Source organism: Marinovum algicola (assembly GCF_900109145.1).
In the GTDB taxonomy this organism is placed as follows: Bacteria; Pseudomonadota; Alphaproteobacteria; order Rhodobacterales; family Rhodobacteraceae; genus Marinovum; species Marinovum algicola.
This window is the reverse complement of record NZ_FNYY01000017.1, coordinates 1-57671: the sequence shown is the minus strand read 5'-3', so window position 1 is coordinate 57671 and position 57671 is coordinate 1. Positions and strand designations below refer to the sequence as shown.

General features: G+C 65.8%; 48 protein-coding genes (1 of these 48 running past the window's edge). 21 read left to right on the top strand and 27 right to left on the bottom strand.

Annotated features, from left to right (window positions below):
* Together ggt and BMW90_RS19305 are read right to left on the bottom strand one after the other, a co-directional pair.
* Positions 1-488, bottom strand: partial view of a gamma-glutamyltransferase gene (ggt, locus tag BMW90_RS19310; RefSeq protein ID WP_074838158.1) — the start only. It extends 1165 nt beyond the left edge of the window; only the first 488 of its 1653 coding nucleotides appear in the window; its start codon is at positions 486-488; its stop codon lies beyond the left edge, outside the window.
* Positions 489-528: 40 nt separating this feature from the next.
* Positions 529-1443 (bottom strand): LysR family transcriptional regulator, encoded by a 915-nt coding sequence (locus BMW90_RS19305; RefSeq protein WP_244526553.1) that lies wholly within the window; start codon positions 1441-1443, stop codon positions 529-531.
* An 85-nt stretch (positions 1444-1528) separates the two neighbouring features.
* On the opposite strand from BMW90_RS19305, the gene BMW90_RS19300 reads away from it, so the two are divergent.
* On the top strand, positions 1529-4393 hold the full coding sequence (locus tag BMW90_RS19300) for an FAD-binding and (Fe-S)-binding domain-containing protein (protein ID WP_074838153.1): 2865 nt from the start codon (positions 1529-1531) through the stop codon (positions 4391-4393).
* A 28-nt stretch (positions 4394-4421) separates the two neighbouring features.
* Here the strand turns inward: BMW90_RS19300 and BMW90_RS19295 are convergent, their stop codons facing one another.
* Genes BMW90_RS19295 through BMW90_RS19275 form a run of 5 tightly spaced genes read right to left on the bottom strand, consistent with a single transcriptional unit; the run spans position 4422 to position 10915 of the window.
* Positions 4422-5492: an ABC transporter ATP-binding protein gene (locus BMW90_RS19295; protein WP_074838150.1), complete on the bottom strand. Its 1071-nt coding sequence runs from the start codon at positions 5490-5492 to the stop codon at positions 4422-4424.
* The gene (locus BMW90_RS19290; RefSeq protein ID WP_244526552.1) at positions 5489-7672 is read right to left on the bottom strand and encodes an ABC transporter permease; all 2184 of its coding nucleotides are present in this window, start codon (positions 7670-7672) and stop codon (positions 5489-5491) included. The genes BMW90_RS19295 and BMW90_RS19290 overlap by 4 nt, the downstream gene beginning before the upstream one ends.
* A gap of 33 nt (positions 7673-7705) precedes the next feature.
* On the bottom strand, positions 7706-8731 hold the full coding sequence (locus BMW90_RS19285; RefSeq protein WP_048534702.1) for an ABC transporter substrate-binding protein: 1026 nt from the start codon (positions 8729-8731) through the stop codon (positions 7706-7708).
* 55 nt (positions 8732-8786) lie between these two features.
* On the bottom strand, positions 8787-9257 hold the full coding sequence (locus BMW90_RS19280) for an NUDIX hydrolase (RefSeq protein WP_048534703.1): 471 nt from the start codon (positions 9255-9257) through the stop codon (positions 8787-8789).
* Positions 9254-10915, bottom strand: coding sequence for a Na/Pi cotransporter family protein (locus tag BMW90_RS19275; RefSeq protein WP_074838145.1), 1662 nt, complete (start codon positions 10913-10915; stop codon positions 9254-9256). The genes BMW90_RS19280 and BMW90_RS19275 overlap by 4 nt, the downstream gene beginning before the upstream one ends.
* A 174-nt stretch (positions 10916-11089) precedes the next feature.
* Here BMW90_RS19275 and BMW90_RS19270 point away from each other — a divergent pair, with 174 nt between their 5' ends.
* The 10 genes from BMW90_RS19270 (at position 11090) to BMW90_RS19225 (ending at position 20546) form a co-directional block, all read left to right on the top strand.
* Positions 11090-11905 carry a DeoR/GlpR family DNA-binding transcription regulator gene (locus tag BMW90_RS19270; protein ID WP_074838143.1) on the top strand — a complete coding sequence of 272 codons (816 nt, stop codon included), beginning with the start codon at positions 11090-11092 and terminating at the stop codon, positions 11903-11905.
* Positions 11906-11946: 41 nt separating this feature from the next.
* Positions 11947-12921, top strand: coding sequence for a phosphate/phosphite/phosphonate ABC transporter substrate-binding protein (phnD, locus tag BMW90_RS19265; RefSeq protein WP_048534708.1), 975 nt, complete (start codon positions 11947-11949; stop codon positions 12919-12921).
* 58 nt (positions 12922-12979) lie between these two features.
* Positions 12980-13771, top strand: a complete 792-nt coding sequence (gene phnC, locus BMW90_RS19260) for a phosphonate ABC transporter ATP-binding protein (protein WP_048534710.1) — start codon at positions 12980-12982, stop codon at positions 13769-13771.
* Positions 13768-14583, top strand: a complete 816-nt coding sequence (phnE, locus tag BMW90_RS19255) for a phosphonate ABC transporter, permease protein PhnE (protein ID WP_048534711.1) — start codon at positions 13768-13770, stop codon at positions 14581-14583. The genes phnC and phnE (BMW90_RS19255) overlap by 4 nt, the downstream gene beginning before the upstream one ends.
* Positions 14583-15398 (top strand): phosphonate ABC transporter, permease protein PhnE, encoded by an 816-nt coding sequence (gene phnE / locus BMW90_RS19250; RefSeq protein WP_074838140.1) that lies wholly within the window; start codon positions 14583-14585, stop codon positions 15396-15398. Before phnE (BMW90_RS19255) ends, phnE (BMW90_RS19250) begins: the two co-directional genes overlap by 1 nt.
* A complete protein-coding gene (locus BMW90_RS19245; protein ID WP_074838138.1) occupies positions 15398-16300 on the top strand; it encodes an HAD-IIA family hydrolase in 903 nt (300 codons plus the stop codon). Before phnE (BMW90_RS19250) ends, BMW90_RS19245 begins: the two co-directional genes overlap by 1 nt.
* A 94-nt stretch (positions 16301-16394) precedes the next feature.
* Complete coding sequence (gene ugpB, locus BMW90_RS19240; protein ID WP_074838136.1) at positions 16395-17705, top strand: sn-glycerol-3-phosphate ABC transporter substrate-binding protein UgpB; 1311 nt, start codon at positions 16395-16397, stop codon at positions 17703-17705.
* 104 nt (positions 17706-17809) lie between these two features.
* Positions 17810-18691: a sn-glycerol-3-phosphate ABC transporter permease UgpA gene (gene ugpA, locus BMW90_RS19235; RefSeq protein WP_048534717.1), complete on the top strand. Its 882-nt coding sequence runs from the start codon at positions 17810-17812 to the stop codon at positions 18689-18691.
* A gap of 17 nt (positions 18692-18708) precedes the next feature.
* Entirely contained in the window at positions 18709-19545 is an 837-nt protein-coding gene (gene ugpE, locus BMW90_RS19230; RefSeq protein ID WP_048534719.1) for a sn-glycerol-3-phosphate ABC transporter permease UgpE, read from the top strand.
* Entirely contained in the window at positions 19545-20546 is a 1002-nt protein-coding gene (locus BMW90_RS19225; RefSeq protein ID WP_074838133.1) for an ABC transporter ATP-binding protein, read from the top strand. The genes ugpE and BMW90_RS19225 overlap by 1 nt, the downstream gene beginning before the upstream one ends.
* A gap of 31 nt (positions 20547-20577) precedes the next feature.
* Here the strand turns inward: BMW90_RS19225 and BMW90_RS19220 are convergent, their stop codons facing one another.
* Positions 20578-21798, bottom strand: coding sequence for a M20 family metallo-hydrolase (locus tag BMW90_RS19220; RefSeq protein WP_074838131.1), 1221 nt, complete (start codon positions 21796-21798; stop codon positions 20578-20580).
* 80 nt (positions 21799-21878) lie between these two features.
* On the opposite strand from BMW90_RS19220, the gene BMW90_RS19215 reads away from it, so the two are divergent.
* The gene (locus BMW90_RS19215; protein ID WP_244526551.1) at positions 21879-22643 is read left to right on the top strand and encodes a FadR/GntR family transcriptional regulator; all 765 of its coding nucleotides are present in this window, start codon (positions 21879-21881) and stop codon (positions 22641-22643) included.
* Here BMW90_RS19215 and BMW90_RS19210 read toward each other — a convergent pair whose 3' ends face one another.
* Positions 22644-23315: a DUF1028 domain-containing protein gene (locus BMW90_RS19210; protein WP_074838125.1), complete on the bottom strand. Its 672-nt coding sequence runs from the start codon at positions 23313-23315 to the stop codon at positions 22644-22646.
* A gap of 118 nt (positions 23316-23433) precedes the next feature.
* On the opposite strand from BMW90_RS19210, the gene BMW90_RS19205 reads away from it, so the two are divergent.
* The 4 genes from BMW90_RS19205 to BMW90_RS19190 all read left to right on the top strand — a co-directional run bounded on the left by BMW90_RS19205 (position 23434) and on the right by BMW90_RS19190 (position 28907).
* The gene (locus BMW90_RS19205) at positions 23434-25011 is read left to right on the top strand and encodes an ABC transporter substrate-binding protein (protein ID WP_048534729.1); all 1578 of its coding nucleotides are present in this window, start codon (positions 23434-23436) and stop codon (positions 25009-25011) included.
* A gap of 112 nt (positions 25012-25123) precedes the next feature.
* A complete protein-coding gene (locus BMW90_RS19200) occupies positions 25124-26071 on the top strand; it encodes an ABC transporter permease (RefSeq protein ID WP_048534731.1) in 948 nt (315 codons plus the stop codon).
* A complete protein-coding gene (locus tag BMW90_RS19195) occupies positions 26068-27951 on the top strand; it encodes a dipeptide/oligopeptide/nickel ABC transporter permease/ATP-binding protein (RefSeq protein ID WP_074838123.1) in 1884 nt (627 codons plus the stop codon). Before BMW90_RS19200 ends, BMW90_RS19195 begins: the two co-directional genes overlap by 4 nt.
* The gene (locus BMW90_RS19190; protein ID WP_074838120.1) at positions 27948-28907 is read left to right on the top strand and encodes an ABC transporter ATP-binding protein; all 960 of its coding nucleotides are present in this window, start codon (positions 27948-27950) and stop codon (positions 28905-28907) included. Before BMW90_RS19195 ends, BMW90_RS19190 begins: the two co-directional genes overlap by 4 nt.
* A 111-nt stretch (positions 28908-29018) precedes the next feature.
* On the opposite strand, the gene purU is transcribed toward BMW90_RS19190, so the two are convergent.
* The 6 genes from purU to BMW90_RS19160 form a co-directional block, all read right to left on the bottom strand.
* Positions 29019-29903, bottom strand: coding sequence for a formyltetrahydrofolate deformylase (purU, locus tag BMW90_RS19185; RefSeq protein ID WP_048534737.1), 885 nt, complete (start codon positions 29901-29903; stop codon positions 29019-29021).
* A gap of 82 nt (positions 29904-29985) precedes the next feature.
* Positions 29986-32430 carry a GcvT family protein gene (locus BMW90_RS19180; protein WP_074838118.1) on the bottom strand — a complete coding sequence of 815 codons (2445 nt, stop codon included), beginning with the start codon at positions 32428-32430 and terminating at the stop codon, positions 29986-29988.
* 123 nt (positions 32431-32553) lie between these two features.
* Positions 32554-34071, bottom strand: a complete 1518-nt coding sequence (locus tag BMW90_RS19175) for an ABC transporter permease (RefSeq protein WP_074838115.1) — start codon at positions 34069-34071, stop codon at positions 32554-32556.
* 11 nt (positions 34072-34082) lie between these two features.
* Entirely contained in the window at positions 34083-35132 is a 1050-nt protein-coding gene (locus BMW90_RS19170; RefSeq protein WP_048534742.1) for a quaternary amine ABC transporter ATP-binding protein, read from the bottom strand.
* A gap of 70 nt (positions 35133-35202) precedes the next feature.
* Positions 35203-36165, bottom strand: coding sequence for an ABC transporter substrate-binding protein (locus tag BMW90_RS19165; RefSeq protein ID WP_074838111.1), 963 nt, complete (start codon positions 36163-36165; stop codon positions 35203-35205).
* 32 nt (positions 36166-36197) lie between these two features.
* Positions 36198-38519 carry a DUF1989 domain-containing protein gene (locus BMW90_RS19160; protein ID WP_074838108.1) on the bottom strand — a complete coding sequence of 774 codons (2322 nt, stop codon included), beginning with the start codon at positions 38517-38519 and terminating at the stop codon, positions 36198-36200.
* Positions 38520-38657: 138 nt separating this feature from the next.
* Between BMW90_RS19160 and BMW90_RS19155 the strand changes: the two genes are divergently transcribed.
* A complete protein-coding gene (locus BMW90_RS19155) occupies positions 38658-39686 on the top strand; it encodes a substrate-binding domain-containing protein (protein ID WP_074838251.1) in 1029 nt (342 codons plus the stop codon).
* Between the two features lie 10 nt (positions 39687-39696).
* Here the strand turns inward: BMW90_RS19155 and BMW90_RS19150 are convergent, their stop codons facing one another.
* The 5 genes from BMW90_RS19150 to BMW90_RS19130 form a co-directional block, all read right to left on the bottom strand.
* On the bottom strand, positions 39697-40656 hold the full coding sequence (locus tag BMW90_RS19150; protein WP_074838105.1) for a 2-hydroxyacid dehydrogenase: 960 nt from the start codon (positions 40654-40656) through the stop codon (positions 39697-39699).
* A 96-nt stretch (positions 40657-40752) separates the two neighbouring features.
* Positions 40753-42264: a tripartite tricarboxylate transporter permease gene (locus BMW90_RS19145; protein WP_074838103.1), complete on the bottom strand. Its 1512-nt coding sequence runs from the start codon at positions 42262-42264 to the stop codon at positions 40753-40755.
* 1 nt (position 42265) lies between these two features.
* Entirely contained in the window at positions 42266-42706 is a 441-nt protein-coding gene (locus BMW90_RS19140; RefSeq protein WP_048534749.1) for a tripartite tricarboxylate transporter TctB family protein, read from the bottom strand.
* Positions 42694-43620 carry a BMP family protein gene (locus BMW90_RS19135; RefSeq protein ID WP_170850587.1) on the bottom strand — a complete coding sequence of 309 codons (927 nt, stop codon included), beginning with the start codon at positions 43618-43620 and terminating at the stop codon, positions 42694-42696. Before BMW90_RS19135 ends, BMW90_RS19140 begins: the two co-directional genes overlap by 13 nt.
* An 8-nt stretch (positions 43621-43628) precedes the next feature.
* A complete protein-coding gene (locus tag BMW90_RS19130; protein WP_074838097.1) occupies positions 43629-44591 on the bottom strand; it encodes a Bug family tripartite tricarboxylate transporter substrate binding protein in 963 nt (320 codons plus the stop codon).
* A gap of 258 nt (positions 44592-44849) precedes the next feature.
* On the opposite strand from BMW90_RS19130, the gene BMW90_RS19125 reads away from it, so the two are divergent.
* Positions 44850-45710, top strand: coding sequence for a MurR/RpiR family transcriptional regulator (locus BMW90_RS19125; protein ID WP_048534754.1), 861 nt, complete (start codon positions 44850-44852; stop codon positions 45708-45710).
* A gap of 6 nt (positions 45711-45716) precedes the next feature.
* On the opposite strand, the gene BMW90_RS19120 is transcribed toward BMW90_RS19125, so the two are convergent.
* The 7 genes from BMW90_RS19120 to urtA form a co-directional block, all read right to left on the bottom strand.
* Positions 45717-46046 (bottom strand): FmdB family zinc ribbon protein, encoded by a 330-nt coding sequence (locus tag BMW90_RS19120; protein ID WP_074838095.1) that lies wholly within the window; start codon positions 46044-46046, stop codon positions 45717-45719.
* Between the two features lie 51 nt (positions 46047-46097).
* Positions 46098-47327 (bottom strand): formamidase, encoded by a 1230-nt coding sequence (gene fmdA, locus BMW90_RS19115; RefSeq protein ID WP_074838092.1) that lies wholly within the window; start codon positions 47325-47327, stop codon positions 46098-46100.
* Between the two features lie 21 nt (positions 47328-47348).
* Positions 47349-48038: an urea ABC transporter ATP-binding subunit UrtE gene (gene urtE, locus BMW90_RS19110; RefSeq protein WP_074838089.1), complete on the bottom strand. Its 690-nt coding sequence runs from the start codon at positions 48036-48038 to the stop codon at positions 47349-47351.
* Positions 48039-48047: 9 nt separating this feature from the next.
* Positions 48048-48800, bottom strand: a complete 753-nt coding sequence (urtD, locus tag BMW90_RS19105) for an urea ABC transporter ATP-binding protein UrtD (RefSeq protein ID WP_322788240.1) — start codon at positions 48798-48800, stop codon at positions 48048-48050.
* A gap of 6 nt (positions 48801-48806) precedes the next feature.
* Positions 48807-49931: an urea ABC transporter permease subunit UrtC gene (gene urtC / locus BMW90_RS19100; RefSeq protein WP_074838087.1), complete on the bottom strand. Its 1125-nt coding sequence runs from the start codon at positions 49929-49931 to the stop codon at positions 48807-48809.
* A gap of 16 nt (positions 49932-49947) precedes the next feature.
* Positions 49948-50874, bottom strand: a complete 927-nt coding sequence (gene urtB, locus BMW90_RS19095; protein ID WP_074838084.1) for an urea ABC transporter permease subunit UrtB — start codon at positions 50872-50874, stop codon at positions 49948-49950.
* A gap of 122 nt (positions 50875-50996) precedes the next feature.
* Positions 50997-52268: an urea ABC transporter substrate-binding protein gene (gene urtA, locus BMW90_RS19090; protein WP_074838082.1), complete on the bottom strand. Its 1272-nt coding sequence runs from the start codon at positions 52266-52268 to the stop codon at positions 50997-50999.
* Between the two features lie 191 nt (positions 52269-52459).
* Between urtA and BMW90_RS19085 the strand changes: the two genes are divergently transcribed.
* The 3 genes from BMW90_RS19085 to BMW90_RS19075 form a co-directional block, all read left to right on the top strand.
* Positions 52460-55807, top strand: coding sequence for a hybrid sensor histidine kinase/response regulator (locus BMW90_RS19085; protein ID WP_074838080.1), 3348 nt, complete (start codon positions 52460-52462; stop codon positions 55805-55807).
* A complete protein-coding gene (locus BMW90_RS19080) occupies positions 55804-56700 on the top strand; it encodes a response regulator transcription factor (RefSeq protein ID WP_074838077.1) in 897 nt (298 codons plus the stop codon). The genes BMW90_RS19085 and BMW90_RS19080 overlap by 4 nt, the downstream gene beginning before the upstream one ends.
* A 112-nt stretch (positions 56701-56812) precedes the next feature.
* The coding region (locus tag BMW90_RS19075; RefSeq protein WP_074838244.1) for an IS30 family transposase at positions 56813-57671 on the top strand (859 nt) is incomplete at its 3' end.

The window sequence follows — 57671 nt, the reverse complement described above, 5'->3', positions numbered from 1 at the left end:
GCGGTGACCCGGAAACCGCCGGCGGCCAGCCGGATCGCCGGGGCGATGACATCGGCAAAGGGCAGGGCGCCCTGCGCCGCCTGCATCGCGCACCAGCCACGCAGGTTGCCGGGCACCGCCACCGCCGCCGGGCCGACGAGATTGCGGCGGCCTTCCGTCTCCATGTAATCGGGCAGCCGGTCCGAGACCGGGCGGAACATCCCGGGCGTGGCGGCGGCGCCGGCGTGCGACAGGCAGTCATAGACCACGTGGCGGCCGTCCGGGGTGCGCAGATGCGCGACGCCGCCGCCGGCAATGCCCACCATCATCGGCTCGACCACGGTCAGCGCCAGCAACGCGGCAACCGCCGCATCCACGGCATTGCCGCCCGCCGCCAGCATTTCGTGGCCGGCGGCGCTGCCCAGCGGGTGGTTGGTGACGACGACGCCGCCGGACCCGCTGGCCGGGGCCTTGCGGCAGGTGAAGGGCAGGGAAGGAGCTTGCGTCATGATCGGTCCTGTGGTCGGGCCCGCGCAGGGCGTCCTGGGGTCATGGGGCGGTGGCGCTTTCGGTGAGGGCCGGCACCCGCTGCTCGAGCGTCGCGACGAAGGCTCGGGCGGCCTCGGTCAGCGGCCTGCGGGCCGGCTCCAGCAGGTAGAGGCTGCGCCAGAGATCGAGGCCCCCCACCGGCACAAAGCGGATTTGCGGGTCGCGGAACAGCAGCACTGCGTTCCTGGGCAGAAGCGCGACCCCCAGCCCGGCGCGCACCATGCAGAGCTGGGCAATGGTCGAATGGGCGCGCAGCTGCGGCGCGAGAAAGGCGCGCGGGATCGCCGCGCAATCGGTCAGAAGCTGTTGGGTGCCGGCCTGGGCGTCGAGCCCGATCAGCGAGGCGGCGTCGATCTCGTCAAGCCGCACGGCGTCGCAGCCGGCAAAGGCGTGGCCCGCCGGGCAGGCCAGCCCGATCTCGTCGCGCAGGATGCCGCGCTGGCGCAGATCGGCCGAATGTTTTGCCCGCCCGGCAATGGCGATATCGAGCCGGCCCTCGGCCACCATCTGCGCCAGGCGTTCGGCGATGTCGTCGTGCAGCAAGCATTGCAGCCCCGACCGCCCGGCAAGGAAATCCGCCAGCACCGGCGCCAGCAGCTCCGAGATCGCCGAGGGGGAGGCGCCAATGTGCAGCGTGCCGCTTTCCAGCCCGGCGCGGGCGCTGAGCCGGTCGATTGCCCGGTCCATGCCGGACACCAGCGGCGCGGTATCGGCAAGAAAGTCGCGGCCGAGCGGCGTGATCGAGGGCGGCCGTGTGCGACGGTCGAAGAGCGGGGCGCCGATGTCGGCCTCGAGCTGGCGCATCAGCTCCGACAGCGCCGAGGGCACGACACCCAGCGATTCCGCCGCCGCGGCGAAGGTTCCCTGCGCCGCGATTGCATGCAGGGCGCGGAGATGGCGGAAATTGATATTCAATTTGTCTGTCGAAGCTTTCATGTTATTCGGAAAATATGATACTAAACGCCACAAAGCAACAGATTCCGACAAAGGGCGGCCGAATATGAGTGAGCTTCCGCAGACAGGCGACGGCGCGGCGGTTGCCATCGAAGCGCTGGACGAGGCGCTGCGGCAGGCCGGATTCCGCGGCGCGCTGGACGGTGACAGCGCCCTGCGCGAGGCGATGTCGACCGACAATTCGGTCTATCGCATCTGCCCCGATCTGGTTGCCGCCCCGTGCGATGCCGCCGACATGGCGGTACTGGTGGCGGTGATGCATCAGCCGCGGTTCCGCGCCATCCCGCTGACCGCGCGGGGGGGCGGCACCGGCACCAACGGCCAGAGTCTCAACCGGGGCGTGGTGGTCGACACCCGCCGCCACATGCACCGCTTGCTGGCGCTCGATGCCGAGGCCGGGTGGGCCGATGTCGAGCCGGGCCTGGTACTCGACGATCTGAACGCGCAGATCCGCGACACCGGCTGGTTTTTCGCACCGGAAACCTCGACGTCGACCCGCTGCACCATCGGCGGCATGGTCAGCACCGACGCCTCGGGCAAGGGGTCGCGGGTCTATGGCAAGACCTCGGACAACCTTGTGGGTCTTGAGATCGCGCGCCCCGAAGGGCTGTTGTGGAGCGGTGACCCGGCTCCGGACTGGGCCCGGCCGATGCTGGCCGAGGCCGGGCGTGCGGCGCGCGACGGCCGCGCCGCGTTTGTCGCGGCCACCCCCGCGCTGAACCGGCGGTTCACCGGCTACGATCTCGAACGCGCCTGCACCGAGCCGGGCGGCTTCGACTGGTGGCGGCTGTTTCCCGGCGCCGAGGGCACGCTGGGGCTGATCTCGCGCATCCGCGTCCGGCTGCGCCGCATCGAGGCCGAGAAACGCCTGATCCTGGCCGGCTTCGACGGGTTTCGCGCCGCACTCTCTGCCGCGGTTCCGCTGGCGCGAGGGGCGCCGACCGCCGTCGAGGTCATGGACGCGCGCACCCAGGGGCTGGCCGCCGACGCCGGTCTGCTGGACGCGCTGCCCGAGGCGCTGCGCGCGCCCGACATCGCCCCGGTGTTCATCGAGGTCAATGGCACCGGCCCCGAGGAGGTCGAGGCCCGGGTGGCGGCGATCGGCGAGATTCTGGCCAGCTTGCCGGGGCTGCGCGCCACCCATCTCGCTGCCGGACGAGACGAGATCCGCCGGCTCTGGGCGGTGCGTTCGGCCGGGGTCGGCCTGCTGGGCCGCACCGAAGGCCGCGCCCGGCCGGTCGCCTTTGTCGAAGACGCGGTGGTGCCGCCGGAGAACCTGGCCGGCTTTCTCGACGACTTCCTCGCCACGCTGGATGGCTTCGGCCTGAACTACGGCATCTATGGTCATGCCGATGTCGGCTGCCTGCACGTCCGGCCGGCGCTCGACATCGACCGCGACGCCGACCGCGCGATCTTGCAGAAAGTCTCGGATGCGGTCTTTGCGCTGACCCGCAAGCATGGCGGCATCTTCTGGGGAGAACACGGCAAGGGCGTGCGCGGCGCCTATCTGCGCGACTGGATCGGCGATGAGGCCTATGCCGCGCTGCAAGGCGTCAAGGCCGCCTTCGACCCGGAGGGGCGCTACAACCCCGGCAAGCTGGTGGCGCCGCCCGAGCGGTTGATGGGCATCACCACCACCCCGTTCCGGCCGTTCAACGCGCCCGAGGGCGACCCGCTCGACAAGGCCTTTCGCTGCAATGGCAATGCGCAATGCCTCTCCTACGCCGCCGCGACGCCGATGTGTCCCTCGTTCAAGGCCAGCGCCGACCTGCGCCACAGCCCGAAAGGCCGGGCCGATGCGCTGCGGGCCTGGCACGGCGCCCGCGACAGCGCGCCGCCGGCAGAGCTGGCCCGGCGCGAGGCCGAACTGCATGCGGTGCTCGATACCTGCCTTGGCTGCAAGGCCTGCGCCACGTCTTGCCCGGTGCAGGTCGACATTCCCGAGATGCGCAGCCGGTTCCTGGCCGACTACCACCGCCGCCACCGGCGCGGTCTGACCGAGCGGCTGACCCTCCTGGCCGAGCGCGCCAGCCCGTTGGCGCTGCGGCTGGCGCCCGTTGTCGCGCCCCTCTGGCCGCTGCTTCGCCCGCTGGCCGAAAGGCTGACCGCCACCACCGATCTGCCGCCGCGGCTGGCCCGGCGGCTGGCGCCCGAGCTGTACCTGCGCGACAACGAACTGGCGGGGTCGCTGCCCGAGGGAAGCGTGATCCTCGCCCAAGACTGGTTTACCGCGCTCTTCGACGCGGCCGCGCAGCGCCAGGCCGTGGCCGGGCTGCGCGCATTGGGCTATTCGCCGCGTCTGCTGCCGCTCTGTCCCGGGGGCAAGGCCGCCCATGGCGCCGGCGATCTGCCGGGCTTTCGGCGCCTTGCCGGCCGGCTGGCCGCGCACCTGCGCCGCGCGGCGGCCACCGGGGCGCCGATCCTGGCGCTCGATCCGGCGTTCGGCATGATGCTGCGGCAGGAATACCCGAAGGCCGGGATTCGCGTGCCGGCGGTTCTGATGCCACAGGAATTTCTGGCGGAAGAGCTGGCGCGGGGCCAGGCCTTTCCGCAGGCCGGGCAGGACAGGGCGCGGCTGCTGGGCCATTGCACCGAAGTCACCGCCAATCCGCAAAGCGCCCGGCAGTGGCGGCAGGTCTTTGCCGCGCTCGGGGTCGCGCTGGAAACACCCGACACAGGCTGTTGCGGCATGGCCGGGCTGTTCGGCCACCAGGCGCGCCATCAGCGCATGTCGCGCGATCTCTTCGCCCTGTCCTGGCGGGATCAGGTCGATGCCCCATGTCCCACCGCCGCCTGCGGCTTTTCCTGCCGCAGCCAGGGCCACCGCCTGGCCGGCCGCGATTTGCTGCATCCGCTGGGCCTGATCGCCGCGGTGCTGGCGCCAGCGGCCGCGGCCAGGCACCCGGGCTGACCGGCGACGGCGCCGGTGTGCCGGGGGGTCATTCGTGCAGCAGCACCGGGCCTTTTGCGGCAAAACCCATCCGCACTTCGGCCCCGGGCGCCAGCGGCGCATCCACATCCTCATGCACCGCAAACACCTGTCCGAAGGCGCCGGTCAGCGTGTATTCCATGCGCACACCCACATAGGTCGCCTTGGCCACGGTGGCGCGGATGCCCCGGTCATCGCCGATCCTCAGCCGGGACGGACGAACGGCGATGGTGGCCGGGCCTTCCGAAAGACCGCGCGAGGGCAGGTCGTGGCGATAGCCTTCGATGTCGATCGTGGCGGTCTGGCCGTCGATGGCGACGATGGTGCAGGCCAGCAGGTTGGCTTCGCCGATGAAATCCGCGACAAACCGGTCATTGGGCGCCTCGAAGAGCTGGCGCGGGGTGCCGATCTGGGCAATCGCGGCGTTGCGCATGACGACGATCTCGTCGGAGACCGCCAGCGCCTCTTCCTGATCGTGGGTGACATAGACCACCGTCAACCCGAGATCCTGCTGGATCGCGCGGATATCCTCGCGCACCTGGCGGCGGAGCTTGGCATCGAGGTTGGAGAGCGGCTCGTCGAACAGAAGCACCTGCGGTTCCAGCACCAGGGCGCGGGCGACGGCCACGCGCTGCTGCTGTCCGCCGGACAATTCCGACGGCAGCCGGCCATCAAAACCGCGGAGGCCGACGAGATCGAGGCCGTGAAGCGCGCGGCTCCGGGCCTCGTCCCTGGCAAATCCCGAAAAGGTCAGCCCGTACATCACGTTCTCCAGAACGTTCATGTGCGGAAAGAGCGCATAGGACTGGAAGACCATGGAAACGTCGCGATCTGTCGCGGGCAGTCTGGTCACGTCGCGGCCACCGATGAGAATGCGGCCCGCGCTGGCCATCTCGAGCCCGGCGATCATGCGCAGGGTGGTGGTCTTGCCGCAGCCGGAGGGGCCGAGCAGCGTCACCAGCTTGCCGGCGGCCACATCGAGATCGATCCGGTCGACGGCCACCACGTCCTTGCCGAAGAGCTTGGACACGCCTTCGAACCGGACCGGGGCGGCCTTGGAGCCGATTTTGCTGTCGCTCATGAGGTTCTCCCGGTTCCGAGTTCGGTGCGCCGGCCGATCTGAACCCGGCCGACAAGAAATTGCAAAAGCCCGACCGCGGACAGCATGACGAAGATCAGCGTCGTGGAATAGGCGATGGCGAGGCCGTAATCGTTGTTCTCGACGCGGCCGATGATGTAGCTCGTGGCCATGTCGTATTCCGCCGAGACCAGGAAGATCACCGCCGAGATCGCGGTCATCGCGCGGACGAAGCTGTAGACCAGGGCGGCGAGGATCGCCGGGCGCAGCAGGGGCAGGATGATCCGGCGGAAGGTCTGCCAGGAATTGGCCCCGAGGGTCAGCGAGGATTCGTCGAGCGACCTGTCGAGTTGCGACATGCTGGCGATACCGGCGCGCACGCCGACCGGCATGTTGCGGAAGATGAAACTGACCACCAGGATGACGCCGGTGCCGGTGATCTCGATCGGGGGCACGTTGAAGGCCAGGATATAGCTGACGCCGATGACGGTGCCGGGGATGGCAAAGCTCAGCATGGTTCCGAACTCGAAGGCGTTCTTGCCGGCAAAGCTCTGCCGGGTCAGGAGGTAGGCGGTGATCAGCCCGACGGCGGCGGTCAGCGGCGCGGCGATGGCGGCAATGCTGATCGTGGTCCAGAAACTGTCCCAGGCGGCCCCGGTCCAGCGGATGCCCGCCTCTTCGATGCGCACCGAGAAGGCGGTGACATAATGCTTGAGCGTCAGCGCGTTGTTGACCCCCCAGAGCTCGACGATGCTGCCATAGACGATCATGCCGTAGACCACGATGGTGAACAGGCCCCAGCCGATCACGATGATCTGCACCGGCACCGAAAGGCCGGTCGGCATCAGGGGATGCATGCCCGCGTCGCCCTTGCCGGTGACGGTGGTATAGCTTTTCTTTCCGAGCCAGGCGCGTTGCGCGTAAAAGGCCGAGAGGGTGAAGAACAGCAGCACCATGGCCAGAACGGCGGCACGGCCCTGATCGTATTGCGCGCCGACGATGGCAAAGAAAATTTCGGTCGACAGGACGTCGAAATTGCCGCCGAGGACCAGCGGATTGCCGAAATCGGCCATGCTCTCGATGAAGCCCAGAAGAAAGGCATTGGCGAGCCCGGGGCGGATCAGCGGCAGCGAGACGGTGCGGAAGGTCTGCCATCTGTTGGCGCGCAATGTCTGGGCGGCCTCCTCCATCGAGGGCGAGACCCCTTCGACCACGCCGATCAGCACCAGAAAGGCAATCGGCGTGAAGGCCAGGGTCTGGGCGATCAGCACCCCCGGCATGCCGTAGAGCCAGCGGGTGGGCTGCGTGCCGAACATCTCCGCGACAAATTGGGTGACCGAGCCCGAAAGCCCGAACAGGAGGATCAGCGCGAGGCCGATCACGAAAGGCGGCGTGATGATCGGCAGGACGGTGAGCGCCCGCAAGGCCCGCTTGTAGCGAAAGCCCGAGCGCGTCACCACAAGCGCAAAGCAGAGGCCCAACACCGTGGTGATCAGCCCGACGAGGATGGCGAGGGCCAGCGAATTCCAGGCGGCGCCGCAGCGGGCGCCCCAGAAACAGCCGATACCCCAGAGCCGGTCATCGAAGAACTTCGACAGGAAGACGCTGACCGAATAGGCGCCGTCCTCGGTGACGAAGGCGGCAAACAGCATCCTGGCGATCGGAAAGAACACAAAGGCGGTGACAATGGTGATCACGCCGCCGATGGCGCTGACCACAAAGACATCGCCGTTGATCGCCCCCCGCGCGGCGACGCCCTGGGTCAGCAGGAAGAGAAAGGCCGAGGCGCAGATCATCGCGCCGTAGCCCATGCCGAACTGGCGGATCGGGAGATCTCCGAACAGCGCCCCCTGCCAGGCGAAGCTGAAGCCGCGGATGCCGATGGAAAAGCCCTGCACGATCATCCAGCCGAACCCGAGCGCCCCGGCAAGGATCAGGATGCGGGCATAGATCGGGTCGTTTTTTGCCCGCCGCAGCACCAACAGCGGCAGCGCCAGCGGGAGCAGGAGCGGCGCCAGCCACAGCTTTTCACCCTGTCCGATCAGGAACAGGGCCGGCGCGACATCCGCATCGAAAGGATAGCCGCCGGTCAGCCAGTCGAACGACCACAGGCCATCCTCTACCATGTACCATGGCAGAAGGCCGAAACCGACCCACCCGGCAAGGATCCAGAAGATCAGCACCGGGTGAGCGGTCTTTTCCGGTTCCTCCCTCACTTACTGCGGCAGGACCGAGACTTCCTCATCCCATTTCTGCAACAGCCGTTTGCGTTCGTCCGAGGAGCCGTATTTCTTGAAGTCATAGTCGATCAGCTTGATCTGGCTCATGTCGGGGGCGCTTTCGGAGGTTTCGGCCGCCATGTTCGACGGCACCTGGAAGGCGTTCACCTCGAGCGCGAGGTTCTGCGCCTCGGCGCTGAGCGCCCAGTCGTAGAACTTTTTCGCCTCATCCAGGTTACGGGCGCCGTCGATGATCGACATCGAGCCGATTTCGTAGCCGGTGCCTTCGCAGGGGGCGACAACCTTGATCGGGAAGCCCGAGACCGCCTGTTTCACCGCATCATGCATGAAGACGATGCCGATGGTGTTTTCGCCGCGACCGGCGGCCTTGATCGGGGCCGAGCCGGATTTGGTGTATTGGTTGATGTTCTTGTGCAGGCCCTTCATGAACTCGAAGCCCTCGTCTTCACCGAAAATCTGCACCATCGAGGCCAGCGTCGTATAGGCCGTGCCCGAGGAATTGGGATTGGCCATCTGCACATGGCCCTTGTACTCGGGTTTCAGCAGGTCTTTCCAGCAGGCCGGTTCGGGCAGGTCGTTGGCGGCGACAAGATCGGCGTTGTAGCCATAACCCAGCGCGCCAGAGTAGATGCCGATGGTCCGGTTTCCGGCGCTTTCCGCCTGCGAGATCGCCCAGTCGTGCAACTGGTCGCGCATGGGCGAGACATATTCCATGGTCAGGCCCTCTTCGGCGGCCTGCAAATGCGGATCGCCGGTGCCGCCCCACCAGACGTCGCCCTTGGGGTTTGCGCTTTCGGCGCGGACCTGCGCAAAGGTCTCGCCGCTGGACTTGCGTGTCATGTTGACGTCGATGCCGGTGGCATCCTCGAAACTGCGCGCCATCAGCTGGCACCAGTCTTCCTGCGCCGAACAGTAGAGCGTCAGCTTTTCGGCCTGTGCCGCCCCCAGCGACGCGGCATAGGCGATCAGCGACAGGGCCGCGGTACGTGTCAATGTCTTCATGTCTTCCTCCCTTGGGTTTGGTTTGGCCGTTTTTCCGGCCTTTCACCGCCCGAACCTACGAAGCCCGCCGCAATTCCTCCAATGCGGTCAATTTCCCGGAGTCTTCCGCCAGCCGTTTCAGAAGGCCGGTCAATTCCTCCTCGTTCACCAGCCTGGCCGCCTTGTTCGGCGAAAACCAATGGCGTTTGCGTTCCTTGCGCTCTTTCCAGCGGCGCTTGAGCCGGTCGACCACCATCGGATAGACCGTCACGCGGCACAGCACGCTTTCGCCGCCGGTCAGGCGTTTTTCGTAATGGTATCGGCCGAGCGCCTTGTCGGAGACGAAGCCGACGGCGCCGGCCTCTTCCAGCGCTTCGATCTTGGCGGCGCGCCAAGGCTTCTTGCCGTCCATCAGCCAGCCCTTGGGCATGACCCAGCGCCCGGTATCGCGAGAGGTCACCATCAGCACCCGCAACCGGCCTTTCCTGTCCCAATGGACCGGCAAGGCGGCGATCTGCCTGGCGATGCGGGCCTTGGATTTGCTCATGCCGGCTTCCCCGCGAATTTCGGGCGCGCCAGCCGGCTGGCGAGAAGATCGCCGGTTTCCTCGGCGATAGGGTAGGCGACATAGCTGATCGCGGCATTCACCTGTTTCAGCAGCCTCAGGGTTTCCTGATGGGCGTTTGTGGTGGCGATACTGGCCGGGTTGCCCTGGCCGAGGCGCGTCAGGTGGCGTTCCTGCAATTTCTGCTCTTCGCGCCGGATGCGATCCTTTTCCGCCACCAACTGGCGCGCCGACTCGGCATCGCCGGTGGTCAGCACCGAGAGCGCCAGCCGCGTGTTCGTTGCCACCTGATCATGAAAGGCCTCGATGTCCCGCAGCCCCTCGTCCGAGAAGGCATGGGCCTTGTCGTGCAGCCGTTTTGCCAAGGTCAACAGGTTGACAGCGACGCGGTCGGCAGCCTCTTCGAGGCTGTTGGCCATGGCGACCAGTTCCACCGCGCGCCGCGCCTGTTCGCGGGGGATGTCCTTGTCGCGCAGCTGCGACAGGTAGATCTTGGTTTCGTAATGCATCCGGTCGACGGCATCTTCGCGAAGCTCGATCAGATCCGCCGCCTGTTGATCCCATTGGCGCAGCAACCCCGGGATCGGCGACAGCATGGCCTGCACCGTTTCGCCCATCCGAAGCAGTTCGCGCTGCGCGCAGGCCAGCGCCATGGCCGGTTCGTCGAGCACGCCGGGATCCAGCGCGGTGCGGGTCACCGCCTCGGCCTCGGTCGATTGCGGCACCAGGGTTTCGGCCAGACCGACCAGCTGGCCGGTGACCGGCAGGGCCAGGACCAGCAGGACGGCGTTCAGAAGCACATGCAAGGTGACCGCCTGCTGGCTTGCCCCGCCCCACAGCATCGACAGGTCGAAGGCGCCGAAGACCAGCAGGGCGAAGGCCGCCAGCGTCACGCCGCCGCGCGCCACGAGGTTCGCGACGGCGACCTGCCGCGCCACACCCCGCTCTGACCAGAGCAATCCGACCGCAATCATGGCGCCGCCGAGATTGGCGCCGATGACCAGCGCCGCGGCCGCGGTGGTGCCGACGAGGCCGGTTGCCGCGAACATCGCAAAGGTCAGAACGGCGGCCAGACTGGAATGCATCAGCCAGGCCAGCAGGGCACCGATGACGAATGCGCTGAGCAGATCCCGTTCGAAATAGGCGGCCGCCGCCTGCACGATGTCGTTCTCTCCGATCGGCGCCGTGGCCTGGCGGATCATGCCCAGCGAGAGAAAGACCAGCGCGACGCCGATGGTGATCCGCCCGGTCTGCTTGGCCTTGCGGGACCGGGCGTTGAGAAACAGGATCACGCCGACAAGCAGGATCAGGGGCACCACCTTGTCGACCGGGAGCTGAAGCACCTGCACCATAAGCGCCGAGCCGAGTTCGGCGCCGAGAATCATGGCCAGCGCCGCGCCCGAAGACAGCAGGCCGGAGGCCGCGAAACCGCTGCCGATCAGTGCCACGGCGGTGGCGCTTTGCAACATCATCGCCGTCGGAATGCCGGCCGCGGCCGCCGAGAGCCGGTGCGCCGACATCTCTTTCAGCCAGCGCCGCAGTTCCGGCAGATAGGCGCGTTCGGCGCCGGTCCGGATCATCCGGACAGACCACAACAGAAGCGCGACAGCCGCCGCCAGGTTGACCGCGAGCAGGATCATGTCGGCCGGGCCGCAGGCATACGAGTGTCGGACGAAACAGGCGCTTTCAACGGTTTGATTTCCTTGCCCATGCAAAAATCTCACCACCAGAACGAGGCTTTTGCAACAAAATTCATTGCATATACTGCCGAAACTCCACACTTTTGATGACAGCAAGTGAATCGGCGGGGTGGTATGGCGCACGCGGGCACGACATCAGAGATACCGGTCAGGGGACGCAGGCGGCTCAAGAAGGAGGAGCGCCGCCGGCAAATCCTGCTGGAGCTGAAACTGCGCCCGCATGTCCGGATCAGCGAATTGTCCGAGCGCTTCAACGTCTCGACCGAGACCCTGCGGCGCGACTTCGACGCGCTGGCCGATGAGGGGCTTGTCGCCCGCGCGCACGGCGGGGCGACCGCGCCCACTCAGGGCCATTATCCCAGCCTTGACGAGCGGGCGAATGCACGCATCGAGGAGCGGGAGCGGATCGGCAAACGGGCCGCCGAACTGGTGCAGGACGGCGAGACGGTGATGATCGATTCCGGCTCGACCACGATCGAGATGGCGCGCGCGCTGGCCTATCTCGGCACCTCCTGCACGGTGATCACGAATTCGATTCCGGTGGCGATGACCCTTGGCCACGGGGCCGCGCAGATCCTGCTGTGCCCCGGCGAATACCTTGCCGCCGAATCCGCCGTCATCGGCACCGAGACCCTGGAATTTCTGTCGCGTTACAATGTCGACCGCTGCATGATCGGCTCGTCCGGGTTCTCGGAGGAAGGCCCCTCGGAAACCGTGCGCGGCTTTGCGGCAGTCAAAAGGACGATGCTGCACCGGGCGCGCGAGCGGCATCTGCTGATCGATTCGGAAAAGTTCGGACGCAGGGGGCTGGCCCATGTGGGCGACATGTCGGACCTGCGGTCGATTGTCGTGAACACCGCCCCGGCGGGCGCACTCCTGGCGGCCCTGGAGGCGGCCAAGGTCAGGATCATCGCGACGGACGAAGGATAATATCAACCGCGGCAAAAACGCCGTAACTCAGGGAGGACAAGATGAAGACGGAGATCACACTATTGATCGGGGCATCGGCCATGGCGCTCATGTCCCTTGGCGGAGCGGCTGCGGCCCAGGAGTGCCCGCGCGGCGACCTCGATGCGCGCTACTGCGACGCCGACGACGACATGATTGCCGACATTCCGACCGATCCGGCGGAGCAGATCGATCCTGACACGCTGGTCTTTGCCTATACCCCGGTGGAGGATCCGGCGGTCTACAAGACGGCCTGGGCGGACTTCCTCGAACATCTCGAAGCCGAAACCGGCAAGGACGTCATCTTCTTTCCGGTCCAGAACAATGCCGCCCAGATCGAGGCGATGCGCTCGGGCCGGCTTCATATCGCGGGCTTCAACACCGGGTCCAACCCGCTGGCGGTGAATTGCGCCGGTTTCCGCCCCTTTACCATCATGGCCGCGCCGGACGGCAGTTTCGGCTATGAGATGGAGATCATCACCTATCCCGGCAGCGGCATCGAGCAGATCGAGGATATCCAGGGCAAGCAGCTTGCCTTTACCGCGCCGACGTCGAATTCCGGGTTCAAGGCGCCCTCGGCCATCCTGAAGGCGGATTACGGCATGGAGCCGGAAAAGGATTTCGAGCCGGTGTTCTCGGGCAAACACGACAATTCGGTTCTGGGTGTCGCCAACAAGGATTACATGGCCGCCGCCGTCGCAAATTCGGTCATGGGCCGGATGATCGAACGCGACGTGGTCAGCGCCGATCAGATCGTGTCGATCTACAAGTCCCAGACCTTTCCGACCACCGGGTACGGCGTGGTCTACAACCTCAAGCCCGAGTTGCAGGAGCAGATCCGAGACGCCTTTTTCAACTTCGAATGGGAAGGCTCCAGCCTGAAGGAAGAGTTCGAGAAGAACGGCGAAGGTCAGTTCCTGCCGATCACCTACAAGGAATACTGGGACGTGATCCGCAAAATCGATGCGGCCAACGACGTCAGCTACGCCTGCCAGTGATCCGGCACCATGGCGGCGGCCCCGGATCCGGGCCGCCGCAGCGCGCAAGGGGAATGCGATGCTGCGCCTTCAAAAGCTATCCAAGACATACAAGACCGGCGACCAGGCGCTGACGGCGATCGATCTCGATGTGCCCAAGGGCCAGGTTCTGGCGCTGATCGGGCCGTCGGGGGCGGGGAAATCGACGATGATCCGCTGCATCAACCGGCTGGTCGAGCCGACCGGCGGCGCGGTGCTGCTGGATGAGGTCGATCTCACCGGGCTCGGCCCGGGCCGGCTGCGCAAGGCGCGGCGCGAGATGGGGATGATTTTCCAGGAATACGCCCTGGTCGAACGTCTGACGGTGATGGAGAACGTGCTGTCGGGCCGGCTGGGATATGTCGGCTTCTGGCGCAGCTTCCTGCGCCGCTATCCGCAATCGGACGTCGATGCGGCATTTCGGCTGCTCGATCGGGTGGGTCTGTTGCATATGGCCGACAAGCGGGCCGACGAGCTTTCGGGCGGTCAGCGCCAGCGGGTGGGGATCTGCCGCGCGCTGATCCAGCAGCCCAAGCTGCTGCTGGTGGACGAGCCGACGGCCTCGCTCGATCCAAAGACCAGCCGGCAGATCATGCGGCTGATCACCGAACTATGCCAGGAACGCGGGCTGGCGGCGATCATCAACATTCACGACGTGGCGCTGGCGCAGATGTTCGTGCCGCGTGTCGTCGGGCTGCGTCTTGGCGAAATCGTCTATGACGGGCTGCCCACTGGGCTGACCCCCGACAAGCTGACCGAGATCTATGGCGAGGAGGACTGGGAAGCGACCATCGAGAAGGTCGAGGACGAAGAGATCGAGGCCGCGGAATGAGCCACCGGGAACTTGACGACATGCTGGGCAAAGGCTGGCGCAAACCGGCCTTCGTCCGGAATCCGCTGTTGCGATGGGGGCTGGGCCTCGGCTTTGTCGCCTATCTGATCGCCGCCGTCCTGACCATCGAGGTGGACTGGGGACGGGTTTATGAAGGGCTGGATCGGGGCTGGGCCTTCATTCTGGCCTTTACCAGCCCGGATTTCCTCTCGCGGTGGAGTGACATCTGGAGCGGACTGCTGGAAAGCATCGTGATGACCGTCGCCGCCTCGGTGGTGGGGATCGCGATTTCCATTCCGATCGGCCTCGGGGCGGCCCGCAATATTGCGCCGCTGCCGGTCTATGTGATCTGCCGCGGCATCGTCGCCATCAGCCGCGCCTTGCAGGAGATCATCGTGGCCATCCTTCTGGTGGCGATCTTCGGGTTCGGCCCGCTGGCCGGCTTTCTGACCCTGTCCTTTGCCACCATCGGTTTCCTGTCGAAGCTTCTGGCCGAGGATATCGAGGCGATGGACAAGGCGCAGGCCGAGGCGATCCGGGCCTCGGGGGCGCGGTGGATGCAATGGATCAACTACGGTGTGCAGCCGCAGGTCATGCCGCGTCTGGTGGGGCTGTCGATGTACCGGATCGACATCAACTTCCGCGAAAGCGCCATTCTGGGGCTGGTGGGCGCCGGCGGCATCGGGGCGACGTTGAACACCGCCTTCGACCGCTATGAATACGACACCGCCGCCGCCATCCTGATCCTGATCATCGGCATCGTCATGGCGCTGGAATACCTCTCCGGCATCATCCGCGCGAGGGTGCAGTAATGCCGGTCCTGGAGCGCGCAGGCATGCAGATCTGGCGCCGGCGAACCGGGCGCGACAGCCTGATCCGCTGGTTCGGCTGGCTGATCGGCGTGGCGGTCTTTGTCTATTGCTGGCAGATCATCTCGGCCTCGACCACGTGGTTCTTTGTCTGGGATGCGCCGCGCATCGCCAATGACATCTGGACCCGCGCCACGCCGCCCCGGTGGGAATACATCACCCAGCTCGGCCGGCCGATCTGGGACACGCTCAACATAGCCACCCTTGGCACCTTGATCGCGCTCTGCCTGGCGGTGCCGGTGGCCTTTCTGGCGGCGCGCAACACCACGCCGTCGGCGCTGTTCATCCGGCCGGTCGCGCTGCTGATCATCGTCTCGACCCGGTCGATCAACTCGCTGATCTGGGCGCTGCTGCTGATCGCGATCATCGGCCCCGGCGTTTTTGCCGGGGTCATTGCCATCGCCATCCGGTCGATCGGTTTCTGCGCCAAGCTTCTGTACGAGGCGATCGAGGAAATCGATTCCGGCCAGGTCGAGGCCATCACCGCCACCGGAGCCAGCCGCTGGCAGGTCATGGCCTATGGGATCGTGCCGCAGGTCTTGCCGGCCTTCGCGGGCATCGCGGTCTTTCGCTGGGACATCAATATCCGCGAATCAACGGTGCTGGGCCTGGTGGGGGCAGGGGGCATCGGCTTGCAGCTCTCGGCCTCGCTCAACGTGCTGGCCTGGCCGCAGGTCAGCCTGATCCTGATCGTGATCCTGGTCGCCGTGCTGATCAGCGAACTGGTTTCGGCCAAGGTTCGGGGGGCGATCATTTGATGGCGATCTCGGCAGAAGAGGCCTTTGAGGTCTACGAATCCGTGCGCCACCGGCTGCCGCCGGCGCGGACCGCGGCGCCGGCCTGCCGCCATTGCGAAACGCTCGACGACCTGGCCGACGAATTCGACATCTTCCTGCTCGATGCCTTCGGCGTGCTGAACATCGGCGAGGCGGCAATCCCCGGCACGCCCGAGCGGATCGCCGGGTTGAAGGCCCGGGGCAAGCGGGTGCTGGTGGTCTCCAATGCCGCGGGTTTCCCCCATGCCGCCCTGATCGAGAAATACACCCGTCTGGGCTATGATTTCGCCGCCGAGGACATCATTACCAGCCGCGCCACGCTGTTGGCCGGCCTCGACGCGCGGCGCGCGCTTCACTGGGGGCTGATGGCGACGCCGCGCGCCGGGCTGCGCGATCTGGAGGGATTGCACCTCACCTATCTCGAGGAGGATCCGGGCGCCTATGAGGCCGTCGACGGTTTCCTGCTGATCGGCAGCGCGGTCTGGACCGAGCCGCGACAGGAATTGCTCGAAGCGGCCCTGCGGCGGCACCCCCGTCCGGTGCTGGTGGGCAACCCGGATATCGTGGCGCCGCGGGAAACCGGGTTCTCCCCGGAGCCGGGCCATTTTGCCCATCGGCTGGCCGAGCAAACCGGCATAGCGCCGGAATTTTTCGGCAAACCGTTCCGAAATATCTTCGATCTCGCCTTCGCGCGACTTGGCGAGGTCGACCGCAGCCGCATCGTCATGGTGGGCGACAGCCTGCACACCGATATCCTCGGCGCCCAGACCGCCGGCCTGCCTTCGGCGCTGATCACCGATTTCGGATTTTTCGCCGGTCAGGATGCCGAGCAGGCCGTTTTGCGCGCCGGTATCGTGCCGGATTTCATTGTGAGGCGGCCATGAGGCCGTCATGTTATATTTGTTTTACAACGCGCCACAAGAATGCGCGGCATCGCGGCGAGAAAAGTCGCCACAACCTCAACTTAGGGAGAAAGAGATGAAACACACGATCAGCATATTGGCCGCGGCGGCGGTGCTGGGCTCGGCCCAGTCGGCCCTGGCCCAGACCGAGATCGAATTCTGGCATGCCTTCACCGGACGCCTGGGCGAGTTGGTGGCCGAACAGGTCGAGACCTTCAACGCCTCTCAGGACGCCTATCAGGTGGTGGCCTCGCACAAGGGCAACTATTCCGAGACCCTGAATGCCGGGATCGCCGCCTTCCGGGCGGGGGAACAGCCCGACATCCTGATGGTTTTCGAGGTCGGCACCGCGACGATGATGGGCGCCAAGGGCGCGATCAAGCCGGTCTATGAGGTGATGGCAGACGCCGGCGCCGATTTCGACCAGTCGAAGTACATCGGTTCGGTCAAGGGCTATTACACAACGCCCGACGGCGACATGCTGTCCCTGCCGTTCAACTCGTCGACCCCGGTGCTCTGGGTCAACCGCGACAAACTGGAAGAGGCGGGGATCGATCCCGACACCGATCTGTCGACCTGGGAACAGGTCGGCGCGGTGCTGGACCAGCTCAAGGAGGCCGGGGTCGATTGTCCGATGACCACCGCCTGGCAGAGCTGGATCCATCTCGAGAACTTCTCGGCCTATCATGACGTGCCATTCGCCACCAAGGACAACGGCTTTGGCGGCACCGATACCGAACTGGCCTTCAACGGCGCGGCGCAGGTGGCGCATATCTCGGCCATGGGCGACTGGGCGCGGGACGGCAAGTTCATCTATGCCGGCCGCCGCAACGAAGGTGGCGCCAACTTCCGCGCCGGGGAATGCGCGCTCTTCACCGAGAGCTCGGCCGGCTATGCCGGGATCAAGGCGGAGGCCGAGTTCGATTTCGAGGTGCGGCCGCTGCCCTATTGGGAATCGGTCACCGACGAGCCGCAGAACACCATCATCGGCGGCGCTTCGCTCTGGGTGATGGAGGGCCAGACCGAGGAAGAATACAAGGGTGTCGCCGCCTTCCTCAATTTCCTGTCCAGCCCCGAGATCCAGGCCAAGTGGCACCAGGACACCGGCTATCTGCCGATCACCTCGGAGGCCGGCGAACTGACCCGCAGCCAGGGCTTCTACGACGAGAACCCCGGCACCGATATCGCGGTGACCCAGATGACGGCCAAGCAGCCGACGGCCAATTCCAAGGGCCTTCGTCTGGGCTCGTTTGACCAGATCCGGGGCATCATCGACGAGGAGCTGGAAGCGGTCTGGTCCGGCGACAAGGACGCGCAGGCGGCGCTCGATTCGGCGGTGGAGCGCGGCAACGCGCTGCTGCGCCGCTTCGAGCAGGCTTCGCGCTAGCGGCAATCCCGCCCGCTCCGGACCCCGGTCCGGGGCCTCCCGGTTGACGAGGAGGCCCCGGGTCGGTCCCGGGGCGGTGACGTCCGGGGAAGCAAGGAGGACCGATGGAAAAACGCGTCACGTTCAAGGGCCGCTGGCTGCCGCTTTTGCTGGTCCTGCCGCAGATCGCGATCACCGCGATCTTCTTTTTCTACCCGGCCGGGCAGGCGATCTGGCAATCTCTGTTCATCCCCGATCCTTTCGGGTTGTCGATGCGATGGGTTGGATTGGGCAATTTCGAGTTCCTGCTGTCGGATCCCTATTACCGCGCCTCCTTTGTCACGACCGCGGTCTTTTCCATCTTGGTGACGCTGGTTTCGATGGGCGTGGCGCTTTATCTCGCGGTGCTGGCCGACCGGCTGATCAAGGGCTCGGGCACCTACCGGACGCTGCTGATCTGGCCCTATGCCGTGGCGCCGGCGGTGGCCGGCGTGCTGTGGCTGTTCATGTTCAACACGCGGGTCGGCGTGGTGACCTGGTATCTGGGCCTGCTGGGCTATGACTGGAACCACGTGCTGAACGAGGGCGAGGCGATGGGGCTTGTCGTCGTCGCCTCAGCCTGGGGCCGCATCAGCTACAATTTCCTGTTCTTCCTGGCGGGCCTGCAAGCGATCCCGAAATCGGTGATCGAGGCCGCCGCCATCGACGGCGCGCATTTCTGGACCCGGTTTCGCACCATCGTCTTTCCGCTGCTGTCGCCGACGACGTTCTTCCTAATGGTCGTGAACATCATCTACGCCTTCTTCGAGACCTTCGGGGTGATCCATACGATCACCAGTGGCGGCCCGCAGCAGGCCACCACGATCCTGGTCTACAAGGTCTATTCCGATGGCTTCGTGGGTCAGGATCTCGGCTCTTCGGCGGCGCAATCGGTGATCCTGCTGCTGATCGTCTCGGTCCTGACGGTCGTGCAGTTCAAATATATCGAGCGACGGGTGCATTACTGATGGCAGAGCGACATGGCATGGTCGAAAAGCGGGGCACGGGCCTCTGGTTGACCCATCTCGGGCTGATCGTCGGCATCGCCTTCATCTTTTTCCCGATCTGGCTGGCCTTCGTTGCCTCGACCGTCGAACAGCATGACATCGTGCGCCCGCCGATGCCGCTTTTGCCCGGCGACAAGTTTTTCGAGAATTACGCCAGGGCGCTGACCTCGGGCATCAATGCGCCGGTGGCGACGATGTTGTGGAATTCGCTGGTCATGGCGATGGGCATCGCGCTTGGCAAGATCGCCATCTCGCTGCTCTCGGCCTTTGCCATCGTCTATTTCCGCTTTCCGGGGCGGCAATTGTTCTTCTGGCTGATCTTCCTGACGCTGATGCTGCCGGTCGAAGTGCGCATCGTGCCGACCTATGAGGTGATCGCGAATTTCGGCATGCTGAACAGCTATCAGGGCCTGATCCTGCCGCTCATCGCTTCGGCGACCGCGACCTTTCTGTTCCGGCAGTTCTTCATGACCGTGCCCGACGAGCTGGCCGAGGCCGCCCGCGTCGATGGCGCGAAGCCGATGCGGTTTTTCTTCGACATCCTGCTGCCGATGAGCCGCACGAATATCGCCGCATTGTTCGTCATCCTCTTTATCTACGGCTGGAACCAGTACCTCTGGCCGCTTCTGATCACCACCGAACCGGAAATGAACACCATCGTCATGGGCATCAAGCAGATGTTCCCCTCGGGCGACGATTTTGCCCATTGGCCGACGATCATGGCGACGTCGATCCTTGCCATGGTGCCGCCGGTCATCGTGGTCATCGGCATGCAGAAGCTCTTTATCCGCGGCCTCGTCGAAAGTGAGAAGTAATGGCAACCGTCACCCTAGAGAACCTGAAGAAATCCTTCGGCAAGACCGAGGTCATCCAGGGCATCGACATCGACATCGCGGATGGCGAATTCGTCGTCATCGTCGGGCCTTCGGGCTGCGGAAAGTCGACGCTGCTGCGCATGGTGGCGGGCCTCGAGACGGCGACGTCGGGTGAGGTGCGGATCGACGGCAAGCGGGTCAATGACGTCGAGCCGATGGACCGCGACATCGCCATGGTGTTCCAGAACTACGCGCTTTATCCGCATATGTCGGTCTTCGACAACATGGCCTATGGGCTGAAGATCCAGAAGGTGGCCAAGCCCGAGATCGCCGAGCGGGTGCAAACCGCCGCCAAGCTCTTGCAGCTGGAGCCCTATCTGCAACGGAAACCGCGCGAACTTTCCGGCGGGCAGCGCCAGCGCGTCGCCATGGGACGCGCCATCGTGCGCAAGCCCGCCGTCTTCCTGTTCGACGAGCCGCTGTCGAACCTCGATGCCAAGCTGCGGGTGCAGATGCGTCTCGAGATCAAGGCCTTGCAGCGTGAATTGGGAGTGACCTCGCTTTACGTGACCCATGATCAGGTCGAGGCGATGACCCTGGCCGACCGGATGATCGTGATGAATGCCGGCGTCGCCGATCAGATCGGCGCGCCGCTGGATGTCTATGCCGATCCGGCGACCGAATTCGTGGCCGGGTTCATCGGCTCGCCGCCGACGAACTTCATCGACGCCGCCTTGCTGGACGGCGAGAGGGCGGGCCGGATCGGCATCCGCCCCGAGCATGTCCGCCTGGCCGAGCAGGGGCGGATCGAGGCGGTTGTCGTCTACGCCGAAGCCCTGGGGGCCGAGACGCTGGTGCATCTGCGCGCGGGGGACGGCCAGCAGATCACCGTTCGCCAGGAGTCCGGCCTGGCGATCCCGACCGAGGGCCAGAGCTGTGGCCTGGCCTGGGATTCGGCACAGGTGATGCGGTTTGACGAGGCCGGTCTGCGGCAGAGGTAGACCGCTCGCGGCAGCGGGCTGCGGCGGTGCCTCAGCCCTGCCGGGCCAGTCGCAGGATGGCGCGTTCGAGAACCGTGATCGCCACATCGAGATCCTCGGCGCTGGCAAATTCGTCGGGCCGGTGGCTGACGCCGCCGCGACAGCGGACAAAGAGCATCGACACCGGACAGAGATCGGCCATTGCCGAGGCGTCGTGGGTCGCGCCGGAGGGGATTGTCATCGGCCTGATGCCGTGGTCGCGGATGGCCTGTTCCAGCGCCTCTGTCAGCCTCGGGTCGCAGGTCGTCGCCGGCTGAACATAGGTGCGGCCGGCCTCGATTTCGCAGCCCGCCGCGGCGCAGATCTCTTGCGCGCGGCCGAGAATCCCGGTTTCAAAGGCGACGCGGGTGGCATCGCTGGCTGCGCGGATTTCGAGCGTGAAGCGCACCCGGGAGGGGATCGCATTGACCGCGCCGGGGCCGACCGAAATGCTGCCCACGGTGGCGCGGACTTCTGTTGCCATGGCTTCATCGCTGACCAGGGCAATGATCCGCGACGCGGCGACAAGCGCATCCTGCCGACCGGACATCGGCACCGTCCCGGCGTGGCCGGTGGTGCCGGTGACCATCACCTCGAAGCGGGAGATGCCGCAAATCGCGCTGACCGCGGCCACCGGGAGGTTCTCGGCTTCGAGCACCGGGCCCTGTTCGATATGGGCCTCGAGATATCCGGCAACCGTCGCCGGATCGCGGGCTATGCCAAGGCTCTGCGCGGCCTCGACGCCGAAGCTTGCCATCGCCGCGCGCATCGAGACGCCCTCGGTATCGGTCATCTCCAATGCGCCGGGATCGAGGGTTCCGGCCAGCGCGCGCGGGCCGATCAGCGCTGTGGGAAACCGTACGCCCTCTTCATCGGCGAAGGCCAGCACCTCGATTGCAAAGGGAAATTTCGGTATCTCGTGGCGCAGCGCCTCGGCCGCGAGGCAGCCGACGGCAATCCCCATGATCCCGTCAAAGGCCCCGCCCGAAGGCACGCTGTCCTGGTGCGAGCCAATCAGCAGCACCGGCTTGCCCTCGGGGTTCGGGCTGGCGCCGACAAGCGTGCCGGCGGCATCGCGCGTCACGTCGAGCCCGGCCGCCTGCATCCAGCCGGCGATTTCATCGCTGGCCACGCGGTGTTCCGGGGTCCAGGGCAGGCGGGTGACCCCCTCGGTCGTGGTTGACGCCTTGGCAATTTGCTGCAATCGGGCAGCAGCCTTGTCTCCGTAGGTCATAGCGGCCTTGAATTTATCATGATAAATGGGCTTGTATTACAGATACCCCGCCCAGACAGGAAAAAGCGAGGCATTTTTTGATGACACCCGGATCGCCCCGGCCCCAGGGACAGCCCCGCCGTTCGCGTCCGTTGCGCGTTGCCGATGCGATCAAGGATTGGGTGGTCGAGCGCGGATTGAAGCCGGGTGACCGGCTGCCCGGCGAGGCCGAGCTGATCGCGCAGTTCGGCATGTCCAAGGGCACGATCCGCGAGGCCATGCGGCTGTTGCAGGCGCAGGGCCTGGTGGAAACCAAGACCGGCCCGGGCGGTGGCAGTTTCGTTGGCGAGGTTTCGCGCGAGCGGGCGAATGCGCTTCTGGCGAATTACTTCTACTTTCGCGACGTCAGCATCGACGACATCTATCAGGTTCGCATCGCGCTGGAGCCGGAACAGGCGGCCAAGCTGGCCGGATGCCTGGCCGAGAGCCAACTGGCCGAGCTCGAGGCGATCATGGCGGAATATGCCGACCCGGCGGCGGATGCCGAGGAAGAGCGCCGCCAGCATGTGGCCTCGTTGCGGTTTCATGCGCGGTTGTCCGATTTCGGCCAGAACGCGCTGCTCAGCTTCTTCATCAACTTCATGTCGCAGATCCTCACCGATCTCACCGTCTACAAGCGGCTCTACAAGGCGCCCAACCACGATCTCTGGCAGCAGGGGCGTGACCACCAGGTCGATCTGATCGAGGCCTTGCGGCAGGGCGATGCCGACCGCGCCCGAGAAGTGATGCGCAGCCATATGGAAATGGCGCGCAGGTTGATGGAGGCGCAGGAGGCCGAGGTGATGAAACGGTTCATCGCGGAATGATCACGGCTCATAAGGCGTGGCGCGCTCGGGGTCTGCCAGCGTCGGCACATGCCGGACCCAGTTCGCATATTCGCCGGATGTGGCGTGGCGGTGCAGCTCGGCCAGCGCCTCCAGCGGCGCGGGCGCATAATCCACCCGCAGGGTGAGCGGCGGCCGCCTTCGTCCGACCACAAGCAATGCCGCCGACAAGAGCCCGCGACTGTCGCCGCCGGCCTGTGCGGCCGCGGTCAGGGCTGCCAGAAGCCGGTTGTCGAGCGCGCCGGTGGCGTTGGCAAATCCATCGAGGCAGGCGTCCAGCACCGCCTCGGATGCCAGCAGGTTGCCGGCCACGATCACCGACCGCGCGCGGCGCACGCCCGCCGTGGCAATGCTGTTGGCGCCGGTGAAATGGCCGGTGCCGCCGGCGGGATCGAGCGCGGAAAGCTGCCGCTCGGCGCGGCCGCTGTCGGCCCCGGTGATCTGCGCCACCGCGTCGTCCGCCGGCGTGCCGGCGCGCATACGGTCAAGAACATCGCTGCCCCACATGGTGCTGGGAAGCGAGCCTTGCGATGCCGACATGCCCGATTCGCCGTCTCCGCGCAGAACCCAGCCGCCGACGCAGAGGCTTCCGGTGGTGGCCGCTCCGCCGTAAGTGCCCGATTTTTCGTCATAAGCGAGGATCGAAATCGTCATCACGGTCTCCGTTTCACAGCCCGCTTGAATTTATCATGAAAATTTGGCCAGATGCAATTTATCATGATAAAATAGCCAAAACGCAAATTGCCAAGACGCAACAGGAGAGGAAACAGACATGTCGGTCTTTCACGTCACCCGCCGGGGGCTCATTGCCGCCGGCACAGCGCTGGCCCTGACATTGGGCCTGGCCGGCGGAGCCCAGGCCCAGACCCCGCCCGGCGTTCTCATCGTCGGCCAAATCGCCGAACCCAAGGCGCTTGATCCCGCCGCGGTGACGGCGGTCAACGATTTCCGCATCCTGATGAACGTCTATGACGGGTTGGTGCGCTACAAGGACGGCACGCTCGAGGTCGAACCGGCGCTGGCCACCGATTGGGAGATCAACGAGGACGGCACGGTCTATACCTTCACCCTGCGCGAGGGCGTGCGCTTTCACGATGGCAGCCCGTTCAACGCCGAAGCGGTGAAGTTCAACTTTGACCGGATGCTGAACGAGGACCATCCGTTCTACGACACCGGTCCTTTCCCGCTCTCCTTCTTCTTCTCGGCCGTCGAGACCGTCGAGGCGCTGGACGAGCAGACCGTGCGTTTCACGCTGAACGCGCCTTACGCGCCTTTCCTGTCCAACCTCGCCTATCCCACCGGGCTGATCGTCTCGCCCGCCGCGGTGGAACAGCATGGCGCGGACTTCGGGCGCAATCCCTCGGGCACCGGGCCGTTCCGCTTTGCCGAATGGCGCTCGAACGAAGCGGTGGTGGTCGAAGCCAACGCCGATTACTGGGACGGCGCGCCGGAATTGCAGGCCGTGGTGTTCCGCCCGATCACCGATGCCAACACCCGCACCGCCGAGATGCTGGCGGGAGGCATCGACCTGATGGTCGAAGTGCCGCCGGTCGCGCTCTCCGAATTCCAGGATGACAGCTACGCGGTGCATGAACAGGCCGGCCCGCATGTCTGGTTCCTGATCCTCAACGCCAAGGAGGGCCCTTTCGCTGACAGACGCGTGCGGCAGGCGGCAAACTATGCGGTCAACAAATCGGCGCTGGTGAGCGAGGTGCTGGAAGGCACCGCCGAAGTCGCCGCCGGTCCGACCCCGCCAGCCTTTGCCTGGGCCTACAATGAAAGCCTGGAGCCCTATCCCTATGACCCTGACAAGGCGCGCGAGCTGATCGCCGAGGCCGGCGCCGACGGCGCCGAGCTGACCTTTTATGTCACCGAGGGTGGCTCGGGCATGCTCGACCCCATCGCCATGGGCACCGCGATCCAGGCCGATCTGGAGGCGGTGGGCTTTGACGTCACCATCGAAACCTACGAGTGGAACACCTTCCTGGGCGAAGTGAACCCCGGCCTCGAAGGCAAGGCCGACATGGCCGAGATGGCCTGGATGACCAATGACCCCGACACGCTGCCCTTCCTCGCGCTGCGCACCGAGGCCTGGCCGGACAAGGGCGGCTTCAACTCGGGGTATTACTCCAATCCCAAGGTCGACGAGCTGCTCGAGGCGGCCCGCGTCGCAACCGATCAGGAGGAACGCGCGCGGCTCTACAAGGAGATGCAGACCATCGTGCAGGAGGATGCGCCCTGGGTCTTTGTCGCCAACTGGAAGCAGAATGCGGTGACCAGCGACCGGGTGGAGAATTTCACCCTGCAACCGTCGTTCTTCCTGCTGCTTGACGACGTGGCCAAGAACTGAGGCACCCCGCGTCCCGGACCTGGTCCGGGACCTCCCCCGGGGCCTGCCAAGAGGCCCCGGGCCAAGCCCGGCGCGCGCCGCTGCGCCCTGTCCCTGACCGCCCGGAGATCCGATGACCGGCTACATCCTCAAACGCCTGCTGTCCGCCATCCCGGTTCTGCTGGGCATCACGGTGATCGTCTTCCTGATCATGGCGCTGATCCCGGGCGATCCGGCGACCGCCATCCTGGGGAGCTATGCGACGCCGGAGAACGTCGAAAAGCTGAACCGTGACCTCGGCCTCGACAAGCCGTTGGTGCAGCAATATTTCATTTGGCTCGGCAATATGCTCCAGGGCGATTTCGGCACCTCCTTCGCGCTCAATCGCCCGGTGCTCGACGAGGTGCTGGAACGGTTCAACGGCACGCTTGTCCTTGCCGGCACCGCCTTTGTGCTCTGTTCCTTCTTCGGTGTCATGGCCGGGGTGATCTCGGCGGCCAATCAATACGGGCTGGCCGACAAGGCGATCACCTTTGTCGTCTTGCTGGGCATCTCGATCCCGTCCTTTTTCCTCGGCATGATGATGATCCTGTTCTTTGCGGTGAACCTGCGGTGGTTCCCGGTCTCGGGGATGTGGCCGATCTACGGCGACCGGACCTTCGGGGTGCTGCTGACGCATCTGGCGATGCCCGCGCTGGCGCTGGCCGTCGTGGCCACCGGGGTCATCGCGCGGCTGTCGCGGTCGGCCATGCTCGAGGTGCTGCGGCAGGATTTCATCCGCACCGCGCGGGCCAAGGGCGTGCACGAGCGTGGCGTGATCTGGCGGCACGCGCTGAAGGCGGCGATGGTGGCGATCATCCCGGTGCTGGGCATTCAGGCCGGTTTCGTGCTGTCCGGCGCGGTCTATATCGAGATCGTGTTCCAGTGGCCCGGCGTGGGCCGCATGCTGGTCGATGCGATCCTGAAGCGCGACATCCTTCTGGTGCAGGGCGGGGTGGTCTTTGTCGCCGCCTGTTACGTGCTGTTCAATATCGCGGTTGACGTGGCGCAGAGCCTGCTCGACCCAAGGATCAAGACATGACCGGCTTCCTGACACTTCTCGCCCGCAACCGGCTGGCGCTGGCCGGCGGCATCGTGCTGCTGCTGGTCGGACTGCTGGCGCTGGTGACACCGCTCCTGCCGCTGGCCGACCCGGATGTGACCAACACGTCGAACCGCTTCCGGCCGATCTTTTCACCAGATGCATTGCTGGGCACCGATCACCTCGGCCGCGATCTGCTGTCGCGGCTGATGTGGGGTACGCGGCTGTCGCTGGCGGTGGGGTTCGCGGCGGCCATCGTCGCCGCCACCCTCGGGGCGGCGATCGGTATCATCGCCGGGTATTACGGCGGCCGCACCGACAATGTTATCATGCGCGGCGTCGACATGCTGATGGCCTTTCCCTACATCCTGCTGGCGCTGGCCATCGTCGCGGCGCTCGGGCCGGGGCTGCTGAATGCGCTGATCGCGGTGGCCGCCGTCAACGTGCCGTTCTTTGCCCGCAACATCCGCGGCATCACCGTGGGCATCGCGCACAAGGAATTTGTCGATGCCGCACGGCTGGCGGGGCTGTCGAACACCCGGATCATCCTGTCGGAGATCCTGCCCAACGTGGTGCCGGTGATTGTCATCGCCATGTCCACCACCATCGGCTGGATGATCCTGGAGACCGCGGGGCTGAGTTTTCTCGGGCTCGGCAGCCAGCCGCCGCAGGCCGACCTGGGCTCGATGCTGGGCGAGGCGCGGTCGGCGCTGATCACCAACCCGCATACCTCGATCGTGCCGGGGATGATGATCCTGATCATCGTGATGGCGATCAACCTGCTGGGCGACGGGGTTCGCGACGCGCTTGACCCGCGCCTGAAATCGGGCGCGCTGTCGCGGCCGATGGCGGCCACCCGCGTCGACCGCAAGGCCCCGGTGCCCGCGCCGACGGGTGCCGGGCTGCTGGACGTGCAATCGCTGGAGACGCAATTTCACGTCAAGGATCGGGTCTACCGCGCGGTCGGCGGGGTCGATCTGCACGTGGAAAAGGGCGAATGTCTCGGCATCATCGGCGAAAGCGGTTCGGGCAAATCCGTCACCGCGCTCTCGGTCATGGGGCTGGTCGCCTCGCCGCCCGGCGTGGTGACCGGCGGTGCGGTGTATTACGATGGCGAAGATCTGATCGGCGCGCCGTACCGGCGGCTGCGCGAGATGCGCGGGCGCAACGTCGCCTATATCTTCCAGGATCCGCTGGCCACGCTGCATCCGCTGTACCGCGTCGGCGATCAACTGATCGAGGCGATCCGCGCCCATCGGCCCATCGGCAAGGCGGAAGGGCGCGCGAAGGCGGTGGACCTGCTCAGGGCAGTGCGCATCCCCAATGCCGAGACGCGCATTTCCGATTATCCGCACGAGATGTCGGGCGGCATGCGTCAGCGGGTCGGCATCGCCATGGCGCTGGCCAATGATCCCGATATCATCATCGCCGACGAGCCGACCACCGCGCTGGATGTCACCGTGCAGGCGCAGGTGTTGACGATTCTCGACGACCTGCGGCGTTCGCGCGGGCTTGCCATCGTCTTTATCACCCATGATTTCGGCGTCGTGGCACAGCTCTGCGACCGGGTGGCGGTGATGTATGCCGGGCGGATCGTCGAAGAGGGGCGGACCGCCGAAATCCTCGATGCGCCGCGCCACCCCTATACCGCCCGACTGATGGCTTGCGTGCCCGAACTGGGCGGCGGCAAGCGGCGGCTGGAGGCCATCGCGGGGCTGCCGCCAGCGGTGAACAAGCTGCCACCGGGGTGCGCCTTTGCGGAACGCTGCACCAGGGTGCAGGAGGATTGCCGCCAGGGGCACATCCCCCTGGCGCGCGCCGGCGGGCATGGGGTGCGCTGCCTGCATCCGATCGATGACAGCCGGGAGGCGGCCCAATGACCCAGGCGCTGAAGCTCACAGACCTGTCCAAGACCTTCCCTGTGGGGCGCCGGCTTTTCGGCGGGCCCAAGGGATCGGTCAAGGCGGTGCATCCGCTGTCCCTGACGGTGCATCAGGGTGAAACGCTGGGCATCGTCGGCGAATCCGGCTGCGGCAAGTCGACCCTGGCCCGGATGCTGGTCGGGCTGCTGGAGCCCACCACCGGGCAGATCGAGATCGAGGGCGCCGCACTCGATACCGCCGATCCGGCCGCGTTCGGCAAGCGCATCCAGTATGTCTTTCAGGATCCGATTTCCTCGCTCAACCCGCGCAAGACCATCCGCCAGATCATGGAGGCCCCGCTCAAGCGGCTGCACGGGATGCCCGCCGCCGAGCGCCGTGCCCGCATTTCCGAGATCTTCGACAGCGTGAACCTGCGCGAGGAATTCCTCGACCGTTACCCGCATGAATTTTCCGGCGGCCAGGCCCAGCGCATCGGCATTGCCCGCGCGCTCGCAGCCCAGGCGCGCATCCTGATCCTCGACGAGCCGGTCTCGGCGCTCGATGTCTCGGTCCAGGCCCAGGTGCTGAACCTCCTGGCCGACCTGCGGCGCGACTTCGACCTGACCTATCTCTTCATCAGCCACGATCTGGCGGTGGTCGAGGCAGTCAGCGACCGGATCGCGGTGCTCTATTTCGGCGCGGTGGTCGAAATCGGCCCGGCGGAAGAGGTCTTTGCCAACCCCAGCCACCCCTATACCCGGCTGCTGGCCGACAGCGCGCCGGTGGTGGGGCGGCCGCTCTCTGCGCCCGAGGCGGAGGGCACCGAGCTGCCCGACCCGCTGAACCCGCCCCCGGGCTGCGCCTTTGCCGCCCGCTGCCCGAGGGCGACCGAGCGATGCCGGACCGAGACGCCGCGCCTGTCGCCGGTGGGTCCGCGAACCGAAGCCGCCTGTTTCCATCCCCTGTCCGAGTGACCGGGGGATCTATGACTGGATCGCCGGCCCCGGCTGGAGCGCGGTTTGGTGCTGGGCATTACCCTACGTGTGCCCGGCCAGAACTGACACCGCCTGGCCGGACTCGGGGGCTCAGCCCATGCGCTCGCTCGAATAGCTGCCGGGCGAGGCGGGAAAGACCACCGTCTTGTTGCCGTTGAGAAAGACCCGGTGGTGGGCATGGGCGTGGATCGCCCGGGCCAGCACCTGGCTTTCGACGTCGCGCCCGAGGCTGACGTAGTCGGCCGCCGATTGCGCGTGGGTGATGCGCACGATGTCTTGCTCGATGATCGGCCCCTCGTCGAGATCGGCGGTGACGTAATGCGAGGTCGCGCCGATCAGCTTCACCCCACGCTCGAAGGCCTGCTTGTAGGGGTTCGCGCCCTTGAACGACGGCAGGAACGAGTGGTGGATATTGATGATCCGCCCCGACATCTTCTGGCACATCTCGTCCGACAGGATCTGCATGTAGCGCGCCAGCACGATCAGCTCGGCGCCGGTCTCCTCGACCACCTTCATGATTGCCGCCTCGGCCTGCGGCTTGTTGTCCTTGGTGACCTTGATGCAGTGGAACGGGATGTCAGCGTTCACCACCGGTTTCTGGTAATCCATGTGGTTCGAGATCACCGCCACCACCTCGACCGGCAGGGCGCCGATCCTGACCCGGTAGAGCAGGTCGTTCAGGCAATGGCCGAAACGCGACACCATGATCGCGACCTTCATCTTGCGGCTTTCGTCGTGGAATTCGTAGGTCATGCCGAAGGGCTCGGCGATCTCGGCAAAGCCTTCGGCCAGGGCCGCGAGATCCGAGCCGTTCTCGGGGGTGAAGCTGACCCGCATGAAGAAATAGCCGGTTTCCTGATCGTCGAACTGCGACGCATCGGTGATATTGCAGGTCTTGTCGGTCAGGAATGTCGAGATCGCGGCGACGATGCCGCGGCGTGACGGGCAGGTGACGGTGAGACAGTATTTGGTCATGGGGCGATCCTGTTGGTCAAGAGTAGGCGCGCGTTGGCGGGTTGGCGGCGGGCACGGGCCATGTGCCGCGCCGCCCGGTGGGTCAGACCTTCACGCGTTCGGATTTCGGGTCGTAGAGCGGCTTGAGCGAGGCGGTGGCGGCCACGCGGCTTCCGGCGATCTCGATCTCGTAGCGCGAGGCCAGCACATCTGCCGCGGTTTCGCCGGCGCTGGGTACATAGCCCAGACCCACGGCACCGCCGAGGTGATGGCCGTAGCTACCCGAGGTCAGAAAGCCCACGATGTCGCCATCGCGCAGGATCGGTTCGGCATGATAGAGCAGCGGTTCGGGGTCTTGCAGCAGGAATTGCACCATCCGGGTCTGCAAGCCCTGCTCGCGCTTGCGCTCCACCGCGTCGCGGCCGATGAAGGAGACGTTGTTCTTCTTGACCGCAAAGCCCAGCCCGGCCTCGAGCACGTGATCCTCGGACGAGATATCATGGCCGAAGTGGCGGAAACCCTTTTCGATCCGGCAGCTGTCCATCATGTGCAGCCCGCACAGCCGCGCGTCCATCTCGCGCCCGGCCTCGTGCAGCACCTCGAAGACATGCGCCGCCATGTCGGCAGAGACATAGATCTCCCAGCCCAGCTCGCCGACATAGGTCACGCGGTGGGCGCGGGCCAGACCCATGCCGATCTCAATCTCCTGCGCGGTGCCAAAGGGGTTGGCGGCGTTGGAGAAATCGTTGGGCGACACCCGCTGCAACAGCGCGCGCGACTTCGGCCCCATGACGCAGATCACCGCCTCGGCGGCGGTGATGTCGGTGACCACCACGCGGTGATCGCCCACATGCCGCCGCAGCCATGTCTCATCGGCCAACCGGGTGGCGGCCGGGGTCACCACGAGGTAGGCGGTCTCGCTCAGACGGGTGATCGTCACGTCGGCCTCGATCCCGCCCCGGCTGTTGAGCAACTGGCTGTAGACGATCTTGCCCACGGGCACCGAAAGGTTGCTGGCCGCGACATGGTTGAGAAAGGCCTCGGCGTCGGGCCCCTCGACGCGGATCTTGCCAAAGGAGGACATGTCGTAAAGCCCGACATTCTCGCGGATCGCCTTGTGTTCGCGGGCGGCATTGCCGAACCAGTTCTGCCGCTTCCACGAATACTCATAGGCCGGCGTCTGGCCGCTGTCGGCGAACCAGTTGGCGCGTTCCCATCCGGCGATCTCGCCCATCACCGCACCCTCGCGCAGCAGGGTCTCGTGCAGCGGCGAGCGGCGGATGCCGCGTGCGGTGGCTTTCTGACGATAGGGGAAATGGTCGGCGTAGAGCAGGCCCAGCGTTTCCTTGGAGCGTTCGAACAGGTAGTGCCGATTGCCCTGGAACGGCTGCATCCGCGCAATATCGACGTCGCCCAGATCGAAGGGCTTTTCGCCGCTGTCCATCCATGACGCCAGCGCCATGCCGGCGCCGCCCGCCGACTGGATGCCGATCGAGTTGAAGCCGGCGGCGACCCAGACATTGTCCATCTCGGGCGCCAGTCCCAGGTGATAGGCGTCGTCGGGGGTGAAGCTTTCGGGGCCGTTGAAAAAGGTGTGGATGCCCGCCTCGGCCAGAAGCGGCATGCGGTTCACCGCCTGTTCGAGGATCGGCTCGAAATGGTCGAAATCCTCCGGCAGCTGGTCGAACTCGAAGCTTTCGGGGATGCCTGCCATGCCCCAGGGCTTGGCCACCGGCTCGAAGGCGCCGAGCAGGATTTTCCCGGCGTCTTCCTTGTAATAGGCGCATTCCTCGGGCACCCGCAGCACCGGTAGCTGGGACAGCCCGGGAACGGTATCGGTGACGATGTAGAAGTGTTCGCAGGCATGCAGCGGCACGTTGACGCCCATCTGCCGGCCAACCTCATGGCCCCACATGCCGGCGCAGTTGACCACGTGATCGCAGGTGATTGTACCGCTTTCGCCCTCGGCCTCCCAGTGGACACCGGTGATCCGACGGGCGTCGCGGACAAAGCCGGTGACCTTGGTACGCTCCAGCACCTGCGCACCGCGCTGGCGGGCGCCACGGGCCATGGCCAGCGCGATATTGGCCGGGTCGCCCTGGCCGTCCTTGTCGAGATAGACCGCCGCCTTGACGTCCTCGGCATTGACATGCGGATAGCGGGTTTTCAGCTCAGCGGGGCTGATTTCCTCGACTTCGACGCCGAAGGCGCGCGCCATCGAAGCCTGGCGCAGGATTTCCTCGCGCCGCTCGTCCGACAGCGCCACGGTGATCGAGCCATTGCGGCGAAAGCCGGTGGCGACGCCGGTCTCGGCCTCAAGCTGGCCGTAAAGCTCCTGGCTGTACTTGGCCAGCCGGGTCATGTTCTCGGTCGCGCGCAGCTGGGCGATCAGCCCGGCGGCGTGCCAGGTTGTGCCCGAGGTCAGCTGCTTGCGTTCGAGCAGCACCACATCGGTCCAGCCGAGCTTGGTCAGGTGATAGGCCACCGAACAGCCTATGACGCCGCCGCCGACAATGACGACACGGGCGTTTTCAGGGGGGAGAGCCATGGGCGAGGGTCCTTCGTTCTGGCCGCGCTGGAGGGGCGGCACCGGGGGAGGCAAGGGGAGGGCGGCAGGCGGGATCAGGAGCGATCCCGCCTTTGGGCTTCGATTGGGTCGGGGTGGCCGGGGTTATTTCTTGCCGGCGACGATCCGGTCGAGGATCAGGGCACAGAACAGGATGGCGAGCCCGGCAAGGATGCCCTGACCGGCGGCGGCGTATTGCAACGCTTCCAGCACATCCTCGCCCAGCCCCTTGGCACCGATCAGCGAGGCCACCACCACCATCGCCAGCGACAGCAGAATGGTCTGATTGACGCCGGCCATGATGGTCTTGCGCGCCAGCGGCAGGTCGACACGCCAGAGCAAATAGCGGGGGGTCGCGCCAAAGGCCAATGCCGCCTCGCGCACCGTCTTGGGCACCTGTTGCAGACCCAGCACCGTGAACCGGATCACCGGCGGGCTGCCAAAGATCATCGTGGCGACCACGCCCGCAGGCTTGCCCGAGCCGATGAAGGCCACCACCGGGATCAGGTAGACAAACGAGGGCATCGACTGCATGAAATCCAGCACCGGGCGCACCACCGCAAAGACCGCGGGGCGGCGGGCACAGAAAATGCCGAGCGGAATGCCCAGGGTGATCGAGATCAGCGCCGCCGCACCGAGCAGGGCGATCGTGGTCATCGCCTTTTCCCAGAAGTCGAGCAGCCCGAGATAGGCCAGCGCCGCGGCGGTAAAGATCGCCACACGGGCGCCGCCCGACAGATAGGCCAGCATCACGAAGACCAGCGCCACCACCGGCCAGGGGGTGCCCACCAGCACCACCTCGATGGCGTCGAGCAGGCTGCGCATACCGACGGTCAGCCCGTCAAAGAAGCCGCGCCCATGGGTCTTGAGCCAGTCGAAGCCGGCCTGCACCCAGTCGCCGGTGCCAAGCCGCCAGTCGCGGTCGGTGGGAAAGGCGTTGAGCACCGGAAAGGCGTCGGGGCGGGCGAATTTCGCGGTCGAGATCACCACCACGGCCAGGGTGATCAGCCCGGCCAGCAGCATGCGCAGCTGCGACCAGCCGCTGGCCACCCGCCGGTCCGAGCGCCAGCGGGCGAACTGCCCTTCCAGCGTCCAGTTGGCAAGCGCGGCGGCGGCAAACTTGAAGGTCAGCAGAAGCCCGAGCCCCACGGCGAGATAGACAAGCCCGCTGGCATCGGCACTGTCCGCCGCGAGCCGCGCCCCCGTGAGCGCCTCTTCCAGCGAGGTCGCGGCGCGCTTCAACGCTTCGAGCGAGGCCGCGCCGGAGGTTTCCGCCGCCTCGATCTGCTGGCGGCGCAGGTCGAGCGTCTGGGCGATCTGATCGGCCCGCAGCCGGGCATCGCGGCCGAGATCGCCAAAGAGGCCAAGGCCGATCTGGATATAGGCCAGGGTTTCGAGGACCAGGAAGCCCAGGAACCACGACCACAGCCCCCGCGCCCCGAACCAGACCGGCCCGAGCAGCCCGGCGGCGGGGTTTAGGGTAAAGGCGTAGCCGGGAGCCTGCATCATATGCGCGAAGACCCGGCGGTAATAGCCTTGCGACTGCCCGGCGAAATCCCCGACCAGCGCCTGCATGCGCGCGCTGGCGTCGGGTTTGATCTGCATCGGATCGACATGTTGCATGTTTCGTCTCCTCACGCCTGGCTGTTCTGGATGGCGCGCAGCAGGCGCGCGCGGTTGATCACGCCGACGGTATTGCCGGCGTCGGCGACGGTGACGATGCCATGGCCATCCACCGCAAGGTTCATAAGATCGCTCAGGTCCATCTCGGGATGGGCAACCTTGGCGTCGCCGGGCACGCTGCCGTAGGCGGATTCAAACTCCCCCACCGGCTGCATCACCGAATGGGCGAAGATCATGTTGAGCTTGGAGATGCCGGCCACGAAATCCGCCACATAGCCGTCGGCCGGGTTGAGGATGATCTCTTCCGGGGTGCCGATCTGAACGATGCGGCCATCCTTCATGATGGCGATGCGGTGCCCGATGCGGATCGCCTCGTCCAGATCATGCGTGATGAACATCGTGGTCTTGCCCAGCTTGCGGCTGAGCTGCATGAACTGGTCCTGCAACTGCTTGCGGATCAGCGGATCGAGCGCCGAGAACGGCTCGTCCATCAGCAGGATCTCGGGGTCCGAGGCGATGGCCCGGGCCAGACCGACCCGTTGCTGCATCCCGCCCGAGAGCTCATGCGCATATTTGTCTTCCCAGCCGCCAAGCTCGACGAGATCGAGCACCCGGTCGGCCTCTTCCCAACGCCGCGCCTTGCCGGTGCCGCGGATTTCCAGCGGCATGGCAACATTGTCGCGCACCGTGCGGTGCGGCATCAGGCCGAAGTTCTGAAACACCATGGCAACGCGACGGTTGCGCAGATCGCGCAGGCCGGCATCGTCCAGACCCATGACGTCTTCGCCGTTGATGTGGATATGTCCGGCGGTGGGCTCCAGAAGACGGTTGACGTGGCGCACCAGTGTTGACTTGCCGGACCCGGACAGGCCCATGACGCAGAACAATTCGCCGCGCTTGACCTGAAAGCTGGCATCGGCCACGCCGACGACGCAGTTGAAGCGCTCCAGCACCTGCGCCTTGGTCAGCCCCTCGTCATGGATCGCCCGAAGGGCCTCATCGGCACGTTTGCCGAAAATCTTCCAGACGCCGTTTGCGTCTATCGCTATCTCGCCGGACATGGCTTCTCCTGTCACGAATGTGGGTCGAGGGGCCTGTGGCCCCGCGAGGCCACAGGCCGGCAGACGGGGATCAGTTCAGGCCGAGCCAGCCATCGACGACCTTGCCGTTCGCCGCAAGCCAGTCCGACACCGCGGCGTCGATGTCGCGACCCTGTACCACGACCTCATAGGTCAGCTTGGACAGCTCCTCGGACTCCATGTCGATCTTGCTCAGGAAGGCGGCCGCGGCGGGGTTGCGCTCTTCCAGCGAACGCGAGTAGCCCACTGTCACGGTCTTGATCATGTCGCCGGTGGTGATCGACGACTTGTTGAACCAGTCGGCATCCTCGCCCGGTTGCACCATGGTATAGGACGCCTCGTCATAGGCCGGTTCCTCGATCATGGTCACGTCATAGAGCGCGTGCACGTAGTGCGGCGAATAGCAATAGAAGACCACGCCCTGCTTCCGGTCGATGGCGTCCTTCAGCCGGGCATAGAACACCGCCTCGTCCTCGGTCGAGGGGTCGAGAAAGGTCTCGATGCCATAGTCGCGCACCTTGACCTTGTGCACATTGGTCGAGGCCCAACCGGAGCCGCCGACCCAGATCTCGCCCTTGCCGTCGCCGTCGGTGTCAAAGAGCTCCTGCGCCATCGGGGTGGCCAGATCGAAGATCGAGCGGATGTTGTGCTCTTCGGCCATGTAGGTGGGCGTGCAGAACCCGGTGCGGCCCTCGTAGCTGCCCGACGACAGGGCGACGGTGCCTTTCTGTTCGACGTATTCCTTGCGGAAGGATTCGTGGTTCGGCAGCCAGACATCGGGATGCACGTCGATATCGCCGCGGCCGCCGTCCATGGCGGCAAAGATCACCGCGTTGGCGCCCGGGGCATAGCCGGCCTCACCGCCAAGCCGGGTCTCGATCACCTGGCCGATGACGCGGCTCATCACCTTGGCACCGGGCCAGCTGGGTTCGCCGACCATGACCTTTTCCTGCGCCAGCGCGCCGGTGCCGAGGGTCAGGGCCGCAAGGGCGGTCAATGTGGAAAGTGCTTTCATCGTGGGTCCTCTCAGGTTGGGTTTATGCGCTCTCAGGCGCGCGCCCGCTTGCGTTGCGGGTCTAGGAAGGGAATGTCGGAAACCGTAGCGCCAAGGCGTTTCATCCGGCCGTCAAGCTGGCCGATGTCCAGCCGGGCGCCGTTTTCGGCATGTTCCACGCCCAGCCGCGCCATGGCGATGGCATGGCCCAGCGTGGGCGAGCGGGTGGCCGAGGTGACGACGCCCACCTGGCGTTCGCCGTCGAGCACCGGGCTACCGTGATGCGGCACGTCCGGCCCGTCCAGCAGCAGCCCCTTGAGCACCCGGCGCGGGTCTTGCGCATTGCGCTCCAGTGCCGCCTTGCCGGTGAATTCGGGTTTGGTCAGATCGACGGCAAAGCCCAGCCCGGCCTCGAAGGCATCGACGCCCGGCGCAAACTCGGCATCTGCGGCCGCCAGCCCGGCCTCGATGCGGATGGTGCCCAGAGCCTCGGAACCCATCGGCGTGATCCCGAACTCCTCGCCCGCCGCCATCACCGCGTCCCAGATCGCCACCGCGTCGGATTTGGCACAGAAGATCTCGTACCCCAGCTCGCCGGTATAGCCAGAGCGCGACAACATGAAGGGCGCGCCTTCGCGGTCGTTGAGCCGGGCCACGGTTACGCCGAACCATTTGAGATGGTCCATTGCCGGCACATGCGGCTGGGTAAAGACGATCTTGCGCAGCAGATCGCGCGATTTCGGCCCCTGAATCGCCAGGTTCGGCATGGCGCCGCCCATGTGATGGATGCGGACCTGCAACCCCAGTTCCTGCGCCAGCGTTTCCAGCACCCGGCCGCTTTCCTCCGATCCGCAGCACCAGCGGAACAGGTCATGGCCCAGCCGGAACAGGGTGCCGTCATCGATCACCGTTCCGGCCGCATCGCACATCAGCGTGTATTGCCCGCGCCACACCGCCAGCTTGGCGACATTGCGGGTGGTCGCGCGCTGCAACAGCGTTTCGGCATCCGGGCCGACGATGTCGTATTTGCGCAGCCCGCTCATGTCCTGCACGGTCACCGCCTCGCGGCAGGCCCAGTATTCACCGGTTGCGCCCGCCGCCGGAAAGCTGACCGGCGCCCAGAGATCGCGCGCGGGGGCGAAATTGTGGGTCAGCGGTTCCAGCCGTTCGTGGAAGGCGGAGGTCTGCGAGATGGTCATCGGGGCGTCTTCCTTTTCGCGATACGCTACGGCGCGGCGCAGGGGGGTGTCAGGGCGATAGATGCGCACATGCACATCGGTGGGATTCCAGCCGTTGATCGGATCGACGTCGTCGGGGCAGGCGGTGGAGACGGCGACCAGATCCTCCAGCGCGCGCATGGCGACGTAATCGCCGGGCCGGGAATGCGATTCCTCGGTCATGATGTTGTGGCTGTGCAGGTCGATCCAGGTGTTCCAGAAGAAGTTGATCGCCGGCCAGGCCGCGCGCGGGGCCACGCCATAAGGCGCCAGCGCCCGCGAGATATTGTCGGAGCAATTGACATGGCCGGGAAAGCCGCGCTCTTCATAACCGCGCGCGGTGCAGGCCAGGCCAAAGGTGTCATGCCGGCCGCAGGTGTCCTGCACCACGTTCAAGAGCGGCCGCATGTTGCGGTCAAAGAACTTGTCGAGCAGCCCGGGGCCGGGATAGGCACGCCGCACCATCGACCGGGTGGCGGTGCCGTCGATCATCAGCTCTTCGCCGCGGTCGAGACCGTCGCTGCGAAAGGCGGTGAAGTCCGAGCATTGCTGGCCCTCGATGTCGATGATCTGGACGAATTCGCCCTGTTTCACCTCATAGGCCATCGCCGTGCCGCGCGGCACGGTGAATTCGTCGCGGGTGTCGCCGAGCAGCGGCGGCAGCAGCGGTGACTGGCCCGCTGCGCGCTTGAGGCTGACGGTGACGCTGCCGCCGGCCGAGCCGTCAACCAGCGCCTCGGGTTGAAGCGGGCGGAGAATCCAGACCGTCACCGCCGCGTTCGCCTTGAGCAGCAGCGGTTCGGCCAGCGGCGCGGGGCAGGCGGCCGGGATCGGCGCCGTGGCATCGCCGCCCTGGGCGACAATCCAGCCGGTCAGCACCCCGGTGTCGCTGGCGACAAGGGCAAGCGGGCCGTCCGGTTTCAGGCCGAGCGTGTCCAGCGCCGGGCGGCCGGCGGCATCGAAGGCAACGATCTGCGCGCCACCTGCGGGAGCCTCGATCGACAAGAGGTCGCCGGCGCGAAGATCCTGGCGCAGCGCCTCACGTGGGGCGAGACGGCGCAGGTGCGTCTGCAATGGCGCGGGGAACCCCGGGAAGGATCTGGCCTGGCTGCGAAAGCCCATGTTGTCGAAATCACGAAGGACTGCGTATTGGGTCATATTCTGGCCGATTCTCGTTTTGTAACTGGTTACAGAGTGAATGAAACTAGTTACATCCGTCAAGTGGGTGTATAACGAAGTTGAAAATTGGCAGCGGACCGCGGAGTGTTGCTGCTCGGGCAGGCAGAGGGGGTCAAAATGAAGGCACAGCGCAAACGCGCCAATCTGCGCGACGTCGCGGCGGCGGCGCAAGTTTCAGTGGCAACCGTGTCGCGGGTGATGAACGCGCCGGAAACCGTGGCCGAGAAAACCCGCGCTCGGGTCGAGCAGGCGATGCAGGAGCTGCGCTGGCTGCCGAGTGCCGCGGCGCGGGCGATCAATTCGGGCCGCACCCGCTTTGTCGGCGCGCTGGTGCCGACACTGGAACACGACATTTTCGCCCGCGTGCTGGCCGGGCTCGAACGCCAGTTGGCCAGCCACCGCTTGTCGCTGGTGGTTGCGACCACCGACGACGATCCCCGGATCGAGGCCGAAAAGGCGCAAGGCCTGATCGATATCGGCGCCGAGGGGCTGATGGTCTCGGGTATGACCCACACGCCGGAGTTCTTCGGGCTGATCGAGCGCGGGCAATTGCCGGCAATCGCGATCTCCTGTTTCGATCCCGACTACCGGCTGCCAACCATCGGTTATGACAACACCGCCGCCGCGCGGGCGGCGCTGGACCACCTGGCCGATCAGGGCCATCGCCGGATCGCGGTGGTACATGGCCCGAGCAATCTGAACGACCGCACCCGGGCGCGGATCGAAGCCCTGGCCGGCCACCGCCCCGAAGTCGATCTGGTCTATCATGAGGTGCCGCTGTCGATCGCCGGCGGCTGCGCGGCAGGGCAGGCGGTGCGGACGGCGGCGGCGCGCACCAGCGCCGTGCTCTGCCTGTCAGACGTGCTGGCCTCGGGCGTCCTGTTCGAATTGCAGCGCGCGGGCATCGCCGTGCCCGGGCAGATCTCGCTCATCGGGGTGGACGATCTGCCCGGCTCGGAGCATCTCTATCCCGAGCTGACCACCGTTCACCTGCCGGTGTCGCGCATGGGCCTGGCCGCCGCCGATGCGCTGGCCGGATGGGTCGAGACCCAGACCGTGCCGCAGCCCCGGCTGCTCGAGATCGAATTGATGGTCCGCGCCTCGACCGGGCCGCCCGGACGACTGAACGGCCAGCCAGCCGCCTAGCGGGCCGTCCTCAGACCACCCGGCAGGGCAGCTCCTTGCCGGCAAAGAAGGCGTCGAGATTGTCGGCCGCCACATGCCCCATGGCGGTGCGCACCTCTTGGGTGGCCGATCCGATATGCGGCAGCAGGGTGACGGTCTCCATCTCGCGCAACGCCTTGGGCACCTCGGGTTCCTCGGCAAAGACATCGAGCCCGGCACCGGCGATGCGCCCCCGGGCCAGCGCTTCGATCAGGGCATCCTGATCGACACTGTCGCCCCGGGCGGTGTTGATCAGATAGGCCGAGCGCTTCATGCAGGCGATATGCGCGGCCGTCACCAGCGGCGCCGCCCCGCCCCCCGGCACATGCACAGACACCACGTCGGCCGCCGCCATGACCGCCTCGATGCTCTCCAGCCGCCGCGCCTCGAAGCCGAGTTCGCCGACCGGCGAACGGTTGTAATAGACGATCTCCATGCCGAACCCGGCTGCCGCCCGGCGCGCGGTGGCCCGGCCGATGCGGCCCATGCCGATGATGCCCAGCACCTTGCCCTGAATGCTTGTGCCCAGCCCGTCGACAATCGAGAACCCGCCCCAGCGGCCCGCGCGCAGCATCTTTTCGGCGGCAAAGGCGCGGCGGGTGGCCGACAGGATCAGCAACATGGCGGTGTCGGCGGTGGCATCGGTCAGCACGTCCGGCGTGTTCGAGACGGCAATGCCCGCATCCCTGGCGGCCTCGATGTCGATATTGGAAAAGCCGACACCGACATTGGCGATCATCCGCACCCGGCGCCCCTCGACCTGCAACATCCCGGCCGCGATCCGATCGCTGACCGTCGGCACCAGGGCGTCATGGTCGCGCATCGCCGCGGCCAGCGCCGCTGCCGGCATCGGCCGGTCGCTCGGGTTGAAGGTTGCGTCATAGTCGGCCGCCAGCCGCGCTTCGACCGGATCGGTCAGCTTTCTCGTCACCAGAATTCTGGGTTTCGCCATCGTGGCCCTCGTGGTCTTGCTGTCCCGGAGATTGCCCGGACCTCCGCCCGATTGTCGATGGCAAATCCCCGGTGGCAAATCCCCGGTGCGGCGCGCTCAGGCGCGGCGCCGCACCGCCAGCCGGCCCGAAGCCAGCCAGGACCGCCACGGCAGCACGGTGGCAGCCAGCAACAGGACTGCCACCCCAAGCAGCAGGGCACTGCCCGGCCGGGTCAGGAACACGCTCGGATCGCCACGCGACAAGAGCATGGCGCGGCGGAAAAATTCCTCCATCATCGGGCCCAGCACGAAGCCGATCAACATCGGGGCCGGCTCGAAGCGGAACAGCCGCAGCACATAGCCGATCAACCCGAAGAGCAGCGTCATCCAGACATCGGTGAGCGAATTCGAGATGCTGAAGACGCCGACACAGATCAGCACGATCACCGTCGGATAGAGGTAGTGATGCGGCACCCGCAGGATTCGCACCCAGAGGCCGATCAGCGGGATGTTGAGGATCAGCAGAAAGATGTTGCCGAAGACAAAGCTCACCACCAGCCCCCAGAAGAGCTCGGGGTGTTCCGAGATCAGCCGCGGCCCCGGCGTGATGCCATGGATCATCAGCGCGCCGAGCATCAGCGCCATGGTGGTGGAGCCGGGAATGCCCAGGGTCAGCGTCGGGATAAAGGCGGTCTGGGCGGCGGCGTTGTTAGCGGATTCCGGCACCACCACGCCCTCGATCGCGCCGGTGCCGAAGCTGGCGCCGCGCTTGTTGACGCGTTTTTCCAGCGCATAGCCCACAAAGCTTGCCACCGTCTGGCCGGTGCCGGGCAGCGTTCCGAAGAAACTGCCGACGGCCGAGCCGCGCAGTGCCGGCATCAGGCTGCGCAGCCATTCCCGCGCGGTGGGCAGCATCGAACCGGTGAGCCCGGCGCCGGCATAGCTCTTGGTGGCGCCGCGCAAGGAAACCATGACCTCGGAAATGCCAAAGAGGCCCATGGCCACGACGACCAGCGACACCCCGTCACGCAGCTCCTGGAAACCGCCGGTAAAGCGGGTCTCGCCCGAGTTCACATCGACGCCGACGGTGCCCAGCAGGATGCCGAGGCAGACCATCATCAAGCCCCTGACCGCACCGGTGGAATTGACGATCGAGGCTGCCACCAGCCCCAGCACCATGACCGAGAAATACTCGGCCGGCTGAAACAACAGGGCAAACTCGGCCAGTTTCGGCGAGAGCAGCACCATCACAACCACGCCGAAGAGCGCGCCGAACATCGAGGCCATGGCGGTGGCAAAGAGCGCCACCCCGGCGCGGCCCTGCTGCGCCATCGGGTAGCCATCGAGACAGGTGACCGAGGCCGAGGGCGTGCCGGGGATGTTGAGCAGGATCGAAGCGATCGATCCGCCGTATTCGGCGCCGTAATAGACCCCGGCCAGCATCACCAGCGCGGTTTCCGGCGGCAGATAGAAGGACACCGGCAACAGCATGGCGACGGCGGCCAGCGGACCGACGCCGGGCAGCACCCCGATGAAGGTGCCGAGGAAGACCCCGACAAAGCAATACATCAGGTTCTGAGCCGTCGCCGCCGTGGCGAGGCCGAGCGAAAGATTGGCGAGCAGGTCCATGTCAGAGTCCCCTGATGGCGATGAAAGGAATGCCGAGCCCCAGAACGAAGATCAGCCAGACGGCCAGCGCGACACCCAGCGCCAAGAGGATGCGGTAGCGCCAGCGAAAGCCGGGAATGACCGCGCCGGTGGCCAGCACCGCCATGGCGGTGGCGGGCAGTACCCCGGCCAGCGGCGTGAAGAAGGCAAAGGCCGCGACGCCGCCGACCACCCCCAGCACCGCCATCGGGTCGGGCCGGCCGGGGGCGAGGGGCTGTCGCAGGTTCTGCACCAGCCCGATCAGCGCCAGAAGGCAGAGCAGGCCGCCCACCAGCAGCGGAAAGGCTCCGGGGCCCATCCGCCGGAATGACCCCAGATCGAGCGCGGTCAGGGCGCCGAGGACAAAGAACAGCCCCGCTGCCAGCATCAGGACCGGGCCGATCTGGGGAATCAGCCGTCGCATGCGACGCGCTCCGGCGTGAATTCCGGCCCTTCGTAGCTGTCGGGGATGGCAATGCGGCCGGCGCGCAGGTCCGCTGCCGCCTGTGCCACGGCCTCCCGCGCGGGCTCCGGCACATCGGCGCCGAGGCGGAGCGAGACGACATCGCCTTCCCCCAGCCCGAATTCGACGATCCCGGGCGGCACCTGGCCCGCCACCATATCGGAAATCGCCCGTTCGACGCCAAGGTCGATGCGCGCCAGCGCCGAGGCGAGGAAGACCTCGGGATCGGTCTCCACCCAGTCGAGCGCATTGCCGATCTGGCGCGCGCCGCCGGCGCGGCAGGCCTCGATCGCGCCGCGCCGGGCGCCGTTGAGCATGGTAAAGAGCACATCGACGCCGGCGGCGATCTCGGCCTCGGCCCAGGCGCGGGTGACGGAATTGTCATCCTGGGTGCCACAGAACCCGGTGAGCACCTTCACTTCGGGTCGGGCGTGGGCGACCCCGGCAAGAAAGGCCGCGCGCCCCTTCAGCCCCGGGCGAACCCGGTGGCCCGAGAGATGGCCGACAATGCCGCTTCGGGTGACATGGGCCGCCAGCACACCGGCGAGAAAGGCGGAATCCTCCTGCCGCACGTCATAGCTGGCGAGGTTAGTCCCCGTCTTCTGCCCCTGGACAATGGCAAAGCGGGTGTCGGGATGGGCCGCTGCGGCCTCCGGTGTGGCAATATTGCCTTGGCCGCCGATAAAGACCAGCCCGTCGACCTTGGGCACGACCTCGGCCATCCGGGCGCGAATGGCGTCCTGCTCATAGCGCACGCCCGAGATCACCGAGATCTCGGCAACCCCTTGCGCGGCGGCGCGTTCAGCGCCTTGCAGGGCGCTGGCGTTAAAGCCCGCGTCCTGCACCTCGCCCACGAAGAAAACGGCGATTTTCATCTTGGCACTCATTGGGTTGCCGCCTGCACCAGGGGCGTCCATTGGGCCAGCTGCGCCTCGACATAATCGGAGAATTCGGCGCTGGACTTGGGGGCGCGGATCAGGCCCCAGCTGTCGAATTGCGCCATGACCTCGGGATCGGCCATCGCCTCCGAAAGCGCCGCGTCCAGCTTGTCCTTGACCGCGTCGGGCACGCCGGCCGGCGCGCTGACCCCCAGCCAGTTCTCGGCCAGGATGTCAAAACCGGCTTCGCGGAAAGTCGGCACATCGGGCAGGGTTGCGATCCGTTCGGGCGCCGAGACCGCAAGCGGGATGGCGGTGCCCTCCTCGACCGCCGGCAGGTTCTGCGGCACCGCGTCAAAGATCGTCGGCACCACCCCGCCCATGAAATCGAGCCGCATCGGCCCCGAGCCCTTGTAGGGGATGTGGAACAGCTCGACTCCGGTTTCGTCCTGGAACTGTTCGGCGATGATATGCCCCCAGGAGCCGACGCCGGAGCTGCCGTATTCGAACTTGCCCGGCTCGGCCCGGGCCATCTCGAGGAAACCCGTCAGATCCTCGGCGCCCAGCGAGGGCGTGGCAAAGAGGCCGAGGTGCACGGTGCCGACATAGGTGATGTGGTCGAAATCGGCGATCGGATCATAGGGCGTGTCGGGAAAGCGGATCGGCGCCACGTTGAACGGCGTCAGGTTCGACAGCATCAGCGTATGGCCATCGGGCGCAGCCTGTTGCAGCGCCGAGGCCGCTACGGTGCCGGCGGCGCCGGGCTTGTTCTCGACGACGAACTGCTGGCCAAGACTGGCCGAAAGCTTTTCTGACAGGAGCCGTGCCACCAGATCCGACGAGCCGCCCGGCGGGAAGGAGACGAGGATGCGGACCGGGCGCTCCGGCCAGGGGGTTTCGGCGCTGGCGGGCAGAGCCAGTGCAGTGAGAGCGAGGGCTGCCGAGGCAAGAAGAGTGCGGCGGTACATGGGGTTTCCCTTCCGTGGATTGATGAAACCATGGTTCCACAACTCTTGAAATTCACAAAGAAAAGAAATCGCAGTTTCACGAATTTGAACCATCGGAACCCGAATTTCGCGCAAATTCCGGGCGTTGCGGCGGGTGTCTGGCGGGTTGTTGGGCGGAAACCGGGTGAAAATCGTCACATTCACGGTGCGAATCAGCGGCAGAGACCGGGCTGCGCGGCAAAGCTTGTCACGCCCGGGCGGCTGGCGCAAAGTGGCACCATGGAACCACAGTTTCACGATGACCCGCCTGCGAGCTTTCTGCCCCGGATTCGGACGGCGCTTCCCGATCTGCACCGGGCCGAGCGGCGGCTGGGCAATTTCCTGCTCGATTTCCCCGGCGATCTCGCCTCCTACGACGCGCAGGAGCTGGCCCGGCTCAGCGGCGTTTCCAAGGCCACGGTCTCGCGCTTCGTGCGGCGGATCGGCTTCGAGAACTATGAGGCCGCCCGCCGCGCTGCCCGCGAGGAACGTCAGACGGGCTCGCGGCATTTCCTGGCCCATGCCGAGGACTCGCCGACCGAAGACCCGCTGTCACAAAGTCTCCAGCAGGAAATGAACAATGTCGCCTGGACTTTCGAGCGCCTCGCGCCCGCCGATCTCGACGCGCTGGCCGAGGCCACGCTGTCGGCGCGCCGGGTCTGGCTGATCGGCTATCGCATCAGCCGGGTCTTCGCGGATTATCTTTACTGGCAGCTGCTCAAGGTGATCCCCTCGGCCAGCGTGCTGCCCCAGGCCGGCGAGAGCCTTGGCGAATACACCGCCGAAATGTCCCCCGACGACCTGGTCATTCTGACCGCCCTGCGCCGCCGCGCCGCCAATACAGAGCCCTTGCTCGCCGAACTGGCCCGGATCGGCGTCACCACCGTGGTGATCAGCGATGACGGCATGGCGCCCGACGCCCGCGCGGCCTGGCATTTCCGCTGCCGGATCGAGACCTCCAGCCCGCAGTTCAACCATGCCTCGGTGTTCTCGCTCTGCCACCAGATCGTGACCCGCACCACCCTCAAGGCCGGCAGCGACGGGCGCCGGCGGCTCCGCGAGATCGACGAGGCCAACGAACGGCTGGGCGAGGTGCGGTAGCCTGCCCTAGTGAGAGATCATCCAGGGCCGGGCCGAGGGAAAGCTCTTGGCGCCGTCGGGCCGGTGCAGGGTGCGCGAGGGCTTCTTCCTGCCCGAACAGCAGCCGCAACCCGGCCCGTGGCTGCGGGTCGATTTCGGCGCATGCGCGGCGCGTTCGTTGGTGGCGAAAGCAGTGCGGCGGCTGGCATCCATATTGGCCAGGATCGGCGCGCGCAATAGCGCGCGGGGCGCCGAGGCACCGCAGTCGGGGCAGTCGCAGGGCTGGTCGAAATTGGCCATGCCGGTCTGTTCGGTGAACGGGCCGCAAGTGTCGCAGAGGTAGTCGTAATAGGGCATGAAAGCCTCCTGAAACGGATGGGGCGGGCGCATCGGCCCGCCCGCGAGAGATCAGAGATCGGGGGCCAGCGGGATGTCGACCGTGCCATCGAAATGCTTCACCGGGCCATCGCTGCCGGGCATGATGTCGAAGTCGAAGATCTCGTTCGGCAGCCAGAGCGTGGCGCAGGCGTTCGGGATGTCGACCACCCCCGAGATATGCCCCTGCACCGGCGCGGTGCCGAGGATCGCATAGGCCTGCGCCCCGGTGTAGCCGAATTTCTTGAGGTACTCGATGGCGTTGAGGCAGGCCTGCCGATAGGCGACATGCACGTCGAGGTAATGCTGGCCGCCATGCTCATCCACCGAGATACCCTCGAAGATCAGGTAGTCGTCATATTTCGGCGTAATCGGCGAGGGTTTGAAGATCGGGTTGCGGATGCCGTATTTCTCAATCCCTCCCTTGATCAGCTCGACCTGGATATGCAGCCAGCCGGCCATCTCGATGGCGCCGCAAAAGGTGATCTCGCCGTCGCCCTGGCTGAAGTGCAGGTCGCCCATCGAAAGGCCGGCGCCGTCGACATAGACCGGGAAATAGCAGGTCGAGCCGCGCGACAGATCCTTGATGTCGCAATTGCCGCCATGCTCGCGCGGCGGCACGGTGCGGGCGCCTTCGGCGGCGGCCTTGTCGCGCGCCTCGCCCTGCATCTGGCCCATATGCGCGCTTTGCGTCGTCGGCAGCGCGGCCAGTTGCGGTACCCGGTCGGGCTCGGTGTCAAACAGCGCCTTTTCGCGGCTGTTCCACATGTCGAGCATCTTGCGATCCGGCAGACAGCCGATCAGCCCGGGGTGGATGAGACCGGCGTATTTCACCCCCGGCACGTGGCGCGACGAGGTGAACATGCCGTGGAAATCCCAGATCGACTTCTGCGCCTCGGGGAAATGTTCGGTCAGGAAGCCGCCGCCGTTCTGCTTGGAGAAGAAGCCGTTGAAGCCCCAGTTCATCTCTTCCTTGGCGCCGATGTCGAGGATGTGGACCTTGAGCAGATCGCCCGGCTCGGCGCCTTTGACGCCGATGGGGCCGGAGAGATAGTGGACCTGCTCCAGTTCGACATCGCGGACGTCGGCGGCTTCGTCGTCATTGGCAATCTGCCCGCCGGTCCAGTCATAGGTCTCGATCTTGAAATCGTCGCCCGGCTCGACCCAGACGGCGATCGGAATGTCGGGGTGCCAGCGGTTGTGGACCTTGTCGTTGGTATGCGGGCTTTCCGAAAGATCGACGGAAATCAGTGTGTCTGCCATGGTATAACTCCCTGTATTGGCTCAAACGGAAAGAAATTTCGAGACCTTGGCCTCATCGACACCGGCGCGCGGGCTGTCGTGGACGAACTGGCCGTTCTCGATCACCACCACCCGGTCGGCGACATCGAGCGCAAAGCTCAGCACCTGTTCCGAGACGACGATCGACAGGCCCTTTTCGTCGCGGATGCGGCGCAGGGTGCGGGCCATCTCGCGGATGATGGAGGGTTGGATCCCTTCGGTCGGCTCATCGAGCAGCAGCACCTTGGGTTTCGAGGCCAGCGCGCGGGCGATGGCCAGCTGCTGCTGTTGCCCACCCGAGAGGTTGCCGCCGCGGCGGTTCTTCATCTCGAGCAGCACCGGGAAGAGTTCGTAGATATCTTCGGGCACGCTGCGTTCGTCGGTCACGGTCAGCCCGGTCTCGACGTTTTCCTGCACCGTCATCGACGAAAAGATCATCCGCCCCTGCGGCACATAGGCGATGCCGCTGGCCACCCGCTGGTGCGGCTTTTGAGCGGTGACATCGGTGCCGTCGATGCTGACCGAACCGTGCCGCGGCGGCACCAGACCCATCAGCGATTTCATCAGCGTCGTCTTGCCCATGCCGTTGCGGCCCATGATCGCCACGATCTCGCCGGGGGCGACATCGAGGTCGAGGCCATGGAGCACTTCACTTTCGCCGTAAGACGACCGGAGTTCTTTTATGTTCAGCATATTGGCCTCTCAGTGACCCAGGTAGACTTCGACGACGCGAGGGTCGTTCTGGACGTGTTCCATCGAGCCTTCTGACAACACCTTGCCCTGGTGCAGCACGGTGACGCGGGTGGCGATATCGGCGACAAAGCCCATGTCATGCTCGATCACGATGACCGAACGGTCGGCGATGATCCGGTTGAGCAGCTCGGCGGTCTTCTTGCGTTCGGCCACCGACATGCCGGCCACCGGTTCGTCGAGCATCAGCAGTTCCGGGTCCTGGATCAGCAGCATGCCGATCTCGAGCCATTGCTTCTGACCGTGGCTGAGAAAGGCCGCCTTCTGGCTCAGGTGGTCGCTGAGAAAGATCATCTCGGCGATCTCCTCGATCCGCGCCTTGACCGCATCGTCGCGCTTGAAGAACAGCGCACCAAAGACGCCGTGACCCTTGGGAAAGCTCAGCTCGAGATTGGCAAAGACTGACAGATCCTCGTAGACCGAAGGGGTCTGGAACTTGCGCCCGACGCCGGCATGCACGATCTGGTCCTCGCGCATCTTCAGCAGGTCGGCGCCCTTGAAGGCGACATTGCCCGAGGTCGCCCTGGTGCGGCCGCAGATCAGGTCGAGCACGGTGGTCTTGCCGGCGCCATTGGGGCCGATGATGACGCGGCATTCGTTGGGTTCGACGTAGAAGGACAGGTCGTTGACCGCCTTGAACCCGTCGAAAGACACGGTCAGCCCTTCGACCATCAGCACGTATTTCGGGTTGGTCATGTCAAGCATCAGGGATCACTCCGCCGGGGTGGCATTGGGCAGCGGCTTGTCGCCGCGCCGGGTGAGTTTCAGGAGACGCGGCTCGATCTTCTCGGCCCAGACACCGGCGAGACCGTTGGGAAAGGCCATGACCACGGCGATGAACAGCGCGCCGAGACCCAGCAGCCAGAGCTCGGGGAAGCTTTCGGAGAAGGAGGTTTTGGCCCAGTTCACCAGCAGCGTGCCCCAGACCGCCCCGAGGATTGACAGCCGGCCGCCGACGGCGGCAAAGATCACCATCTCGATCGAGGGCACGATGCCGACGAAGGAGGGCGACATGAAGCCAACTTGAAGGGTGAACATCGCCCCGCCGATGGCGGCAAAGGCCGCGCCAAGGCAGAAGACAAAGATCTTGAAGTTGGCCACGTCATAGCCGGAAAAGCGCACCCGGTCCTCCTGGTCGCGCATGGCGATCAGCAAGCGCCCGAGCTTGGACCGGCGAACGAATTGCGCGGCAAGGAGCACCGCAAAGAGCAGCACGCCGTTGACGAAATAGAGCGTGGTCTTGGCCGCGTCGGTGCGGATGTCCCAGCCGTGCAGGGTGCGCAGGTCGGTGATGCCGTTGACGCCGCCGGTAAAGCCCTGCTGGCCGATGATCAGGATGGTCAGGATCGCCGCGATGGCCTGGGTGATGATGGCGAAGTAGACCCCGCCCACCCGGCGGCGGAACATCGCCACGCCGATGATGTAGGAAAAAACGACCGGCACCGCGATCACCGCAATGAGGGTAAAGGCGAAGGAGTTGAACGGCTCCCACCACCAGGGCAGGGCGGACAGCTGGTTCCAGTCCATGAAGTCGGGGATGCCCGGGGTCGACTGGATGGCAGTGTTCTCCGGGCTCGAGGCTTCGAGCTTGAGAAACATCGCCATGCAATAGCCGCCGAGGCCGAAGAAGACCCCCTGGCCCAGCGACAGGATGCCGCCGACGCCCCAGCAGAGCACGAGGCCCACCGCGACAAAGGCATAGGTCAGGTACTTGCCGAAGAGATTGAGCCGGAACGGCTCGAGCAGCAGGGGGAAGACCACGAAAATCATCGCGGCGAGCAGGGCAAAGCCGATCATGTCGCGGGGCGAGAGGAAGGCGTGGCTGTGGGATTTCATCTGTCTGACCTCCGGGTCACTTGCGCAGCTTGAGGGCAAAGAGCCCCTGCGGACGCAGCATCAGGATGCCGACCACGGTCAGCAGGGTGAGGACCTTGGCCATCGAGCCGGAGAGGAAGAACTCCATGATCGATTGCGCCTGGCTGATCGAGAAGGCCGAGGCGATGGTGCCCAGAAGGCTGCCGGCGCCGCCGAAGACCACCACAAGGAAGGTATCGACGATGTATTGCTGGCCGGCCGTCGGCCCGGTCGAGCCGATCATGGTGAAGGCGCTGCCCGCCACACCCGCGACGCCGCAGCCGATGCCGAAGGTCATCCGGTCGGTCAGGGCGGTATTGATGCCCACCGCATCGGCCATCTGCCGGTTGTTGTTGATCGCGCGCACCTGCTGGCCCCAGCGCGAGCGGTACATCATGACGTAGACCCCGGCCGAGATGCCCACCGCGAGGACCATGACAAAGATGCCGTTGATCGGCACTTCGATCAGATCGGTCAGCGGCAGCGAGCCCATCATCCAGTCGGGAATGGTGACGCCCACTTCGCGCGCGCCGAAGATCGACCGATAGAGCTGTTGCAGGATCAGGCTCAGCCCCCAGGTGGCCAGCAGCGTATCGAGCGGGCGCTTGTAGAGATGCCGGATCAGCGCCCATTCGACGAACATCCCCAACGCCCCGGCGGCGAGGAAGGCGAGGATCATGGCGACGAAGAAATATCCCGAGAACAGTGCCGGCATCAGGTCGCCGAAGAGGTTGGACACCAGATAGGTGACATAGGCCCCGAGGATCATGAATTCGCCATGGGCCATGTTGATCACGCCCATCTGGCCAAAGATGATCGCGAGGCCGAGGGCCATCAGGACGAAGACCGAAAAGAGGATGAGACCGGCAAAGCCCTGCATGGCGAAGATCGCGCCGAGCTCGCTGGCCGTGTATTCGGAGAACATGGCTCACCTTTGCGTATGTGACTGAGGGAAGGGCGCGCAGGGCGGCCCCGCGCGCACTGGCCCTGCGCCATCAGGCGCGGGGAAAGGGCAGGGGAGCTGGCACCCCCCTGCGACGTCGGGGCTTACTGATAACCCTCGGGGAAGGGATCGGGCTCGACCAGCTCGGCGGTCTCGTAGACCACTTCGTACTGGCCGTCCGGCTTGGCCAGACCGACGCGGGTCTTGGACCAGAGGTGATGGTTCTCGTGCACCTTGACGTAGCCTTCGGGCGCGGTGGGCAGTTCGATCCCCGGCGAGGCTTCGCGCACCTTGTCGATGTCGAAGGAGCCGGCCTTTTCCACCGCGGCCTTCCACAGCCAGGGGCCGAGATAGGCGGCCTGGGTCACGTCGCCGATCACCATGTCCTCGCCCCACATCGACTTGAAGGCGGCGACGAACTCGGCGTTGTTGTCGTTGTCCAGCGACTGGAAGTACTTCATGCAGGCATAGGCACCGTCGATGTTCTCGCCGCCGATGCCGCGGATCTCGTCCTCGGTGACCGAGATGGTCAGCAGGATCGGGTCTTCCTTGGTCATGTCGATGCCGGCGGCCTTGAGCTGCTTGTAGAAGGCGACGTTCGAACCGCCGACGACGATGGCATAGATCACGTCGGGTTTCTTGAGACGGATCTTGTTGATCACCGAGTTGAACTGAGTGTGGCCGAGCGGATAATATTCCTCGCCGACGACCTTGCAGCCCTCCATGTAATTCTCGATGTGCTTGCGGGCGATCTTGTTCGAGGTGCGCGGCCAGATGTAATCCGAACCCAGCAGATAGAAGCTCTTGGCGCCCTTGACCTTGTTGACCCAATCGAGGCCGGCGATGATCTGCTGGGTCGCCTCCTGGCCGGTGTAGATCACGTTCGGGCTCTGCTCGAGACCTTCGTAGAAGGTCGGATAGTAGAGCATGCCGTTGTATTGTTCGAAGACCGGCAGAACCGCCTTGCGGCTGGCCGAGGTCCAGCACCCCATGACCGAGGCGACCTTGTCCTGCACCAGCAGTTTCTTGGCCTTTTCGGCGAATGTAGGCCAGTCCGAGGCGCCGTCTTCCTGGACGTATTCGATCTTGCGGCCGAGGATGCCGCCCTGGGCGTTGATCTGCTCGATCGCCAGCTTCTCGGCCTGGACCGAGCCGGTTTCCGAGATCGCCATGGTGCCGGTGACCGAATGCAGGATGCCGATGGTCACGGTGTCATCGGTGACGGCCAGCCCGGTGGTGTTGACCGCGGCGGTGGGGAAATCGGCGGCGCGCAGCCCCTTGGGCGCAAAAAGCGATGCGGTCAACGCCGCGCCCCCGGCCAGCACGGCGCGCCGGCTGAGCCCGTTTGTGCCTTTTGAATTGGCGGAATTGGTCATGGATGCCTCCTTGTTGATCAGTTCATCGCAGTGATGGGCAATGGTGCTGACCCGAGGCTGACAGCAAATGCTGCGATGCAGTATACGTCGATTGACGTATATGAGTGCGCGTTTTTCCCGATCATGATCGGAGGAGGCCCCGCCGGGGCGAAATTGGCCGCCCGGCAGGGGCGGCCCAGGACAGGGGCACCATGGTCGTCGCATTCCGTGCCACCGGCGGACGCCGGAGCTACAACCGTTGGGTTGCCAACGAAACGATGGAGGATTTCGCCCTGCGCTTCACCGCGCGGCGGGCGCGGCGCTGGAGTTTCGGGCGGGTGGCCAATACCGCGCTGGGCTCGATCTCCTTTCTGGCGCTCGAGGCGATTGGCGGCGCGATCACCCTGACCTACGGCTTTGACGCCGCGATCCTCGCCATCATGCTGGCCGGGCTGATCCTGTTCTTGACCGGGCTGCCGATCAGCTATTACGCCGCGCGCTACGGCGTCGATATCGATCTTCTGACCCGCGGCGCGGGGTTCGGCTATATCGGCTCGACGATCACCTCGCTGATCTATGCCAGTTTCACCTTCATCTTCTTCGCGCTCGAGGCGGCGATCCTAGCCTTCGCGCTGGAGTTCTGTTTCGGGGTGCCGGTGGCGTTGGGCTATCTGCTGTCGGGGCTGGTGGTGATCCCTCTGGTGGTCAACGGGTTCTCCAAGATCTCGGCGTTTCAGGCCTGGACCCAGCCGTTGTGGATCGTCCTGCATATCCTGCCCTTCGCGCTGCTGGCGCTCTCGGGGGCGGAGCTGACCAGCTGGACCAGCTACACCGGCGCGCGCGGCGCCGAGGGGCCGACGATGATGATGGTCGGCGCGGCCATGGGCGTGGTGCTGTCGCTCATTGCGCAGATCGGCGAACAGGTCGATATCCTGCGGTTCCTGCCCGAGCCGCGCAGCCCGCGCGAGCGGCGGCGCTGGTGGGCGGCGATGCTGGCCGCCGGGCCGGGCTGGACGGTGTTGGGGGTTGCCAAGATGCTTGCGGGCTCCTTCCTGGTGACGCTCGCAGTAAGCGCGGCGGTGCCACTGCGCCAGGCCACCGATCCGACGCGAATGTATTATGCCGCCTACGACGCGGTGATGCCCTCGGCATTGCTGGCGCTTGTGCTGACCGGCGCCTTCGTGATCCTGTCGCAGCTCAAGATCAACGTGACCAACGCCTATGCCGGCTCGATCGCCTGGTCGAACTTCTTTTCCCGGCTGACCCATTCGCACCCGGGCCGCGTGGTCTGGCTGGTGTTTAACGTGGCCATCGCGCTGATGCTGATGGAACTGGGGGTGTTTCACGCCATCGAGTCGATCCTCGGGCTGTATTCCCATGTCGCGCTGGCCTGGATCGGGGCGCTGACCGCCGATCTGGTGATCAACAAGCCGCTGGGGCTGAGCCCGCGCGGCATCGAGTTCCGCCGCGCCCATCTCTTTGACATCAACCCGGTGGGGACCGGCGCCATGGGGGCGGCGGTGGCACTGTCACTGATGGCCTATGCCGGGCTGTTCGGTGCGCTGGCCGAAAGTTTCTCGGCGCTGGTGGCGCTCTCGGTGGCGATGGTCATGGCGCCGCTGATTGCCTGGAAGACCGGCGGGCGCTACTACATCGCGCGGCCGGGGCCGAAACCCGCGCCACGCCCCGAGTTGCACGCCGGCCAGACCACCGAATGCTGCGTCTGCGAGTTTCGCTTCGACGCCGAGGACATGACCGATTGCCCGTTTTATTCCGGGCCGATCTGTTCGCTCTGCTGCACGCTCGATGCCTCCTGCCGCGATGCCTGCAAGCCGCAGGCGCGCTTTGGCCATGTCTTCACCGCCAGCATGAAGCGCCGCCTGCCCGAGCGGCTCTATCAGGCGCTGGCGACGCGGGTGGCGCTGTTTGCGGTGGCGACCTTCGTTCCGGCCGCGGTCTTTGCGGCCCTGCTCTTGGTGATCCGCGCCAGCGCCGATGGCGGCACGCTCGACGCGGTTCTGGCCATCATCTTCTGCTCGGTTCTGGTGGCGATCGGGGTGATCGTCTGGACCTTCATCCTCACCGCCGAAAGCCACCACAAGGCGCGCGACGAAGCCGATATTCAGACCCAGCGCCTGCTGCGCGAGGTGCGGGCGCATGAACGCACCGACGCGGCGCTTCAGGCGGCCAAGGAAAAGGCCGAGGCCGCCAACCTCGCCAAGACCCGCTACATGGCCGGCATCAGCCACGAGCTGCGCACGCCGTTGAACGCGATCTACGGCTATGCCCAGGTGCTCGAACGCGACGCCAGCCTGCCGCGCAACCACCGCACGGCCGTACAGGCGATCCGGCGCGGGTCCGAGCATCTGGCCGGGTTGATCGAAAATCTGCTGGATATCTCCAAGATCGAGGCCGGGCGGCTGGAGATCCATCGCGACCGCATCAACCTGCCGGCGCTGCTGGGCCAGATTTCGGCGATCTTCGAGCGGCAGGCGCGCGAGAAGGGCCTCGATTTCGGCATCACCACCGAAGGCAAGCTGCCCGATTGGGTCGATTTCGACGAAAAGCGGCTGCGCCAGATCCTGATCAACCTGCTGTCGAACGCCATCAGCTATACGCCCCAGGGCTCGGTCAGCCTGTCCCTGTCCTATCGCAACGAGATCGCGCGTTTCGAGATCGCCGACACCGGCATCGGCATCGAACCGGCCCAGGTCGACCGGATCTGGAAACCCTTCGAGCGGCTGGCGCAGAAGTCCGCTGGCGGCTCGGGTCTGGGGCTGACGATCACCCGGCTGCTGGTCGAGGTGCTCGGCGGCGAGATCACCGTCGACAGCGAGCCCGGCAAGGGCACGACCTTCACTGTGCGGCTGATGCTGCCCTCGGTGCAGGGCGCGGCGGCGCAGGGTCCCGGCTGGGGTCGGTCCGAAGGCCTGGCCGCGATCGGCTACAACGGCGCGCGCAAGACGATCATGGCGGTGGATGACGACGCCGACCACCTGCGGCTGCTGGAAACCGTGCTGCGGCCGATGGGGTTTCTTCTGCAACCGTTTTCCGATGCCGAAACCGCGCTGAGCTTTGTCGACGAGCTTACGCCGGATCTCTTTCTGCTGGATATCGACATGCCCGAAATGACCGGATGGGAACTGGCCGAAGCACTGCGCGCCCGGCCGAAATACCGCGCCACGCCGATCGTCATGGTCACCGGCCATGCGCTTGAGGCCCGCCAGCCGGTGGACCGCGACGGGCTCTACGACGCTTTCGTGGTGAAACCCTATTCGCTCAACGATCTGGTGTCGCGGCTGGCGCGGCTGCTCAAGGTCGATCTGACCTTCGACACCCCGCAGGCCGCTGCGCCCGCGGCCGGTGCCCTGCCGCTGGAGGCGGTGCGGCGGTTGATCGATCTGGCCGATATCGGTCATGCCGCCGGCGTGGTGCGCGAGCTTGACGCGCTGGACCGGGGCGGCGCGTTGGACGGCGCTCTGCGCCGGCGGCTGGACGGGCACCTGGCCGATTTCGACCTCTCCGCCGTGGCGCGAGTGCTGAAGGACATGCAAGGATGACCGATGAAACCGAGGGCGGGCGCTATATCGTGCTGGTGATTGACGATGCCCCCGAGACGCTGGGGCTGGTCAGCGATGCGCTCGAGGGCAATGGCATGACCGTGCTGGTGGCGCGCTCCGGCGAAGAGGGGCTGCGGCTTACCCGGCGGGTGCAGCCCGACGTGATCCTGCTCGATGCGATGATGCCCGGCATGGACGGGTTCGAGACCTGCCGCCGGCTCAAGACCCCGCCGAACTCCGAAAGCGCGCCGGTGATCTTCATGACCGGGCTGACCGAGGGCGAGCACATCCTCGCCGGGCTGCGCGCCGGAGGCGTCGATTATGTCACCAAGCCGGTGGTCGTCGACGAGCTGATCGCCCGGATCACCCGCCATGTGATGAACGCCCGCGCGATCCAGATGGCCCGCGCGGCGCTGGATTACACCGGCCAGAACGTGATCGGCGTGTTGCCGGACGGCCGGCTGTCTTGGGGCACCCGCGGCGCGCTGGCCAGGATCGGCGCCGATTTCGCCGAGGGCCGGGCCAGCGACCGCCTGCGAGGCTGGCTGGACGAGGTGGCGCGGATGCCGGTGTCGCAAGCGCGGCCGCTGGTGCTGGGCGCCCTGACGCTGACCCTGATCGGGCTGGCCGAGGGCGAGCTGATGATCCGCCTGCGCGCTGCCGGCGGCCAGGCCGAGAACCAGCGGCTGGCCGAGGGCTTCGGCCTGACCGCCCGCGAGGCCGAAGTGCTGCTCTGGCTGTCCCACGGCAAGACCAACCGCGACATCGCCGATATCCTCTCGGTCAGCGCCCGGACGGTCAACAAGCACCTCGAACAGGTGTTTCACAAGATGGGCGTCGACAACCGCACCTCGGCCGCGGTGATGGCCGACCGGGTCTTGCAGGCGGACTGAGGTATCAATTTACCATAATCCGGATTCTGCGTGGCGCGACGATTGCTGGGGCACATTCTAAACTCCGTTGCGACAAATCCCCTATCCTGCTGAAAAGCAAGGAGAACGGACAGTGGCCCATACAGAGCTGAATTTACGCGAACGACGTGCGATCGAGGATATGCTGTACACGAAAGTGCCGGTCAGCAGGATTGCGGCGGAAATCGGCAGGCACCGCTCGACGATCTATCGCGAGAGCAAGCGCAACTCCTTCAGCGACGAGGAACTACCGTATCTGGACGGCTACTACGGGATCAATGCTCAGCGTTATGCCGCCGCCCGGCGCACCCGTCGTCGCAAGCTGATCCGGCTGCCCGAGCTGCGCGAAGCGGTGATCGACCGCCTCAAGGAAGGTTGGTCTCCCGAGCAGATCGCCGGCCGCCTCGGGTTCGAAGGCCAACCCATCCGCATCAGCCACGAGACGATATACGCCCATGTCTACAGCCGCGAAGGTCAGTCCGCCGCGCTGGCGCGGTATCTGCCCAGCCGCCGCAAGAAACGCAAACCGCGCTATGCCAGACGCCCGCGCGGCCTTGTTTTCCCGCCGGATCGGTCGATCCATGGACGGCCGGAGTATGTGAAGACCCGTGAGACATTTGGTGAATGGGAAGGCGATCTGATGATCTTCGAGAAGGCCCAGGGCAAGATGAACGTGGCTTCGCTGGTGGAACGCAAGACCCGTTTCGCCATGCTGTTCCGCAACAACGACCGCAGCTCGACGCAGTTCATGAACCGTCTGATGGACGTGATGGTCTCCCTGCCCCAACCGGCCCGCCGCTCGATCACCTTTGACCGCGGTCTCGAATTTCGCGAATGGCGCAAGTTGCAGCCCGGGATCGGCACCGTGGCGTGGTTCTGTGACCCGCAGGCGCCGTGGCAAAAGGGCTCGGTCGAGAACCTGAACAAGCGCGCGCGCCGTTACCTGCCTAGGG

Coding starts and splice junctions, on each gene's coding strand:
- BMW90_RS19215 (WP_244526551.1), top strand. CDS start 21,879: ATGACACCCGGATCGCCCCGGCCCCAGGGACAGCCCCGCCGTTCGCGT.
- BMW90_RS19145 (WP_074838103.1), bottom strand. CDS start 42,264: ATGGACCTGCTCGCCAATCTTTCGCTCGGCCTCGCCACGGCGGCGACG.
- BMW90_RS19120 (WP_074838095.1), bottom strand. CDS start 46,046: ATGCCCTATTACGACTACCTCTGCGACACTTGCGGCCCGTTCACCGAA.
- BMW90_RS19220 (WP_074838131.1), bottom strand. CDS start 21,798: ATGACCTACGGAGACAAGGCTGCTGCCCGATTGCAGCAAATTGCCAAG.
- ugpB (WP_074838136.1), top strand. CDS start 16,395: ATGAAACACACGATCAGCATATTGGCCGCGGCGGCGGTGCTGGGCTCG.
- BMW90_RS19295 (WP_074838150.1), bottom strand. CDS start 5,492: ATGAGCGACAGCAAAATCGGCTCCAAGGCCGCCCCGGTCCGGTTCGAA.
- purU (WP_048534737.1), bottom strand. CDS start 29,903: ATGACCAAATACTGTCTCACCGTCACCTGCCCGTCACGCCGCGGCATC.
- BMW90_RS19205 (WP_048534729.1), top strand. CDS start 23,434: ATGTCGGTCTTTCACGTCACCCGCCGGGGGCTCATTGCCGCCGGCACA.
- fmdA (WP_074838092.1), bottom strand. CDS start 47,327: ATGGCAGACACACTGATTTCCGTCGATCTTTCGGAAAGCCCGCATACC.
- BMW90_RS19165 (WP_074838111.1), bottom strand. CDS start 36,165: ATGAAAGCACTTTCCACATTGACCGCCCTTGCGGCCCTGACCCTCGGC.
- BMW90_RS19270 (WP_074838143.1), top strand. CDS start 11,090: ATGGCGCACGCGGGCACGACATCAGAGATACCGGTCAGGGGACGCAGG.
- BMW90_RS19225 (WP_074838133.1), top strand. CDS start 19,545: ATGGCAACCGTCACCCTAGAGAACCTGAAGAAATCCTTCGGCAAGACC.
- BMW90_RS19130 (WP_074838097.1), bottom strand. CDS start 44,591: ATGTACCGCCGCACTCTTCTTGCCTCGGCAGCCCTCGCTCTCACTGCA.
- BMW90_RS19170 (WP_048534742.1), bottom strand. CDS start 35,132: ATGTCCGGCGAGATAGCGATAGACGCAAACGGCGTCTGGAAGATTTTC.
- BMW90_RS19210 (WP_074838125.1), bottom strand. CDS start 23,315: ATGACGATTTCGATCCTCGCTTATGACGAAAAATCGGGCACTTACGGC.
- urtA (WP_074838082.1), bottom strand. CDS start 52,268: ATGACCAATTCCGCCAATTCAAAAGGCACAAACGGGCTCAGCCGGCGC.
- BMW90_RS19150 (WP_074838105.1), bottom strand. CDS start 40,656: ATGGCGAAACCCAGAATTCTGGTGACGAGAAAGCTGACCGATCCGGTC.
- BMW90_RS19140 (WP_048534749.1), bottom strand. CDS start 42,706: ATGCGACGGCTGATTCCCCAGATCGGCCCGGTCCTGATGCTGGCAGCG.
- urtE (WP_074838089.1), bottom strand. CDS start 48,038: ATGCTGAACATAAAAGAACTCCGGTCGTCTTACGGCGAAAGTGAAGTG.
- urtD (WP_322788240.1), bottom strand. CDS start 48,800: ATGCTTGACATGACCAACCCGAAATACGTGCTGATGGTCGAAGGGCTG.
- ugpA (WP_048534717.1), top strand. CDS start 17,810: ATGGAAAAACGCGTCACGTTCAAGGGCCGCTGGCTGCCGCTTTTGCTG.
- ugpE (WP_048534719.1), top strand. CDS start 18,709: ATGGTCGAAAAGCGGGGCACGGGCCTCTGGTTGACCCATCTCGGGCTG.
- BMW90_RS19080 (WP_074838077.1), top strand. CDS start 55,804: ATGACCGATGAAACCGAGGGCGGGCGCTATATCGTGCTGGTGATTGAC.
- BMW90_RS19155 (WP_074838251.1), top strand. CDS start 38,658: ATGAAGGCACAGCGCAAACGCGCCAATCTGCGCGACGTCGCGGCGGCG.
- BMW90_RS19285 (WP_048534702.1), bottom strand. CDS start 8,731: ATGAAGACATTGACACGTACCGCGGCCCTGTCGCTGATCGCCTATGCC.
- BMW90_RS19135 (WP_170850587.1), bottom strand. CDS start 43,620: ATGAAAATCGCCGTTTTCTTCGTGGGCGAGGTGCAGGACGCGGGCTTT.
- BMW90_RS19175 (WP_074838115.1), bottom strand. CDS start 34,071: ATGCAACATGTCGATCCGATGCAGATCAAACCCGACGCCAGCGCGCGC.
- urtC (WP_074838087.1), bottom strand. CDS start 49,931: ATGAAATCCCACAGCCACGCCTTCCTCTCGCCCCGCGACATGATCGGC.
- phnE (WP_074838140.1), top strand. CDS start 14,583: ATGCCGGTCCTGGAGCGCGCAGGCATGCAGATCTGGCGCCGGCGAACC.
- BMW90_RS19245 (WP_074838138.1), top strand. CDS start 15,398: ATGGCGATCTCGGCAGAAGAGGCCTTTGAGGTCTACGAATCCGTGCGC.
- BMW90_RS19125 (WP_048534754.1), top strand. CDS start 44,850: ATGGAACCACAGTTTCACGATGACCCGCCTGCGAGCTTTCTGCCCCGG.
- BMW90_RS19200 (WP_048534731.1), top strand. CDS start 25,124: ATGACCGGCTACATCCTCAAACGCCTGCTGTCCGCCATCCCGGTTCTG.
- BMW90_RS19280 (WP_048534703.1), bottom strand. CDS start 9,257: ATGAGCAAATCCAAGGCCCGCATCGCCAGGCAGATCGCCGCCTTGCCG.
- BMW90_RS19190 (WP_074838120.1), top strand. CDS start 27,948: ATGACCCAGGCGCTGAAGCTCACAGACCTGTCCAAGACCTTCCCTGTG.
- phnC (WP_048534710.1), top strand. CDS start 12,980: ATGCTGCGCCTTCAAAAGCTATCCAAGACATACAAGACCGGCGACCAG.
- BMW90_RS19195 (WP_074838123.1), top strand. CDS start 26,068: ATGACCGGCTTCCTGACACTTCTCGCCCGCAACCGGCTGGCGCTGGCC.
- urtB (WP_074838084.1), bottom strand. CDS start 50,874: ATGTTCTCCGAATACACGGCCAGCGAGCTCGGCGCGATCTTCGCCATG.
- phnD (WP_048534708.1), top strand. CDS start 11,947: ATGAAGACGGAGATCACACTATTGATCGGGGCATCGGCCATGGCGCTC.
- BMW90_RS19300 (WP_074838153.1), top strand. CDS start 1,529: ATGAGTGAGCTTCCGCAGACAGGCGACGGCGCGGCGGTTGCCATCGAA.
- BMW90_RS19085 (WP_074838080.1), top strand. CDS start 52,460: ATGGTCGTCGCATTCCGTGCCACCGGCGGACGCCGGAGCTACAACCGT.
- BMW90_RS19160 (WP_074838108.1), bottom strand. CDS start 38,519: ATGACCCAATACGCAGTCCTTCGTGATTTCGACAACATGGGCTTTCGC.
- BMW90_RS19275 (WP_074838145.1), bottom strand. CDS start 10,915: ATGATCCTGCTCGCGGTCAACCTGGCGGCGGCTGTCGCGCTTCTGTTG.
- phnE (WP_048534711.1), top strand. CDS start 13,768: ATGAGCCACCGGGAACTTGACGACATGCTGGGCAAAGGCTGGCGCAAA.
- BMW90_RS19180 (WP_074838118.1), bottom strand. CDS start 32,430: ATGGCTCTCCCCCCTGAAAACGCCCGTGTCGTCATTGTCGGCGGCGGC.